39 protein-coding genes and 1 pseudogene are annotated in these 43,855 nt (G+C 46.6%); 15 read left to right on the top strand and 25 right to left on the bottom strand.

Annotated features, from left to right (window positions below; translation table 11 throughout):
• Positions 1 to 237: 237 nt before the first annotated feature.
• Positions 238 to 726, bottom strand: a complete 489-nt coding sequence (locus Q0Z70_RS06060) for an S-ribosylhomocysteine lyase (RefSeq protein ID WP_298073218.1) — start codon at positions 724 to 726, stop codon at positions 238 to 240.
• A 30-nt stretch (positions 727 to 756) separates the two neighbouring features.
• Positions 757 to 1,467, bottom strand: a complete 711-nt coding sequence (locus tag Q0Z70_RS06055; RefSeq protein WP_298073217.1) for a 5'-methylthioadenosine/adenosylhomocysteine nucleosidase — start codon at positions 1,465 to 1,467, stop codon at positions 757 to 759.
• 123 nt (positions 1,468 to 1,590) lie between these two features.
• Here Q0Z70_RS06055 and Q0Z70_RS06050 point away from each other — a divergent pair, with 123 nt between their 5' ends.
• Positions 1,591 to 4,122, top strand: a complete 2,532-nt coding sequence (locus Q0Z70_RS06050) for a YfhO family protein (protein ID WP_298073220.1) — start codon at positions 1,591 to 1,593, stop codon at positions 4,120 to 4,122.
• Between the two features lie 639 nt (positions 4,123 to 4,761).
• Positions 4,762 to 4,866, top strand: a pseudogene (locus Q0Z70_RS06045) (IS982 family transposase); the annotation flags it as partial.
• A 57-nt stretch (positions 4,867 to 4,923) separates the two neighbouring features.
• Here Q0Z70_RS06045 and Q0Z70_RS06040 read toward each other — a convergent pair.
• From Q0Z70_RS06040 to aroQ, 5 genes are read right to left on the bottom strand one after another with little or no spacing between them, the layout of a single operon-like run.
• Positions 4,924 to 6,153 (bottom strand): FtsX-like permease family protein, encoded by a 1,230-nt coding sequence (locus tag Q0Z70_RS06040; protein WP_298073216.1) that lies wholly within the window; start codon positions 6,151 to 6,153, stop codon positions 4,924 to 4,926.
• A 9-nt stretch (positions 6,154 to 6,162) separates the two neighbouring features.
• Positions 6,163 to 6,495, bottom strand: coding sequence for a 30S ribosome-binding factor RbfA (gene rbfA / locus Q0Z70_RS06035; protein ID WP_298073215.1), 333 nt, complete (start codon positions 6,493 to 6,495; stop codon positions 6,163 to 6,165).
• Positions 6,496 to 6,508: 13 nt separating this feature from the next.
• A complete protein-coding gene (locus Q0Z70_RS06030) occupies positions 6,509 to 7,165 on the bottom strand; it encodes a class I SAM-dependent methyltransferase (RefSeq protein WP_298073214.1) in 657 nt (218 codons plus the stop codon).
• A 12-nt stretch (positions 7,166 to 7,177) separates the two neighbouring features.
• The gene (gene pyk, locus Q0Z70_RS06025; protein ID WP_298073213.1) at positions 7,178 to 8,638 is read right to left on the bottom strand and encodes a pyruvate kinase; all 1,461 of its coding nucleotides are present in this window, start codon (positions 8,636 to 8,638) and stop codon (positions 7,178 to 7,180) included.
• Positions 8,639 to 8,653: 15 nt separating this feature from the next.
• The gene (gene aroQ / locus Q0Z70_RS06020; protein ID WP_298073212.1) at positions 8,654 to 9,091 is read right to left on the bottom strand and encodes a type II 3-dehydroquinate dehydratase; all 438 of its coding nucleotides are present in this window, start codon (positions 9,089 to 9,091) and stop codon (positions 8,654 to 8,656) included.
• A gap of 151 nt (positions 9,092 to 9,242) precedes the next feature.
• Here aroQ and xerD point away from each other — a divergent pair, with 151 nt between their 5' ends.
• The 4 genes from xerD to Q0Z70_RS06000 all read left to right on the top strand — a co-directional run bounded on the left by xerD (position 9,243) and on the right by Q0Z70_RS06000 (position 14,731).
• A complete protein-coding gene (gene xerD / locus Q0Z70_RS06015; protein ID WP_298073211.1) occupies positions 9,243 to 10,193 on the top strand; it encodes a site-specific tyrosine recombinase XerD in 951 nt (316 codons plus the stop codon).
• A gap of 148 nt (positions 10,194 to 10,341) precedes the next feature.
• Positions 10,342 to 12,033, top strand: coding sequence for a tetratricopeptide repeat protein (locus Q0Z70_RS06010; protein WP_298073210.1), 1,692 nt, complete (start codon positions 10,342 to 10,344; stop codon positions 12,031 to 12,033).
• A gap of 110 nt (positions 12,034 to 12,143) precedes the next feature.
• Positions 12,144 to 13,232 carry a thioredoxin-like domain-containing protein gene (locus Q0Z70_RS06005; protein WP_298073209.1) on the top strand — a complete coding sequence of 363 codons (1,089 nt, stop codon included), beginning with the start codon at positions 12,144 to 12,146 and terminating at the stop codon, positions 13,230 to 13,232.
• A complete protein-coding gene (locus Q0Z70_RS06000) occupies positions 13,193 to 14,731 on the top strand; it encodes a YifB family Mg chelatase-like AAA ATPase (RefSeq protein WP_298073208.1) in 1,539 nt (512 codons plus the stop codon). The genes Q0Z70_RS06005 and Q0Z70_RS06000 overlap by 40 nt, the downstream gene beginning before the upstream one ends.
• Before the next feature lie 724 nt (positions 14,732 to 15,455).
• On the opposite strand, the gene Q0Z70_RS05995 is transcribed toward Q0Z70_RS06000, so the two are convergent.
• From Q0Z70_RS05995 to Q0Z70_RS05945, 11 genes are all read right to left on the bottom strand, one after another.
• The gene (locus Q0Z70_RS05995; RefSeq protein ID WP_298073207.1) at positions 15,456 to 16,370 is read right to left on the bottom strand and encodes a WYL domain-containing protein; all 915 of its coding nucleotides are present in this window, start codon (positions 16,368 to 16,370) and stop codon (positions 15,456 to 15,458) included.
• Between the two features lie 18 nt (positions 16,371 to 16,388).
• Complete coding sequence (locus tag Q0Z70_RS05990) at positions 16,389 to 17,195, bottom strand: hypothetical protein (protein ID WP_298073206.1); 807 nt, start codon at positions 17,193 to 17,195, stop codon at positions 16,389 to 16,391.
• A gap of 69 nt (positions 17,196 to 17,264) precedes the next feature.
• Complete coding sequence (locus Q0Z70_RS05985) at positions 17,265 to 17,441, bottom strand: hypothetical protein (protein ID WP_298073205.1); 177 nt, start codon at positions 17,439 to 17,441, stop codon at positions 17,265 to 17,267.
• 153 nt (positions 17,442 to 17,594) lie between these two features.
• Positions 17,595 to 19,622 carry a dynamin family protein gene (locus Q0Z70_RS05980; RefSeq protein WP_298073204.1) on the bottom strand — a complete coding sequence of 676 codons (2,028 nt, stop codon included), beginning with the start codon at positions 19,620 to 19,622 and terminating at the stop codon, positions 17,595 to 17,597.
• A gap of 44 nt (positions 19,623 to 19,666) precedes the next feature.
• On the bottom strand, positions 19,667 to 21,805 hold the full coding sequence (locus Q0Z70_RS05975) for a dynamin family protein (protein ID WP_298073203.1): 2,139 nt from the start codon (positions 21,803 to 21,805) through the stop codon (positions 19,667 to 19,669).
• A gap of 2 nt (positions 21,806 to 21,807) precedes the next feature.
• Positions 21,808 to 22,197 carry a hypothetical protein gene (locus Q0Z70_RS05970; protein WP_298073202.1) on the bottom strand — a complete coding sequence of 130 codons (390 nt, stop codon included), beginning with the start codon at positions 22,195 to 22,197 and terminating at the stop codon, positions 21,808 to 21,810.
• A complete protein-coding gene (locus Q0Z70_RS05965) occupies positions 22,194 to 24,011 on the bottom strand; it encodes a dynamin family protein (RefSeq protein WP_298073201.1) in 1,818 nt (605 codons plus the stop codon). The genes Q0Z70_RS05970 and Q0Z70_RS05965 overlap by 4 nt, the downstream gene beginning before the upstream one ends.
• A 177-nt stretch (positions 24,012 to 24,188) precedes the next feature.
• A complete protein-coding gene (locus Q0Z70_RS05960; protein ID WP_298073200.1) occupies positions 24,189 to 24,566 on the bottom strand; it encodes a DUF1232 domain-containing protein in 378 nt (125 codons plus the stop codon).
• A gap of 26 nt (positions 24,567 to 24,592) precedes the next feature.
• Positions 24,593 to 24,850: a hypothetical protein gene (locus tag Q0Z70_RS05955; RefSeq protein ID WP_298073199.1), complete on the bottom strand. Its 258-nt coding sequence runs from the start codon at positions 24,848 to 24,850 to the stop codon at positions 24,593 to 24,595.
• Between the two features lie 88 nt (positions 24,851 to 24,938).
• Complete coding sequence (locus Q0Z70_RS05950; RefSeq protein ID WP_298073198.1) at positions 24,939 to 25,541, bottom strand: hypothetical protein; 603 nt, start codon at positions 25,539 to 25,541, stop codon at positions 24,939 to 24,941.
• Positions 25,542 to 26,135: 594 nt separating this feature from the next.
• Positions 26,136 to 27,143, bottom strand: coding sequence for an aspartate-semialdehyde dehydrogenase (locus tag Q0Z70_RS05945; RefSeq protein WP_298073197.1), 1,008 nt, complete (start codon positions 27,141 to 27,143; stop codon positions 26,136 to 26,138).
• A gap of 308 nt (positions 27,144 to 27,451) precedes the next feature.
• Between Q0Z70_RS05945 and Q0Z70_RS05940 the strand changes: the two genes are divergently transcribed.
• The 3 genes from Q0Z70_RS05940 to Q0Z70_RS05930 are packed head-to-tail and all read left to right on the top strand — an operon-like array spanning position 27,452 to position 31,017.
• A complete protein-coding gene (locus tag Q0Z70_RS05940) occupies positions 27,452 to 29,584 on the top strand; it encodes a cation:proton antiporter (protein ID WP_298073196.1) in 2,133 nt (710 codons plus the stop codon).
• Positions 29,584 to 30,294: a tRNA threonylcarbamoyladenosine dehydratase gene (locus tag Q0Z70_RS05935; RefSeq protein WP_298073195.1), complete on the top strand. Its 711-nt coding sequence runs from the start codon at positions 29,584 to 29,586 to the stop codon at positions 30,292 to 30,294. Before Q0Z70_RS05940 ends, Q0Z70_RS05935 begins: the two co-directional genes overlap by 1 nt.
• A 15-nt stretch (positions 30,295 to 30,309) precedes the next feature.
• Positions 30,310 to 31,017 (top strand): ABC transporter ATP-binding protein, encoded by a 708-nt coding sequence (locus tag Q0Z70_RS05930; protein ID WP_298073194.1) that lies wholly within the window; start codon positions 30,310 to 30,312, stop codon positions 31,015 to 31,017.
• Here Q0Z70_RS05930 and Q0Z70_RS05925 read toward each other — a convergent pair.
• Both Q0Z70_RS05925 and Q0Z70_RS05920 read right to left on the bottom strand, forming a co-directional pair.
• Positions 30,968 to 31,912, bottom strand: coding sequence for a helix-hairpin-helix domain-containing protein (locus Q0Z70_RS05925; RefSeq protein WP_298073193.1), 945 nt, complete (start codon positions 31,910 to 31,912; stop codon positions 30,968 to 30,970). The genes Q0Z70_RS05930 and Q0Z70_RS05925 overlap by 50 nt on opposite strands.
• A 12-nt stretch (positions 31,913 to 31,924) precedes the next feature.
• Positions 31,925 to 33,292 carry a sodium-dependent transporter gene (locus Q0Z70_RS05920; protein ID WP_298073192.1) on the bottom strand — a complete coding sequence of 456 codons (1,368 nt, stop codon included), beginning with the start codon at positions 33,290 to 33,292 and terminating at the stop codon, positions 31,925 to 31,927.
• Between the two features lie 182 nt (positions 33,293 to 33,474).
• Between Q0Z70_RS05920 and Q0Z70_RS05915 the strand changes: the two genes are divergently transcribed.
• On the top strand, positions 33,475 to 33,867 hold the full coding sequence (locus Q0Z70_RS05915; RefSeq protein ID WP_298073191.1) for a hypothetical protein: 393 nt from the start codon (positions 33,475 to 33,477) through the stop codon (positions 33,865 to 33,867).
• Between the two features lie 9 nt (positions 33,868 to 33,876).
• Here the strand turns inward: Q0Z70_RS05915 and murF are convergent, their stop codons facing one another.
• On the bottom strand, positions 33,877 to 35,175 hold the full coding sequence (gene murF, locus Q0Z70_RS05910) for a UDP-N-acetylmuramoyl-tripeptide--D-alanyl-D-alanine ligase (RefSeq protein ID WP_298073190.1): 1,299 nt from the start codon (positions 35,173 to 35,175) through the stop codon (positions 33,877 to 33,879).
• 182 nt (positions 35,176 to 35,357) lie between these two features.
• Here murF and Q0Z70_RS05905 point away from each other — a divergent pair, with 182 nt between their 5' ends.
• From Q0Z70_RS05905 to cdaA, 3 genes are all read left to right on the top strand, one after another.
• A complete protein-coding gene (locus Q0Z70_RS05905; protein WP_298073189.1) occupies positions 35,358 to 36,203 on the top strand; it encodes a mechanosensitive ion channel domain-containing protein in 846 nt (281 codons plus the stop codon).
• Positions 36,204 to 36,490: 287 nt separating this feature from the next.
• Positions 36,491 to 37,351, top strand: a complete 861-nt coding sequence (gene folP, locus Q0Z70_RS05900) for a dihydropteroate synthase (RefSeq protein ID WP_298073188.1) — start codon at positions 36,491 to 36,493, stop codon at positions 37,349 to 37,351.
• Positions 37,352 to 37,386: 35 nt separating this feature from the next.
• A complete protein-coding gene (gene cdaA, locus Q0Z70_RS05895) occupies positions 37,387 to 38,151 on the top strand; it encodes a diadenylate cyclase CdaA (protein WP_298073187.1) in 765 nt (254 codons plus the stop codon).
• A gap of 25 nt (positions 38,152 to 38,176) precedes the next feature.
• On the opposite strand, the gene Q0Z70_RS05890 is transcribed toward cdaA, so the two are convergent.
• The 4 genes from Q0Z70_RS05890 to Q0Z70_RS05875 are packed head-to-tail and all read right to left on the bottom strand — an operon-like array spanning position 38,177 to position 41,220.
• A complete protein-coding gene (locus Q0Z70_RS05890; protein WP_298073219.1) occupies positions 38,177 to 39,205 on the bottom strand; it encodes a GNAT family N-acetyltransferase in 1,029 nt (342 codons plus the stop codon).
• Between the two features lie 7 nt (positions 39,206 to 39,212).
• Positions 39,213 to 40,130: a phosphatidylglycerol lysyltransferase domain-containing protein gene (locus tag Q0Z70_RS05885; protein ID WP_298073186.1), complete on the bottom strand. Its 918-nt coding sequence runs from the start codon at positions 40,128 to 40,130 to the stop codon at positions 39,213 to 39,215.
• Between the two features lie 59 nt (positions 40,131 to 40,189).
• Positions 40,190 to 40,885, bottom strand: a complete 696-nt coding sequence (locus Q0Z70_RS05880; RefSeq protein ID WP_298073185.1) for an LrgB family protein — start codon at positions 40,883 to 40,885, stop codon at positions 40,190 to 40,192.
• Entirely contained in the window at positions 40,882 to 41,220 is a 339-nt protein-coding gene (locus Q0Z70_RS05875) for a CidA/LrgA family protein (protein ID WP_298073184.1), read from the bottom strand. The genes Q0Z70_RS05880 and Q0Z70_RS05875 overlap by 4 nt, the downstream gene beginning before the upstream one ends.
• Before the next feature lie 270 nt (positions 41,221 to 41,490).
• Between Q0Z70_RS05875 and pta the strand changes: the two genes are divergently transcribed.
• Positions 41,491 to 42,507 (top strand): phosphate acetyltransferase, encoded by a 1,017-nt coding sequence (gene pta, locus Q0Z70_RS05870; RefSeq protein ID WP_298073183.1) that lies wholly within the window; start codon positions 41,491 to 41,493, stop codon positions 42,505 to 42,507.
• A gap of 25 nt (positions 42,508 to 42,532) precedes the next feature.
• Positions 42,533 to 43,735 carry an acetate kinase gene (locus tag Q0Z70_RS05865; protein ID WP_298073182.1) on the top strand — a complete coding sequence of 401 codons (1,203 nt, stop codon included), beginning with the start codon at positions 42,533 to 42,535 and terminating at the stop codon, positions 43,733 to 43,735.
• Positions 43,736 to 43,855 lie beyond the last annotated feature (120 nt).

Genomic DNA, 43,855 nt, shown 5'->3' with positions numbered 1-43,855 from the left:
TGTGCGCTTAACGTACTTTGTTTCTGTCTTTTCCATAATGTTACTTTTTGTTGTAACGCTATTTCAGGACTAGACATTTTCACAATAAAAGAGGCCGGGTCCAAAAGAACATTTCGGGTTCGGCCTCTTTCCGTTTCTGCAAACAGGTCTGACGTGTATGCTGCCGGCCATAAAGTTATGGAAAAGGCCGGACCATCCGTCTTCGGATTTTTCAGTTGGCCTCCTATTGAAGAGCAATTACTTCGTCTTCTCGGGATAGCGCATGTTGGCGGCGGTCATGTGTTCCAACACCTCGCGCAAATACTTGTCCGCCTCCCAACGGGCCATAGGCAGGTCGTGGAGCAGCCAGTTACCGCAATCCTTCGGATCGGCGCCGGGCACTTCGCCGTCATATTGGGCGATGAAGTGGAACGTGTCCTGCATGAGTAGCAGGATGTCCTGCGGCTCCAGATTGCCGCGCATCAACAGGTAATTGCCCGTCAGGCAGCCCATGGGGCCCCAGTAGATGACGCGGTCTTTCCACTGCGGCTCGTTGCGCAGGTAGGTGGCGGCCAAGTGCTCTATGGTGTGCAGCGCACCTTGTCCGAGAGCCGGCTCGCGGTTGGGTTCCTTCATACGGATGTCAAAGGTAGTGATAATTTCACCGTTTACTTCGTCCTTGCGCGAGACGTAAATACCGCGCAGCAGGCGTAGGTGGTCGATGGTAAAACTGGGAATTTTGTCCATATTATAATGATTTTTGCAAGATTTCTGTTTTCATATTCCTCCGAGGCTTTCCAAGAACGCCCATGTCGTCCGAAACGACCGCTCGGCCATCGTGCTCCAGAAGTCGCAGTACTGGGCGAAGTTGTCGTCGTGCGCCCCCGGCGTATCGCTGACAATGCGGAAGCTGAGGAAGGGTACGCCGTAGATGAAGCATGTCTGAGCGATGGCGGCGGACTCCATGTCGACGGCCATTCCTTCGGGGAAATGGCGTCTGATGGAGGCCAGCTCGTCGGCGTCCTCTACGAAGCGGTCGCCCGTGCAGATAAGTCCGGCGTGGATGCGGCTCTCCAGTCCGGCGCCTTCGTTCAGGCCCAACGCATGGTGCAGCAGTTCGGGCGAGGCTTCGTAATAGAGAGGCATGCCTTGTACCTGGCCGTAGCGGGTGCCGTCGTTGCCGCAATATACGTCGTGATAGACCAAACGGTCGCTGGCCACCACGTCGCCCACGCGCAGGCAGGCGGCGATACCTCCTGCCACACCGGTGCTGACAATACACTGCGGCCGGTTGCGGCGGATGAATTCGGCGGCTCCTACAGCCGCGTTCACCTTGCCGATGCCACACTGGGTAAGCACGATGTCGTTGCGGCCCAAGCGGCCTTCCACGTAGCGAAAACGGTCTTCGCCGCTCTCCTTCTTCTGCGACAGACGGTTCGCCAACTGGCGATGCTCGCTGTCCATTGCGCTGATGATGCCTATCTTCATTGCGGACTGATGCTTAAAAACGTGTGCAAATGTACGACATTTTCCCGAAATACGTCGCCGGTAGCGCGGAAAATGGGAGGAATGTACTATCTTTGTCCCCATAACCAAGACATATTCCAAATGATGACACTGAAAAGAATACTTCCCGACTTAGTGGCGATTATCCTGTTCGCCCTGCTTTCCCTCGCCTACTTCTTCCCGGCTGACATCGAAGGTCGTGTGCTCTTCCAGCACGATACGGCGGCAGGTGTAGGCATCGGGCAGGAAGCCAGGGAATACTATGAGCAGACGGGCGAACGTACCCGCTGGACCAACTCCGCATTCGGCGGTATGCCTACCTATCAGATTTCGCCGTCATATGACTCCAACCGGCCGTTGCAATGGGTACAGAAAGCCTACCAACTGTTCCTGCCGCCATACGTGCAACTGACGTTCATCCTTATGCTGGGATTTTATATTTTATTACGGGCTTTCGGCCTGTCGGTGTGGCTGTCCGCCTTGGGGGGCATCCTATGGGCATTCTCGTCCTACTTCTTCATCCTTATCTCGGCGGGACACATCTGGAAGTTCATCACCCTGGCCTACATTCCTCCCACACTGGCAGGCATCGTGCTGGCCTATCGCGGACACCTGCTGGCGGGCGGAGTGACAGCCGCGCTGTTCGTAGCCTTGCAGATTGCGTCGAACCATGTACAGATGTCCTACTACTTCCTGTTTGTCATCCTTTTCATCGCGGGTGCCTATTTCGAACAGGCATGGCGTGAGAAGACGCTTCCGCAATTCTTCCGGGCCAGTGCCGTATTGATGATAGCGGCCCTTATTGGTGTAGCGGCCAACCTGTCGAACCTCTATCACACCTATACTTACAGCAAGGAAACCATGCGCGGCAAAAGCGAGCTGGTGCAGACAGGCGAAGCGGCCAAGCAGACCAGTAGCGGATTGGACCGCGACTACATCACGCAGTGGAGCTACGGCATCGGCGAGACATGGACGCTGCTTGTGCCTAACTTCAAAGGCGGTGCTTCCGTTCCCTTGAGCCAGAGCGAGACAGCCATGGAGAAAGCCAACCCTATGTACGGTAGCCTCTACAGCCAACTGACGCAATACTTCGGCGACCAACCCATGACGGCAGGCCCCGTCTACGTGGGCGCTTTCGTGCTGTTCCTCTTCCTGCTGGGTTGCTTCATCGTCAAAGGGCCGTTGAAGTGGGGTCTTATCGGCGCCACACTGTTCTCTATCGTACTGTCGTGGGGCAAAAACTTCATGCCACTGACCGATTTCTTCATCGACTACGTGCCAATGTACAACAAGTTCCGCGCCGTATCGTCCATTCTCGTCATCGCCGAGTTCACCATTCCCCTGCTGGCCATCTTCGCGCTGAAGAAGATATTGGAGGAACCCCAGGTGCTGCGTAACAAGGTGGCGTTAGGCGTCAGCTCCGTCCTGTCCTTAGGCGTGTCGCTGCTACTGTGGATGTCGCCGGACAGCCTGAGTTCGGGCTTCATCCCGGCACAAGAAGCGCAGATGTTGCAACAGGCTGTGGGCGGAGGCATGATTCCTGCCGGCGAACTGAACAGTATCCTTGCCAATCTGGGCGAGATGCGTGCCGCATTGGTCAGTAGCGATGCCATGCGCAGTTTCTTCATCGTTGTCATCGGCCTCATGCTGCTGTGGCTCTATGCGTCCGGCAAGCTGCGCCGTTCGTTCACTGTAGGCGGCATCGCCGTGCTGTGTCTGATAGACCTGTGGGGCGTGAACAAGCGCTACCTGAACGACAGCCAGTTCGTGTCGAAGAGCATCCAGACCACCACTTTCAATAAGACGCCTGCCGACGAGTTGATTTTGCAGGACACAGCCTTAGACTACCGCGTGCTGAATTTGGCAACGAATACCTTCAACGAAAACAACACGTCCTATTGGCATAAGAGCGTGGGCGGCTACCACCCCGCCAAGTTACGTCGTTACCAGGAGATGATTGAGCACCATATTGCTCCACAGATGCAGGCAGCCTATTCCGAGATTGCCCGTGCAGGCGGCGAGATGGACAGTGTGGACGCCTCGAAGTTCCGGGTGCTGAACATGCTGAACACCCGCTACTTCATCCTGCCCGCCGGAAAGCAGGGGCAGACCGTGCCTATTCTGAACCCCTACGCCTACGGCAACGCCTGGTTTGTCGGCCAAGTGGAGTACGTAAACAATGCCAACGAGGAAATCGACGCACTGAACACTATCGACCCCGCCATGACAGCCGTAGTGGACGCCCGCTTCAAAGAGGTTCTGAAAGGCCTGACCGAAAGCCATCGAGACAGCCTCTCCACCATCCGCCTGACCAGCTATGCACCCAACCGCCTGGTGTATGAGACTGACAACAGCGGCGATGCCGTAGCCGTGTTCTCCGAGATCTATTATCCCGACGGCTGGCAGGTGACCATCGACGGACAGCCCGCAATGCTGGGTCGTGCCGACTATATCCTACGTGCCTTTCACATCCCCTCAGGGAAACACATAGTAGAGATGCGTTTCGACCCACAGAGCCTGCACGTTACTGAAGGCATCGCCTATGCGGTCTTGGCTTTGATGGTCATCGGAGTGATGGCAATCGTATGGAAACACAACGCTAAAAAGAGACAGAAGGAATACGTGAGTTCAATATAAAAATAAATATATTCATCTGATTAATAGAAATATAACTATAAAAGCATTAAATTTATAGTGGCAAGTTATCACAATTAAACGATTGTCACTATGTTTTCAGAGTCTGAAGTTATAGGGATTTATTGGGAATAAATATCGAACGACCATAAAAAAGGGAGGACAACAAACATCCTCCCTTTTTATCAGCTATCTTGTCTTTATAGCTCCCAAATCGCTTTGAAAATAATCCGGGGAGGGGCTCAAAATAGTCCTGTCACACTAAATATCAGATTATCAATAAAATAGTGCGACACCTTAGTACCTTTGGTAAACATTTCCGTGAAAAAATAAAAAATACCTTTCCTTTAAAGGCAGCCTATTTTTTATTTTATTTCAAAAAAGTTTGCACAGTCCTGTCACTGTCGCAGCAACCGACTGTATATCAATAAATTGGTGTGACAGGACTGTTTTATTCGTGCCAAAACCCCGTTTTTCTTCCTCTTTTTTTCACGGGCAGATTTTTTCCGTCCTGACGCCATGCTTGCTGACCCCCTGACGAAGTGCTTCGTCACCTCCCCAGAAAGCACTGCATGACACCCTCACGCAGCACTGCGTCGGGACTTCAGGAAGTGCTGCATGGCAGCGGAAGGAAATAGACGTTTCATTGCCGATTCATTGTCAGCTATCGCGGCCTGTTGTTACTTTGAAAAGAAACCCGCCATTGAAGTGAACTTTATCAATGACGGGCAACCGGCTATCTTTTGATTTTATGTCGAACTCACGTAAAGAATAAAGAAAACCAATTTTACCGATAACATCAAGTTATCCCAGTAACCGTTTGCTTAAATAACGCACCGGATACCATACAGAAAGGGAACTCACGACAAGCACCGTCGCAAACACAAGCACGACGTCCGACACATGAACACTGACAGGATAAGCGGCAACGACAAAGTCGCCGTTGCCTCCGCCTAAGGAGATAAATCCGAAGGTACGTTGGCCCCAGCACAACAGCAACCCGGCAATAATACCGGTAACCGCTCCGAAAAGGGAAATCAACCGGCCTTCAAACAAAAAGATACGGACGATGAGCGGATCGTCGGCTCCAAGATTGCGCAACGTCAGTACATCCTCCCGTTTATCCAAAATAAGCATGGAGAGGGAACCAATCACATTGAAACACGAAACAGCCAAAATGAACGTAAGGAAAAGATAGGAAATGAATTTCTCTATTTCCATGATACGGAAGACATCGGCCTGCTGTTCGTAGCGGTTCTGCACGACAAACTGTTCACCCAGCAGAGAAACAATCTGCCTCCGAACAGCTTCCGTATCAGCATCAGGCTTCAGCTTCAACTCGATAGCAGAAACCTCGCGCCCGTAACCGAAGAGGCGGCGGGCAAAGTCCAACGAGGTAACAATATAGTTGGAGTCGTATTTCTCCTGATTGACCACAAATACAGCCCCTGGAGAGAACAGGTATTCACGGTTGAAGGCAGCCGAAGGATTGGCTAAATTGACCCGCACGTTGCGACGCGGGGCATAGACTTGCAAAGGATCGACAAACTGGATGCCCGTGCCCAGCCGTGACATCAACTCGATGCCCAAGAAACCGTAGTCCACGATATTATCTTTCAGAATGAACTGCCCCGTGCCGTAGAGCAGGCTGTCAATGGAGGTCAGTTGTTTGAAATTGTCTTCTACCCCCTTAATGACAGCCATCACCTGACGGTCCTTGTACTGCACCATGGCATTCTCCTCGAGCGTCTCAGTCCAAACTTCTATTTCAGGCAGATCACGAACTTGCCGAAAGACAGGCTCGTCGGGCATGAACACCTTCCCCTCGCAAACAGTAATCTTCAACTGAGGATCGAAGGCTGTAAAGAAACCGGCCACCATGTCCTGGAAACCGTTGAACACCGACAGGGTACATACCATAGCCAGTGTGGCCAGCGCCACCCCGCACACCGAAATGCCGGAAATGATGTTGACCGCATTGTGCTTCTTCTTAGAGAACAGGTAACGGCGGGCTATGTAGAAGGATAGATTCAAGGCACAGCCTTATTTAAGCAATTCATCAATGCGTTCCAGATAGTCCAGCGAATCGTCCAGAAAGAACTTCAGCTCGGGAATGATACGAAGCTGGAAGCGTACACGGGTACCCAGTTCATAACGGATGGACTTCATGTTGGCGTTGACATTCTTGATGAGTTCCTCGCCTTTCTCTGAAGGAAAGATACTGAGGTAGACACGGGCAATGCTCATATCGGGACTGATGCGCACGGCACTGACCGAAACCAGCACGCCGTGCATGCTCTTGGTCTGCAATAGGAAAATGTCGCCCAATTCCTTTTGGAGCAGACGGGCTATCTTGTTCTGACGGGTTGTTTCCATATATAAAGCGTAGTTAATGATTAATGGTTAATTCAACTCTCGGGATCTTCCGAATAAGGGTCAATCCGTCTCGCAGGGGAAGGATGACCTTTTCCACCCGACGGTCACGAGCCACGAAATCGTTGAACTCCTTGATGCGGATGGTCTGCAAGTCCGAACCATGGGGATGTTCCTCCAGCACGTGACCATCCCACAGCGTATTGTCGGCAATGATGTATCCACCGTCGGCCAGGCAAGCAAGCGCCATCTCGTAGTAGTCCAAATACTTGCGCTTGTCTGCATCTATAAAGACAAGGTCGAACGTCAGCCCCAGCTGCGGTACCCGTTCCAACGCATCGCCGATATAAAAGCGGATTTTGTCGGCATACGGAGAACCTTCGAGCCAGGGACGGGTGAAGTCTTCCTGCTCGTCGTTGATCTCGAAGGTATGCAGCATGGCTCCTTCGGGTAATCCTTCAGCCATACAGAGGGCTGAATAGCCGCTGTAAGTCCCTATCTCAAGCATCTGATGCGGTTGTATCATCCGCACGAACATCTTCAACATTCGTCCTTGCAGGTGGCCTGAGACCATGCGTGGATACAGAAGTTTGAGGTTCGTGTCACGATAAAGGGCCTGAAGATAGTCACTTTCCGGGTCGATGTGCTGCAATATGTATTCGTCCAAATCCAATTTTCAATTAATTTATAAGTATCGGTTGCTGTTAGGCAACACGCTATCTTCGGCATGCTTCAAGGCATCTTCCACCACGTTGATTTCAAGAAACGAGGTCTGTGTACCTTCCTTGCCGCTACTCAAATAGCCCACCATATCGGTAGGTTGCAGCTTACCGTCTTTCAGCAGACGGCGCAGAGCGGCAAAGTAATACTCCTGTCCGTTGGCCAGCTCGGGCATGTAGATGGCTTCCACACCGTAGGAGAGAGCCAGGTGGCGCATGGTTTTCTCCTTGTAGCAAATGGCCAGTACGGGATACTTGCCGCGAAAGGCAGCCAGATTGCGTGCCGTGCGACCGCTGTAGCTGTCGGTAATGATAGCACGTATTTTCAGTTTTGTAGTGGCCTTTACAGCCTGTTTGGCTAAGAAAGCCGTCACGTCGTTGCTGTTCTCGTCCAACGGAATGCGGATGTCGTTCTCGGCCAACTTGTCCTTCTCGGCCTGTGCGGCTATCTTGGTCATGGTCTTTACGGCCTCTACCGGATATTTGCCGTAGGCCGTTTCGCCACTGAGCATCAGGGCATCGGTACGGTAGTAGATAGCGTTGGCGATGTCGGTTACCTCGGCACGAGTAGGACGGGGATTGTTGATCATGGTGTGCAACATCTGCGTAGCCACAATTACCGGTTTCTTGGCCAAGATGCACTTGCGGATGAGCAGACGCTGAATACCGGGAATGCGTTCCTGCGCCACCTCAATACCCAGATCACCACGGGCCACCATGATACCGTCGGCCACTTCCAGAATTTCGTCGATGTTGTCCACACCCTCCTCATTCTCTATCTTGGCAATGATGCGGATGTCGCTATGATGTTCGTCCAATATGGCTTTAATGGCAAGGATATCCTGCTTGTTGCGCACAAAAGAATGGGCAATGAAATCAATGTTCTTCTCAATAGCATACAAAATGTTATTACGGTCTTTCTCGGTCAACGACGGCAGATTGATGCGTACACCCGGCACGTTCACACTCTTACGGTTGCCCACTGTAGCCTCATTCTGCACTTCGCAGTAGAGATAGTTGTCATCCTTCTCGGCCACAATCAATTCCAAATCGCCGTCATCAATCAGAATATGTCCACCGACATTCACGTCGTTCACAAAACGGGAATAAGAGACGGAGATGCATTCGCGTGTAGTCGGCTGTTCGGGATTGCCTGCCACCTTCACTTTGTCGCCTACCTTGAACGGGATGGGGTCGCTCGCTAAAGGTGTAGTACGCACCTCGGGGCCTTTTGTATCCATCAATATAGCGATCCGGTTGGAGACCGTACGTACGTTGGCTATCAATTTCTCCAAACTTTCGCGTCCGGCATGGGCGGTATTCATACGAACCACGTTCATGCCCGCCTCAAACAGTTCTCTGATAAAGTCAACCTCACAATGCTGGTCAGAAATCGTTGCAACAATCTTCGTTTGTTTTAATAACATAATACCTTATTATATTTATATACCTTTTTGTCTAACGACATCCGACAAAGCTTCCAACGCCAACCGATAGGAGTTCAAACCGAACCCACAGATAACTCCCAGACAAGCACATGTAATCATTGAAACATGGCGGAATGGCTCACGAGCATGCACATTGGATATATGAACCTCCACAACCGGTGACTTCACAGCACGAATAGCATCCTGCAACGCAATAGAAGTATGTGTATAAGCTCCTGCATTCAGAATGATACCGTCGGCTTCGAACCCCACCTGCTGTATCTTGTCAATCAACTCCCCCTCAATATTAGACTGATAGTAATCAATCCGCACTTCGGGATACTTCGCACGCAATTCAGCCAAATAGTCTTCAAAAGAAACGCTCCCATAAATGGAAGGTTCACGTTTACCCAACAGATTTATATTGGGACCATTTATTATTTGTATCCACATAATGTAGTTTATTTATCTTTAATTTCGAACAATAGATGCAACTCGACAATGTCCTTCCTAAAGCAAACTTTTGTTTTGCCATTGTGCTCGCCTTTCACTATCTTTGCCGGCCAAAGGACATTTATTTAAGATGCAAAGGTAGAAAAAAGAAATGAAAACAGAAGAAAAATTGAGGAATAAGGGGAAACAAGCACTGATTGTCAGGAAATACCAGCAATACCTGAAATTGGGAAAAGCCCTTTCCCCCAATACACTCGATGCCTATCTGGCCGACTTGGACAAGCTGTTACATTTCCTTGAGGGCGAAGGGATAGCTATCTTAGACGTCACCCTCAACGACCTGCAACGTTTCAGTGCCGGCCTGCACGACATCGGCATACATCCGCGCTCACAGGCTCGAATACTGTCCGGGATCAAGTCGTTCTTTCATTTTCTCGTAATGGCAGATTATCTCGAAGGTGATCCAAGCGAACTGCTTGAAGGCCCCAAAATCGGGTTTAAGTTGCCTGAAGTACTCACCGTAGCAGAAATCGACACGATCATCTCCACCGTGGATCTGAGCAAACCCGAAGGACAACGCAATCGAGCCATCCTTGAGACACTGTACAGCTGTGGGCTGCGTGTATCTGAACTTTGCGCTCTGAAGTTGTCCGATCTTTATTTCGAAGAAGGCTTCATCAAAGTGACCGGCAAAGGAAACAAACAAAGGCTTGTCCCCATCTCTCCCCGAGCTATCAAAGAAATCCGGTACTGGCTGAACGACCGCAACCATTGGAGGATCAAACCCGGATTTGAAGACTATGTGTTCCTGGCCCGATGGGGCAACGGAATATCACGTATCATGATTTTCCATCTCATCAAGGAACTTGCAGAAACAGCCGGCATTACCAAAAACATCAGTCCACATACGTTTCGGCATTCATTTGCGACCCATCTGCTGGAAGGCGGCGCCAACCTGCGAGCCATCCAATGTATGTTGGGACATGAAAGCATTGCTACCACAGAAATCTATACTCACATCGACCGCCACATGCTTCGCAGTGAGATTATAGAACACCATCCACGCAATATCAAGTACCGTAAAGAACAAGAAATTCATTAAATTATAATAAATATCCCTTTCCGATTAACAAAATGTAGAAAGATTTAATAACTTTGCGACGTTGTATCCTGTGTTGAGCAGAGTACGTAAATATATGAACATATAAAGAATAGGCAAATCAATTACAAACTATTAATTTATACCTAAAATGACTAAGAAACTGTATTTGCCATTATTAATGGCGTTAGTTGTTGCATTGTCATCATGCAGCAAGAAGATGGGCGAGCTGTCATCTGACTATTTCACGGTGACTCCGCAGGTATTGGAAGCCGTAGGTGGTAAGGTTCCCGCTACAATCAACGGTAAATTCCCTGAAAAGTACTTCAACAAGAAGGCTGTAGTAGAAGTAACTCCTGTTCTGAAGTGGGACGGTGGCGAAGCCAAAGGCCAGCCTACCGTATTCCAAGGTGAAAAGGTAGAAGGCAACGACCAGACAATCTCTTACAAGATGGGTGGCAGCTATACCATGAAGACTTCTTTCGACTATGTACCCGAAATGGCGAAGTCTGAACTGTATCTGGAATTTAAAGCCACTATTGGCAAAAAGACGGTTGAAATCCCTGCCGTAAAGATTGCTGACGGTGTAATTTCAACCTCCGAACTGGTTAAGCAAACCGCAGGAAGCGCTAACACTGCTACAGGTGAAGACGCATTCCAGCGCATCATCAAAGAAAAGTATGACGCTAACATCATGTTCTTGATTCAACAGGCTAATGTTCGTTCCAGCGAATTGAAGACAGCCAAAGCCTTCAACGAAGAGGTGAAGAACATCAACGATACCGAGAACAAGAAGATTTCGAACATCGAAGTTTCTGCATACGCTTCTCCCGATGGTGGTCTTGACCTGAACACGACATTGGCTGAAAACCGTCAGGACAACACAGCTAAGGTTATCAACAAAAACCTGAAGAAAGACAAACTGGAAGTTAACGTTGATACCAAATATACTGCTGAAGACTGGGAAGGCTTCCAGGAATTGGTTAGCAAGTCAAACATTCAGGACAAGGAACTTATTCTCCGCGTACTGTCTATGTACTCTGATCCTGAGCAAAGAGAGCAAGAAATCAAGAACATCTCTTCTGTTTATAAAACACTGGCTGACGAAATTCTGCCGCAACTGCGTCGTTCTCGCCTGACTCTGAACTACGAAATCATCGGTAAGTCTGACGAAGAAATCGCTAATCTGGCTGCTACAGACGCTAAGCAACTCAACATCGAAGAATTGCTGTACGCTGCTACACTGACTGACGATGCCGCTAAGCAAGAAGACATCTATACCAAGGCTACTCAGATCTATCCTGAAGACTACCGTGCATATAATAACCTTGGCGAATTGGCTTATGAAGCTGGCAATTTGGACAAGGCTGAAAGTTACCTGAAGAAGTCTCTGTCTATCAAAAACTCTGCCGAATCCAACATGAACATGGGTCTTATCGCATTGGTTAAGGGCGATAAAGCTACTGCCGAAACTTACTTAGCTAAAGCATCTGGAGCTCCTGAACTGAACGAAGCACTGGGTAACCTGTACGTAGCACAAGGCCAATATGAAAAGGCTGTCAACGCATTCGGTGATACCAAGACAAACAGTGCTGCTTTGGCTCAGATTCTGGCTAAGGACTACAATAAGGCTAAGACTACGTTGGCTGATATTGCAAAACCCGACGCTTACACAAGCTATCTGAGCGCTGTATTGGGTGCAAGAACCAACAACGATTCAATGGTTATCAGCAGCCTGAAGGCAGCTGTAGCTAAGGACGCCACACTGGGCAAGAAAGCTGCTACCGACTTGGAATTTGCCAAGTATTATACAAATGCAGACTTTATGAGCATCGCAAAATAATAAAGCATCCATACATAAAAAATGTCCGGCATAGAAATATGTCGGACATTTTTTTTAATTCACGCCAAAAAGAATTACATTCGCAGCCGAAGTTATAGACAAGACAAGCAATGAAGAAACGATATCCACTACTATTTCTGGCAGCATGGTTGCTAACCGCTTGCAGCAACCACGAAAAGAACTTTGTCAGCATCAGTGGAGTCATCAAGGGTCTGGGGAATGACACTCTATATGTATATGGTACAGACAGATTGTATAACCGCTTAGACACACTGACCGTCAAAGATGACAAATTCTCGACCACGCTGGAAATAGATACATTGATTTCAGCTTGGCTCCAGTTCTCTGATGGGACAGAAATACCCATTTACATGGACAAAGGAGACAACATTGAAATCAACGGATCGGCCACTTGTCTGGACTCGCTCGACATCAAAGGAAACACTGCAAACGAAAAGTTGTCACTCTTCCGCCAAAAGATAGAACGAGACACTACCCTCACAGCTCAAGCACTCGAAGATTCAGCCAAAATCTTCATCCAAAACAATCTGACCTCACCGGCATCGCTATATGCATTAGACAAATACCTGGTACAAAATCCATTACCCGACTTACCGGAAATCAAGAAGCTGATAGAAGGAATGACCGGCGAACTTAAGGAATACCTCTATGTGGAAAACCTTCTGAAACAAATAGAAACATCGGAAAAGGCAAAGTTAGGAAAGATAGCTCCCTATTTCCAACTTCCCGATAGTGAAGGCAAAGAACTTAAACGAACGGATTTCAACGACAAATACTTGTTGCTACATTTCTGGGCATCATGGGACGAAAAGTCCCAAGAAAGCAATCGGATGCTACGCAAAATCTATAAGGGCAAGAAAAACCGTAAGGATTTTGAGATACTTGGTATTTCGCTCGATACAGATAAAGCTTTGTGGAAAGAAGCCATTGAGAACGACACACTGATATGGAAACAGGCCTGTGATTGCAAGGGCTGGAACAGCGATATTATCGAACAGTTCGACATTCGGGCGTTACCCACTAATATTCTGCTCACTCCGACAGGCAAAATCGAAGGACGAGATCTGAGTCCAAAGCAGCTGGAAGAGAAATTGAAAGAAATCACCAAAGAGAAAAAACAAACTAAAAAAATAATCCCGTGCTTGTTAAAGTTTTCGCAGCGACTGTCCAAGGAATAGACGCCACACTCATCACCATCGAAGTCAATAGTACACGCGGTTGCATGTTCTACCTCGTAGGATTGCCCGACTCGGCTGTCAAAGAAAGCCATCAGCGCATTATCTCCGCCCTGCAGGTGAACGGCTACAAGATGCCTACGAGCAACATCGTCATCAATATGGCCCCCGCCGACATTCGCAAAGAAGGTTCGGCCTACGACCTGCCGCTGGCCATAGGCATACTGGCCGCTAACAAAACCATCCACTCCGATAAATTGGACCGCTACTTACTGATGGGCGAACTGAGCCTTGACGGCAGCCTGCAACCTATCAAGGGCGCCCTGCCCATCGCCATCAAAGCTCGCGAGCTGGGCTTCGAAGGCATGATACTGCCCCAGCAAAATGCCCGTGAAGCAGCCGTCGTGAACAATCTGACTGTCTACGGCGTGGAAAACATCCAGAATGTAGTCGAATTCTTCAACGGCAATCAGGAGCTGACACCTACCGTAGTCAACACCCGAGAGGAGTTTTATGCCAAACAGAATACGTTCGACCTCGACTTCGCCGACGTCAAGGGACAGGAAAACGTGAAACGCGCTCTCGAAGTAGCGGCAGCCGGAGGCCATAACGTGCTGCTCATCGGCTCGCCCGGCAGTGGCAAGTCTATGCTGGCCAAACGTCTGCCCTCTATCCTGCCGCCCCTATCTTTAGGCGAAAGCCTCGAGACGACCAAGATACACTCTGTAGCCGGCAAACTCGGCAAGGACGGCGGACTCATCTCCACCCGTCCCTTTCGCGACCCACACCACACCATCTCCAACGTCGCCATGACCGGCGGCGGCAGCTTTCCCCAACCGGGCGAAATCAGTCTGGCCCACAACGGCGTCCTCTTCCTGGACGAGTTGCCCGAATTCAGCCGCAATGTACTCGAAGTGCTCCGTCAGCCGTTAGAAGACCGTAAGATCAGCATCTCACGTGTGGCGGGCAACGTAGAATATCCCGCCAGCTTCATGCTTGTGGCCAGCATGAACCCCTGCCCGTGCGGCTATTACAACCACCCTACGAAGCCCTGCGTATGCAGCCCCGGCCAAGTACAAAAGTACCTGAACCGCATCTCCGGCCCTCTGCTCGACCGCATTGACCTGCAAATTGAGGTGACACCCGTCCCCTTCGAAAAAATGTCCGACGTCCGTCCCAGCGAACCGAGTGCCGTTATCCGCGAACGCGTGGTACGAGCCCGCCAATTACAACAGCATCGCTATGAACAAGTGTCCGGTGTCTACTGTAACGCACAGATGAACAGCAAGCTATTATCCCTCTACGCACGCCCCGACGAGCGTGGCCTTGCCTTGCTGAAGGGCGCCATGACACGCCTCAATCTTTCGGCCCGTGCCTATGACCGCATCCTGAAAGTAGCCCGCACCATTGCCGACTTGGAAGGTAGCGAGTCCATCCAGTCCGCCCACTTAGCCGAAGCCATCGGTTACCGTAACTTGGATCGCGAGGACTGGGCAGGATAAGTAACTAATGTGAGTTCGATATAAGAATGAATATATTCATCTGATTAATAGGGATATAGCTATAAAAACATTAAATTTATAGTGTCAAGGTATCACATTAAAACGATTGTCACTATGTTTTCGGAGTCTGAAGTTATAGAGATTTATTGAGAATAAATATCGGATGACCATAAAAAAGGGAGGACAACAAACATCCTCCCTTTTTATCAGCTATCTTATCTATGAAAGCTCCCAAATCACTTTGAAAATAATCCGGGAGGGGCTCAAAATAGTCCTGTCACACCAAGTAGCAGATTATCAATAAATTAGTGCGACACCTTAGTACCTTTGGTAAACATTTCCGTGAAAAAATAAAAAATACCTTTCCTTTAAAGGCAGCCTATTTTTTATTTTATTCCAAAAAAGTTTGCACAGCCCTGTTACGTGTCGCAACAACCGACTGTATATCAATAAATTGGTGTGACAGGACTGTTTTATTCGTGCCAAAACCCCGTTTTTCTTCCGTCTCTTTTCACGGGCAATTCATTCCGTCCTGACGTCGTGCTTGCTGACCCTCTGACGAAGTGCTTCGTCACCTCCCCAGAAAGCACTGCATGACACCCTCACGAAGCACTGCGTCGGGACTTCAGGAAGTGCTGCGTGACAGCGGAAGGAAATAGACATTCATTGCCGATTCATTGTCAGCTATCGCAGCCTGTTGTTGCTTTGAACCCAAATCGGGAGATTACGAATAGTTTTTCAGCATTTCCTCAATGATCTCTCTACATTCTTGGCGCACCCACTCTGGAGAAAGCACTTCTATCTCTGCACCGTGAGAAAGCACTTCTTGAAAGAAATCATACGTAGGATACAACCGGTAAGTAAAGACGGAATAGTCCGGCAGCCTCTCCGTTTCTTCCTGCGAAGCATGCAATGGCAACAGGCGTAGGTATTTGCGCTTGTTGTTCCGGTCTGTCACCTTGATGCGTATGGTTTCCACATCCAGCTCGTCGGGTGTCACCATGATGCCATAGCTATTACCAAAATAAGCTTCCGCATCAAAGCTGTCGGGAAAGGCAAATACCACATCCGTCTTTTCCATTTGCAGAATGCGATCGAGGGCGTAGATATAGATGTTGTCCTTTTCCGGACTGTGAGCCACCATGTACCATCGCTGTTTAAAAACCTTGACACAATAAGGCTCCGCCAAGAATGTAATCGGGAGGCTGTGGTTAAAGCCTTGATAAGTCAGTCGAAGGGTTCTGCTCTCCTGCATGGCATTGATGATACGCATCAACGATTCATTGCCTGATGGGATCCGTTCAAACAAAATCCTTCTCTTCAACTTACGACTTTCCAAAATACTGTTGTTCACGGAAAACGAACTGAGCAGCCAGCTCTTCACCTTGTCTTTCCGCAAACTTTCTGCATCGCACAACTTGTATTTATATCCGTCCGAGGCATCGCACAGGATGTTGATATCGAATGTCTCTTCTATCGCATTCCGATAATCATCGAATGTCCGCTTGGGAATAGTGGTGCCTTCATCATTCAGTACGCTATGCTCCCATTCCTTTACCAAATCCTTGTAAGAAATACCTCCGGTTATGTAGAGTTTGTTCAATATCCAGAGGTGCTTTTTCAACATGTCTTTAGCCATAACTCTGTTCCAATTTTTTCAGGACTTATCTCTTTGTTCACAATCTTCATGACCGTACTCCAGTTTCACACTCACATAGAAATCATCCATACGCAACAAATCGGGGATGGAGTAAGGCAGATGTGTGCAAACGGCATGCACGGCATAACATACACAAATATCCTTAAATGCTTCATGGTGCAGATATATTCCATCCGCCCAAGTCGTACCGTCATCCATCGTATCGGCATTCCCACTCAAAGCCTCTTTCTCTCCGAAACACAAAGGACTGACTCCATTTGTCAGATTGGTGGCATTGGGAGTCCTTGTTAGCAGTTCAGAAATGAGATGCAGCATATAGCTGAAGTCGGAACCGTAGTAGTCATCGTTCTGCATCTTTATCACTGCGTCTTCATCCCCCCAAGTGAAAGTCAGGCTTTTTTCTATGTCATACAGCATCAAATCCTTCTCCCGATATGGTGAATGGAAAAACATTTGGATCATATTTCTCTCCTGCTTCGTAGCCTCTTGGGTAAGACGCAGCAGGCGATCGTTTTGATGCTTGAACCGTTCCATCTCTTCCGGAGTATGCGGCATCATTTCATCTAAAATGAAACTGCGCATAAGTACAAGGTTTTCTATATCATCAGTTTCTTTCTGGCTGAAAAGGTCGAATAAATAGAGATTTTTCTCATTTCCGGCAATGCCTTTAATCATACGCTCCACTTCCAGCAGGGCACGACGTTTCTCCTCTACGCCGATTCCGCTACGGATGTAGTCACATATTTCCCCTGGGTCACAATCTTCTTCCAACGAATCCCTTAACATTTCATCAAAAGTTTTCATAAGCATATTCTTTTTATTAAATGGATGTATTCTCTTCTTGCGGAGTGAGCCGCACTTCTTCTTCCACAACTAAATCAACTCCTCCGATTGCACAAGAATATCATTCAGCTCTTTAAACAATTCTTCCATGTTCCTGGCAGGGTTCATCACCTTCCTGTACTTTCGAGTTATACTCTGTCTAAGTCTCAGTTGAATCACCCGTTTCTGTAAATCAGCACACAGGCTGATCGCTTCTACATGTTTCATATCCATGTTTTAAGTTTACGAAAGCAAAGAGAGGGAAGGTACGCGAAAAAGCTGCAAAGACATGATTTTTTTGATTACTGTCCTTTCGCAATAAGGCTTATCCCGTTCGCACGCTTTGTGCGAACGGGACTGATTCGAACTACTTTTCACATGCTAAACTAGCTCTTTTAGTTTTTTATATTCAATATTGATTTTTTCTAATTTTGTTTCATTCAAGCTTATCTTAGACAGGACATCCTCAAGGGCTTTTTGTTTTTCTTCTTTAGAACCTTGCGCCTCTTCTGCCTGCCTGGTCAGGTCTTTCATCAAATTTTTTATGTTTTCTCCATGAAGCAATGACAAAAACTTACGTTTTTCCTGAGGGAATTTGTCTTTTATTTCATTCAAATCAATAGAAGAAAAATAGCGTTTTACTTCTTCGTGAGCCTCATCTCTACCTGTACTAAATAATGTAATGATCCCAGCTATCGGCAACACCGGCAACGCCAGCAGCATCCCAAAAGAGAAACCATCATCATCATCTTCTTCTTTTTCCTCAGACCAACAGGAAGTAGAAACACCAATATCAAACTGTTTTTTCTTCAACTCACGAATAAAACATTCAACGATTTCATCAGAATCATCCACGTATTCACCAAGTATATCAGTGATATCATCAGATAACTGATTAAGATTCTCATTCAACGATTTCCTGAGTTCCTTTGGTACATTCTCCTGCGCTCTAGGCAACTCTATATCCTCAAACCGTTCAATTCTATCGCTCAATTTCCGCTGAAGCTCCCCCCGCTTATAATTACCTATAATTCGGTTACATTCATCTTTTACGCCTTCTACCATATCTTGTAGGCGACGAAACAACTTTACCGATATTTCATCGAAAGCGTCGCTTAAATCTGACTCTGCAAATTCTATTTTACGTATAATCTTTTTTTCAGCTTTTTTCAGATTTTTGATACGCACTTCCAATTCATCATCAGGGATGCTCAATACCTCTTTTGATTGATTAAGCTTAAGCAACTCTTTTTTAATTGCATCAATGATATTCTTCGCACTCTGAAAAATAAGATTAATAGGTTTTTTGATAAGAATAGTTTCTTTTTGAGAGGCTATAATTTCACGGACTTTATTCTCTAATTCAGCAACATTGCTCTTCTCATATAATTGGGCTTGTGTTTGCAAGTAAAACTCATCACATGCTTTGTCGTAGTGGAATTTCAAATCTGCATCCGTTCTGATGTCGCTCAATGGCATTTTAGACAATAAGGCCAATTGAGCAGAAATAAGTATCGGTTCCAAATCGCTAAGCAATTCAGAAAGCGTATCCTCTTTATATTGATGTAAGGCTTTCTGAATTTCATCCGTCACAAATCCTTTTATTTGTTCCGGCGATTCGTTTCGTAATAATTGGATGTCGTATTTATTTACGGCAAGAATAATTTTACCAACCCCCACTCGTTTCACCTTGTCAAATAAAATATCCCGATCTGTCGCATCAAAAGCCCTACCGGCATAGAGCATCATCAAAACCACATCTGCTCGTTTCAAAAATTCTTTTGTACGTTCTTCACGCGAAATCACCGGATCATTGAACCCCGGAGTATCTACAATCTCAATCCCTTTAAGCCACTCTTCCGACAAATAGATTTTTACTGATTTTACAATGGGAACGTATCTTCCATCAGCCCCCACATATTCAATAAGATTATTAAAATCGTCATTCTGAGTTTTACCGAGAAGTGATGGAATCTGCGACTGAATGGGTGCTGATTTTTCATAAAGTTCTTTAGCGGCTTTTATGGAAGATTTTGTTTGTAAGTCCGTTTCTTTTTCTTCATCACGTTGCGCCAAATCTTTTAATTCATTCCATTCATCTTGAGAGTAAAATTCGGCTATGATTTCTTCTTTATCACCGTAAGTAATGACAGACAAGGCAGCAGTCATAGGTGTGGTGGCAGCCGGCAAAAAAGGCTTGCCAAAAAGAAATGAATTTAAGAATGTGGATTTTCCACATTTCATTTGTCCGATGACTCCAATTGTGAGTACATCATTTTTGATTTTGGAAAGAATTTCATTGTGAGTCTTTTCATCTAACCAACCAGCTTTCAAAGCAGCCTCGGCTAAGTCACACACCTTTCGTTTTTTCTCTTGATATTCCAAAAAGAGATTACTATCAGATTTCATATAATTATAACATTAGTATTTATATCCATTAATCCATTAATCCATTAATCCATTAATCCATTAATTTTACAATATATTTCCCCATCTTTATAACCTAATTTAGCCGAACGAATAAACCAAAATTTTGCTTCTTCACGCTCATCTTGGTTTTGAAATTGCATCGCTTTCTGGAAAGCATTAAATCCCTCATTCTCATCGAAAGAAGAAGCAGATTTAATCTGCATTCCCTTCGTTTTTCCCCCAATTTTATATTCCAGGTTCTGCTGTAACGTTTCATATTGCTTGAGATCCAAACTTTTCAAGGTATTCTCCAACTGCTTCAATATATCTTGCAAGCCTTTAGTTTGTTCTTTATAAGTTTGCTGACTTTCTGACAATTTCATATGCTCTTCTACTTTTTTTCTCAAGTCTGGAAAAATTATAGCTATATCTTCTGAGCACTGTTCCATAAAGTTACAGTGTTCTGATAATTCCTGATATTCCTCTTGATCCATCCTATAATCGTCTGCACTAAACCAATGGGATTTTAATTGTGGTATAGAGGCAACCCTTTGGCTCGATTCTTGCATTTCACCCAACCCTGACGATATTGTATCCTCATATTCTGAAATTTCTGTTTCGTATTTTCGTATCTTCTGGCGTAAAGATTTCAAATTTTTATTCAATTGATCTATATCCGAACGAATACGTAAACAAATAGATGTAATATCAAAATTTGTTTTCTTACTTTCCAATGATTGAATTATATTCATCAATTCATCAAGTCGGGATTTTTGAGAAAAACGAACGTAACCCTTAACACTTATTCCGGCTCGTTCCATTGTTTGGCGGATATGAGCCTCAAGTTGGTTCAACTCACCGATAGATTTTGTATCTGATTTATTTATTATTATATACAAAGGAAGATCTTGAATATTATCAGCAATAATTTTAAGTGATGTTCTGTTGATTTCACCAGTATTGGCATCCATAACCCAAAAAAGAGCATGTGCCTCTTTTATCACATCAAGTGTTCTATCTTGATCTTCCTCGTCATTACTGGAAAATCCCGGAGTATCAAGAATGCTTAGTCCTTTGAGGTTATCATTCTTGATACTCAGTACAAAATGACGAATTAGAGAGCTGGCATTTATCTTCCCCAAAAGCTCCTTATCTACTTTCTGAAACATCTCTTCAGAAAGTTTTTTCAAATCACCCTTTGTGTTTGTAAATAGTGACAAGAATTTTTTTTCTTTTTCATAAGAATAAGAAATATACGTGGCAATAGCTGTTGTAGCCTTGCTGCTTACCGGAAGAGTAGGGCTATCGGGATTATCTTGTGAAAGAATACGATTCACTATAGAAGTTTTTCCTGCTGAAAATTCCCCAATAAAAGCTACAACCTTTTTTTCTTTCAACCATGACTTTCTTTGCACAACCCCCCAACTGGTGATTGTATCCCTAACTATATTTTTCCAATCGTCTTTGTCCTCGTAATATGATGAATATTGATCTAAGGAAGGCAGGTATTGGTCCAAAATAACAGACTCTATTTGTGAAACTTTATTATCTACCAATGTAGCATTCTTATCGTCTGCCGGCTGAGCTGTTAAAACCGCGTTTATAAACTCAATAGCTTCGTTTTTTATGGCATTTTCTTTTTGAAGTTCGTCCCTCTCTTGTGTCACATACTTTAGCTCACTTTCAGTCTTTTTAAGTTCTTGATTCGTTCTTTCAATAGCTTCAGTTGCCTCTTCCACCTCTGATTTTGCTTTGGAAAGTTTTTTCTTGGTAGCGGATAATTCATCTTTCAATTCTTCTATTTCCTCTTCCTGATTTTCAATCTCTTTAGATTTCTTTTCAATATCCGCTTTGTATTTATTAAGAATAGCATCATTACGGCCTTCAGGTGTAAGATTTACCAAGTTTTCAAATTCTTTTTGAAGGTTTATCAGTTCCGTTTCGCGTAATTTAAGCTTTTCACTTAGAGTCGCAGCTTTATTTTCAAGTTCTTCAACTTTTAATCGAGATTCCGCTAATTGGTTTTGTAATGTTTTTACTTCATTACTCGAATCGAGCAATTCTACAGAACGTGGCTGCAAAAGAGAATTTTCTCTCTTGCGGCCACGCATTATGATCCAAGTTGCCAAGCTACCAACAAGTAAAGCAACCAAACATGTCATTACCAGTGAATTTATGTCCATATCTATTTGTTTTTCAGATTCTCAATCTCTTCTTGCGATGATTTATAAAGCATTTTATACTCATCTATTTGTTCTTGCATAGCGCTATTTTCTACTCTTAATTTTTGAATTATACGTTTTAAGCCTTCTATATCATCCGCCCGATCATCCGCTTGATCTTCTTTATCTCTCAGAGTTTTAGTCAATAATTTGATTTTGGAATTGAGTTCATCTATTTGCTCCATTTTTTGCTTGATATCTGTACGCAGCTTTACGTTTTCTGATTGAGCTTGTTGGTATAATATAGAATATGACTCTCCCGAAGGCGACTTTAATTCTTTCTTTGCTCCTTGGTTGTTAATCATATATCCACCAATAAAACCGATAACGGTTCCAATGAAAAATTTTATCATGATATATATTGTTTTAATTGTTCTGAATATTCTTTATACAACTCCATCTTGCGAGTATATTCCTCTTTTTTTTCTGCAAGTTCAACTTTCATCGCTTCCAAATTCTTACGTATGACATCGGATGCTGCTTGAGATTCCTGCTTAATCAGTGTAGAGACTTCTCGAAGAATCGTGTTGCCTAAGTCTGTCACCTTTAACCTGAATTCAGGCAACAGTGTACCATCAATATATTCGCTTACAGCTCTTTGTCTTGCTGATTTTGCAAAAAAATCAGTGACCCAACCTACAGATGTTTCTATAAGTCCACGTTTCATGCCCACTTTTTCTCCCAATTGTTGATTCATGTTTTTAATTTCGTCCATTTTATTAGATACATTTTCAACAACTATACCAGTCCTACTTGCTATTTCTCCCATTTTTCGTAATTTATTGATTTTACTAGCAGTGTATGCAGTAGACGCAACATCCGTAGCAACATCCGTAGCCACTACTGTAGCTGTTCCTTCTCCAATGGTTATTGCTCCTGCTGCAGCAGGAGCTATGGCAGCAATAGCAGCTCCTGCTAATATGGTATATCCTATTACCTTGTCCCATTTATGACCTACGGAAGAAAGACTTATATTATAGGAAAACCCATTAAAAGCCTGATCGGAAATGTGAATTGTTTCAAGTGAATTAATAGGTATCGAATTGGAAGAATTTTGGCGTTGACGGGCTAATTCTAGAGTTTCCGCAATTATATTACGTTGGAATTTTTGCATAATCATATTACCACAACTATTCACAGCCCCATAAACAGCTTGATCACAATCACGCCCTTGATTCTTCACGATATCATCAACCTGAGTAAATATCAACTTTCTGAATTGATTATAAGACGTTTCGGCATTTTCATTAACCTTGTAACCGACTTCTTTAATTAGATCATCAATATTACGGGCAATCTTCTTTAACTTGCCTTTCTCACTATCAATACTTTCATTGATATTTTCAACGTTGTCACTTTGTTTCAGCAAATCATTAATGATATTCAAGACCTCACCAGCAATATTTTTTATCTGGGCTTCAATTGAATACTCGACAATGGCACTTTTATTCTGTTGTATTTTGGCAATCAAAGCATCAAATTCGTTCATCATTCCTTGGGAAGCAGATATTGCTATGATATCTGCAAACTCAAAGTTTATGCTATCACGGATATACTTTTTTGCCTGTTCTATTTCATTGGGAGTCTTAGTATCACATTTTGTAATTACCAGATAGATGGGACGTTGGCAAATTTGAGTTGAAGAAATAAAGTCTAATAAAGAACGGGTGATTTGTTGATTAATGTCAGTTAGAAGCAAAATCGCATCAGCATTAGGCAAATAAGAGGAAAGTGCTATCCGATGCATCGGATCATTCGATGATAATCCCGGAGTATCAACCAAGATGGTAGAAGATCCTATTCGAGTAGAAGTATCGTACACTCTAACTAACTCAACATCCGAAAGTGTAGAGTTTTTAATTTCGGTCACATCTTGAATATTTTCTATACTTCCTTCTTTATTCACTATTTCCGCATAACACGAATCAGCTCCAAATCTAACCTCAAAAATGGAAGCTGTTGTCGCTCTAGAAGCAGTTTCAAGATTTGGTTTATCCAATAAAGAGTTGATTAAACTTGTCTTTCCCGATGAAAATTCTCCCACCAATGGAAGAATTAAATCTTTATCAGTAGAATTGATTCTGTTTTTATAGAATTCCAATTCTGCCACAATGTTTTCAATACCAAGATTTTTTGTTATAGAAATCAGATTATCAATATCTATCATATATACATAAATTTAAATGATTACCCTTATTACTATTGAGGGTTCACATTAAAAAACTTTTTGACTGAATTTAACGCCACCTAAATATTTCTGAAAGGATGGAATTAAAAACACAAACTTTTTAAAGCGGACTCACTATTTAAAACCACATGATTTTTAAATTAGTAATTTCTCGAATTAGAACAATTCCAAATCATTCTTTTGAATAGTTCCGAACCATTCGCGCAATTTAGTTTTTGCCTTACGTTCTATTTCCGGGGTTATGTTATCCCAAACGGCACGTAAAGCCCACAGCAATGCTGACATATCATCTACGTATCCTCCCGGAACTATATCAGGAATCAAATCTATCGGAAGAATAAAATAGCCCAAAGCACCATAAATCTTTGCCTTATCACTTAGCGACACGTTTTCATCTGTTGCTACATAATACAGCAACAAGACAGCATACACAACTTTGATTCCGGCTTTTTGAGCAACGTTCTTGATTTTATTCCACAATTCAGAAGTGGAAAAATAACAGCCGTATGAACAATAATCGTCAATCTTCTTCATAACTTTATCTATTACAGATTTTACATTTACAATGCCGGTGCATGTGGCCCCTTATTACTTCCTTTTGGATGATAGGGACACGTGCCTCCTACCATCACTTGGATGGAAGGAAACTGCTTGCCGCAATACTTGCAGGTGTACTTGGCCTTTTCGCTACCCTCATAGAGTTTGTGACGGCCTTTGTTGCTGCCATCGGGATGGCGGGGGCAACTGCCTGACGTTAACAAACGGACGTTGGGGAACTTGTGTCCGCAATACTCACAATAAAATGTCTCTTTTTCCATATATTTTTCTGTTTTAGAATGAATACTCAGTCCATTTAATGGAATCAATATCAGCAAACTGATTAATTTCAAATTCATATCGTTGTCTTTATAAAATCCGGTTGAAGAACGATTGTATCACTTCGTGCCAATAGGTTGGAACAAATGCCGCTGAGGGGTGTGTGATAGGAAGCACTTGCACGATGTGTCCATCGGAAGTCTCATACGCCCATGTTTCCAGGCTATCCCCATTCGGAAGAATCAAGTCGGGAAGTTGGTATCCCTTGCGGGGCAGGTTGTTATAAAGGCGCGTGCCCCATGCAATGATGCAATCGGGACGATAGGCCTCAAGTACTTCAAAGAAAGCTGCCTCTGACTGGGCAAACTCTTGTGCGGTGGGAGAGACTCGTGCACCGGACAAAGGTCGCTGTACATAGTTGTAGAACAAAATGGAATGCCACAACTGTTTCCGTTCATCGAAAGAGAGGAATTTTCCTGCCAAGGCATTGGCAAACTTCGTATAGGTATTCTTATAACCTTCGTGTTCGCTGTCAGCATCCATCAAATCGGCTATTATCCGGTTGGTAATCTGTGGAACCGCTTCTTGTGGAGAAGCACAATAATGGCTTTCGCCCAGCACCATCACCCGTTTACCATTCCATCCTGCATGATAGCGCTCACCCACCCAAGGTAAAAAATTCACGTATTTCATAATCTTGTCCTTTGTTTGTAAATTCTTCGTTTAAGATTCATATTCGTTCACAACAACAAACATTCACTTTTAAATCCACAACACATTTGAAAAACAAGAAGGACGGAAAGGTGGAAAATACGAATAAAAGAAAGGAGCACGTCCCTGCTCTTTCCTTATTTCATCTGGTAAGGTTCTGGAAAAACCGTGGAGTCTAAATAAGCTAAAGTCAGTCCATGCCCCTTGTCGGGGTACAAGAACATGCTTTGACTAAAATCATTATAGACTCCTAAGTTCAATTTTCCAGATTTAACCAGGTCTAATAATCCGTCAGTACAAGTTTTGCAATATGTTTAGAACTATTACTGTTTCGTTTATCGTACTTTTTTGTTTTACTATCCACAAAAATAAACGAATTATCGGGAAACAGCAAATAAATTCCGCTATTTTGTATCATGGACTGTTTTTTAATACAAAAATAGGAGAAGGGTACGCGGAAAACCTGCGCAGGTGAAAAGAAAAATGCCACTTCAAAAGGGATTTTCGCAACTATGGCATCCACACATTACCGCCTGGATGTTTCTTTCAAACTGAAAGCCAATCGCGATTTCTCCCTTAAAGAGCTTTCTCCCCAATCAGATATTCGGCAATCTGAACGGCATTCAGGGCGGCACCTTTCTTGATTTGGTCGCCTACAATCCAGAAAGTCAGTCCGCAATCGTTGGTCAGGTCCTTGCGAATGCGACCTACGTAGACGGGGTCTTTGCCGGCCAGGAAGAGCGGCATGGGGTATTCCTTTTCAGCGGGATTGTCCATCAGCACCAGTCCTTCGCCCTTGCCGAAGGCTTCGCGGGCTTCTTCGACGGAGATAGGGCGTTCGGTTTCCACCCAGATGCTTTCGGAATGGGAGCGCAGGGCAGGCACACGGACGCAGGTAGCGCTCACCTTGACGTCGGAGTGCATAATTTTGCGCGTCTCGTTGTACATCTTCATCTCTTCTTTCGTATAGCCGTTGTCGGTGAAGACATCAATCTGAGGGATGAGGTTGAAGGCCAGTTGGTAGGCAAATTTTTCTACAGTGACAGGTTCGCCGGCCAGTACCTGGCGGTATTGGGTGTACAGTTCGTCCATGGCGGCGGCTCCGGCACCGCTGGCGGCCTGATAGGTGGCTACGTGTACGGTCTTGATATGCGAAAGCTGTTCGATGGCTTTCAGGGCAACAACCATCTGAATGGTGGTGCAGTTGGGGTTGGCGATGATGCCGCGCGGGCGGCTCTTGGCGTCGGCTGCATTGACTTCGGGCACTACCAGGGGGACGTCGGCCTCCATGCGGAAGGCACTGGAGTTGTCAATCATCACGGCGCCGTATCGGGTGATGGTATCGGCGAACTCTTTCGATGTGCCCGCGCCTGCGGAAGTGAAAGCGATGTCCACACCTTTAAAGTCATCGTTGTGCTGCAAGAGTTTGACCTCGATCTGTTTGCCGCGGAAGGTATATTTGGTACCGGCACTGCGTTTCGAACCGAACAAAACTAACTCGTCCAACGGGAAATTTCTCTCATCGAGCACACGCAGGAATTCTTGTCCTACGGCTCCGCTTGCTCCAACAATCGCTACTTTCATTTCTTTTTCTTTGTTTTAAGTGGTTTATAAGAAGTCAATTCGAGGCGCAAATTTACAACATTCTGCGATTATAAACACAGAAGTCGTTTTTATTTTTTTGATAAAAACATGCACGGGTTGCAGCGAATGATGGCGGCGGGTGATGGAAAGCATCGCTTTTACCCTTGGGAAACAGTGTTTTCGTCTTCGAATAACGGTGCTTTCTGTCAAAGGAAAGCGGATGTTTTCCTGAAAGTAGCAGGGACAGGTGGTGGTAAGTGAAAAGTTTTTTGCTATTTTTGCACAAGAATTTAAAATGACGCAAGCCTATGGACTGGTTAGACTTCAGTTTGGAACTCCCCATAACCAACCCTACATGGATTTTCCTCCTTGTACTGCTCATCATTTTGTTTGCTCCTATCCTGCTGACCAAGCTGCGCATTCCTCACATCATCGGCATGATTTTGGCCGGACTGGCCATCGGCGAGCACGGGTTTAACATCCTGATGCGCGACAGCAGTTTTGAGCTTTTCGGCAAAGTAGGCGTCTATTACATCATGTTTCTGGCGGGATTAGAGATGAATATGGCCGACTTCAAGAAGAACCGAGGCAAGGCGGTGGCGTTGGGCCTGCTGGCTTTCATCATTCCCATCAGCATCGGTATGGTGACCAATGTGCATTTGTTGAAGTACAGTCTCATCACTTCCGTTCTGCTGGCCAGTATGTACGCCTCGCATACGCTGGTGGCTTATCCCATCGTTATCCGCTATGGCATTTCGCGTCAGCGCAGTGTGAGTATAGCAGTGGGCGGTACGGCCGTCACCGACACACTGACTTTGCTCGTGCTGGCCGTCGTCAGCGGGGTGTTCAAGGGGGAGTCGGGCGGTTTCTTTTGGCTTTGGCTGGTGTTGCGTTTCGTGGTGCTGGCCACGCTCATCATGTACTTCCTGCCACGCATCGGGCGCTGGTTCTTCTGCCGTTACGACGACAATGTGATGCAATATATTTTCGTTTTGGGCATGGTATTCCTGGGTGCGGGACTGATGGAGCTCATCGGCATGGAAGGAATCCTGGGTGCTTTCCTTGTAGGTCTGGTGTTGAACCGTCTCATTCCCCACGTGTCGCCGCTGATGAGTCATCTGGAGTTTGTGGGCAACGCGTTGTTCATCCCTTACTTTTTGATAGGTGTGGGCATGATGATAGACCTGCATGTCATCTTTGGCGACGGCGATGCCCTGAAGGTAGCGGGCGTGATGATTGTGGTGGCGCTGGGCGGCAAATGGATTGCCTCGTGGCTAACGCAGAAGATATACCGCATGTCGGCCCTCGAACGCGAACTGATGTTCGGCCTGAGCAATGCACAAGCGGCAGCTACACTGGCGGCGGTACTGGTGGGCTATAACATCATCCTGCCCGACGGCAGCCGTCTGCTCAACGAAGATGTGCTCAACGGCACGGTGCTTCTCATCCTCGTCACCTGCATTGTCAGCTCCTTCACCACCGAACGGGCGGCACGCAAGATGGCCATGGGCGAGGCACATCCAGAGGAAGACCGTTCGCGTGAGCCCGAAAAAATTCTGATACCTGTGGCCAATCCCAATACCATCGAATATCTGATGAACTTGTCGCTTGTCATCCGCGACCCCAAGCAGAAGGACAATCTGCTGGCTTTGAATGTCATAAACGACCATTCGGGCACCGAAGCCCTCGAACAGCAGGGCAAGCGCTACCTGGAACGTGCGGCCAAAATTACCGCCTCGGCAGGTGTGGAACTGAAGTGCATCAGCCGCTATGACCTGAACATTGCCGCGGGTATCATCCATACGGCCAAGGAACATGGGGCTACGGATGTCATCATCGGCCTCCACTGGAAGGTGAACATTGTAGATTCTTTCTTCGGTATGCTGACCGAAAACCTGCTCAAGGGACTTCATCGTGAAGTGATGGTGGCCCGTTTCCTGATACCCATCAATACCTTGCGGCGCATCATCGTGGCCGTGCCGCCCAAGGCCGAGTACGAAGCCGGCTTTCAGAAGTGGGTAGAACACTTCTGCCGCATGGGCACCACGCTGGGATGCCGTGTCCACTTTTTTGCCAACGAACAGACGGGCAACCTGCTCCAGGCCTTGGTCAAGAAGAAACATAGCAATACACTGGCCGAGTTCTCCCGCCTCGACGAGTGGGAAGACCTGCTGATTTTGACCGGCCAGGTAAACTACGACCATCTGCTGGTAGTCATCAGTGCCCGCCGCGGATCCATTTCTTACGACAGCTCGTTCGAGAAATTGCCCGGCCAGTTGGGCCGCTATTTCACGAACAACAGCCTCATCGTCTTGTATCCCGACCAGCTGGGCGATCCGCAGGATGCCCTTTCCTTCTCCAATCCGCAGGGCAGTAACGAGAGCCAGCACTACGAGAAGGTAGGCCGATGGTTCTATAAATGGTTTAAAAAGGAAAACTGATGGAAGATTGGAAACAACGCACACGCCTGCTGCTGGGCGAAGAAAAAAACGAGCGTCTGCGTCAGGCCCATGTATTAGTCGTAGGTATGGGAGGTGTGGGAGCCTATGCGGCCGAGATGCTGTGCCGCGCAGGGGTAGGCCGCCTGACGTTAGTCGATGCAGACATCGTCCAGCCTACCAATATCAACCGCCAGCTTCCGGCCCTGCACTCCACGTTGGGGCAGCCCAAGGTCGAAGTTCTGGCTGCCCGTTTCCGTGACATCAACCCCGATGTGGAGCTTACCATCCTCCCCGTTTTCCTAAAGGACGAGAACATTCCCCAGCTACTTGATGCCACCCGCTATGACTTTGTGGTCGATGCCATTGACACTTTGGCTCCTAAATGCCATCTGATAGTCGAGGCTTTGAGACGGCGCATCAAGATTATCTCCAGCATGGGCGCGGGCGCCAAGAGTGACATTACGCAGATACGTTTTGCCGATATTTGGGATACTTACCATTGCGGACTGAGCAAGGCCGTGCGCAAGCGGTTGCAGAAGATGGGCATCCGCCACAAACTACCCGTCGTGTTCAGCAGCGAACAAGCCGACCCTAAGGCCGTACTCCTGACTGACGACGAACAAAACAAGAAATCGACTTGCGGCACAGTGAGCTATATGCCTGCCGTCTTCGGTTGTTACCTTGCGGAATACGTTATCCGCCGACTATAATAAATAAAAGAAGTTATGATACAACTCGAACAGATAACCAAGAGCTTCGGCAACCTGCAAGTGCTGCGTGGCATCGACCTCGGAATAAAGAAAGGTGAAGTGGTGAGCATCGTCGGCCCCAGCGGTGCCGGCAAGACTACCCTGCTTCAGATAATGGGTACCCTCGACCGTCCTGATACGGGCACGATCTGCATTGACGGCGTGCGTGTTGACGGACTGAAGGGGCGCGAGCTTTCTGCCTTCCGCAATCGCCGCATCGGTTTTGTCTTCCAGTTTCACCAGCTCCTACCCGAATTTACGGCTTTGGAGAATGTCATGATCCCTGCCTTCATTGCAGGCCAAGGACGACAAGAAGCCCAAGCCTCCGCTCTCGAAATACTGACGATGATGGGCCTTGCCGACCGTGCCTCGCACAAGCCCAGCGAACTTTCGGGGGGCGAGAAACAGCGCGTAGCCGTGGCCAGGGCTCTTATCAATCATCCTGCTGTGGTGTTGGCCGATGAACCGTCGGGTAGTCTTGATACCCACAACAAGGCCGAGTTGCACCAACTTTTCTTTGACTTACGCGACCGCTTGGGGCAGACATTCGTCATCGTGACCCACGATGAAAGCCTGGCTTCCATCACCGACCGCACCATTCATCTGAAGGATGGGGAGATTATGATAGACAATACTACTCAAAACTCAGATAGTGTCCAATCCTTTCTAAGTCCTCCCGTGTAAATTCTTCATAGAGAACAAATGGCTTAAGGCTTTTCAACGGACCGTGTTTGAGACGGTATTCTACCAATGCTTTAGCCTGGTAGAAGTTGAGATAAGGATGGTGGCGCAGGCGATCTACGCTGGCTCGGTTGACGGGGATGCGGCGGATGGCGGTAGTGTCAATGCGAAACCAGTCTGTCAGTTGGAGGTAGTCGATGTTTATTTCTTTCAGTTGGCTGAGGTGATAAAAGCCGCCCAACTGCTGGCGATATCCGCTGATGAGGCGTGCGATGCCGCTTCCGATGCCGGGAATCTTTTTCAATTCGGTGGTATCGGCGCGGTTTAGGTCGACTAAAGTGCCGGGTGTGTATTTCAGAGGAAGACTGTCTTTGCGTTGTTCGGCCAGGAAAAGGGAAGGGCGGTAGTCGGTGCTGTCTGTTGCGGGGATGCGGATATAAGGCTGTAAAATGGTGTATTGCTCTTCTGGCAGGCCGTATATCTTGCGGAAATCCTCCGTCCTGCGAAAGATACCTCCCTTTTCACGATAGCGCAGGATGTTGCGGGCCATCCAGGCAGGAAGGCCCAGCTGGCGGAAGGTAGCCGAGTCTGCGGTATTGGGATTGAAGGGAACAAGTACGGGCGACACGTCATCTTCCTCTTTCCATGACGCATAACGGGACTTGTGGTTCTCCTTTTCTTCTTTTTCTTTTTTGCGGATGGAAGCGCTAAAGGCCCGATATTCCTCTATCGCCTGCTGTTGTTTCAACCGATCGTCAGGATTATCTGCCTGCTTTGATTTCAAATGAACATACATCTCTCCTCCCAGGAAGAGGAGAAGGGAGGCACCCAGTAACACCAAGATGCCCCGTCTCTCCCCTCGGGAGTAATAGAAAAATTCACTGAACCACTTTTGCATGAGCTGTATTTCTTATTTTAATAGCCCCAATTCATTGATAAAGATGAAGCCGATGCCTATCGGAGCAATGTACTTCAATAGGAACAGCCATATGCGATAGACCACTTTCGGCAGGGTACCGTTGTTGCTTACCTCTTCCCACACGATGCGTTTGTCCAGGTACCAGCCGGTGAAAATGGCGATGAAAAAGCCACCCAGTGGGAGCATAATCTTGGCCGTCAGGAAGTCAAAGAGGTCGAACAGGGTCAGACCGAATATTGTCAGTTCTTTGCCTACGCCCAACGAGAGCGAGCAGAATACACCAAGGATGGTACAGCCCACCGTCACTAATTTGGCAGCCCGTCCGCGGGTCAGGTTGAACTCTTCGTGAAGATAGGCTGTTACCACCTCATGCAGGGAGATGGTCGATGTCAGTGCAGCCAAAGCCAGGAGCACATAGAACATGATGGACAGTATAACCGCTAACCAAGGCAGGTTGCCGAAAGCCTGTTGGAAGACATTGGGCAGCGTGATAAACAGCAGGCTGGGGCCAGCGTCGGGCTGTATACCTACCGAGAAGGCAGCGGGGAAGATGATGAAACCTGCCAAAATAGCAACCATCGTATCAATCCAACCCACATTGAGCGCCGTCTTGGGCAAGTTGGTATCATTACGGAAATAGGAGGCATACGTGCAGAGACAGCCCATACCCAGCGAGAGTGAGAAGAACGCCTGCCCCATAGCACCCAATAGTACGTTGCCGTCCACCTTACTGAAATCAGGCTTCAGCAGGAATTCGATGCCTGCTCTTGCGTGCGGCAATGATACGGAGCAGACGGCCAGCACGATAAGCAGCAGGAAGAGCATCGGCATCATGATTTTTGCCGATTTTTCGATACCCCGCTCCACTCCTTTCACAATAATGAAGTAAGTCATCAGCATGAAGGCCACCATCCATAGGGCAGGTCGCCACGGATGGGCAATAAAACCGTTGAACGAGGCGATGAAGCCGTTGGCAGTCTGTCCGGCAAAGTCATTCGTGCCTGCCTGCACAATATACTCTAACGTCCAGCCCGCCACAACCGAATAATAGCCCAATATCAGAAAACCGGCCAAAACGCCCATGCGTCCTACCCAGTTCCAATGTGTACCGGGTGCCAATTTCCGATAAGCGCCTGCCGCATTGGCTCGCGAATGCCGTCCGATGGAAAATTCGGCTACCATGATGGGGATGCCAAAGAAAAGGACGCATCCCAGATAAATAAGGATGAAGGCGGCACCACCGTGGTTGCCCGTCTCGAAGGGAAAACGCCAGATGTTGCCTAAGCCTACGGCCGAACCTGCCGAAGCCAGGATGACACCCAGTTTGCTTCCGAAGTTTGCTCTGTTGTTCTTTGCCATAATTTGTGGTTTTTTCTTTCAATTTATTACTAATACCTGCAAGAAATCGCAAATATAGTAAAAGTCGAAAGCAGAAAAAATAAGCTTGCTTGATTTTTTTTGCTGAGACGTATTCTATCTTTATAATTAAAATATAGAAAATGTTCTGTACATTTGCACCTCGTATTGAAACATATTTGAAAATGCTATCTTATATTCGTAAATATCCTGTTTCGCTGCTCATTATCTTGGCAGTAGTCTATCTGTCCTTCTTCAAACCGCCTCAAACGGTGGTGATAGGATTCATTCCCGGCATTGATAAAGTGGTGCATGTGTGTATGTACTTCGGGATGTCGGGTATGTTATGGCTGGAATTCATGCGGGCACATAAAGAAGCATGCGTACCGATATGGCACGCGTGGTTGGGAGCCTGGCTCTGCCCTGTGCTATTTAGCGGCGTGGTAGAGTTGCTTCAGGCATGTTGCACGACCTATAGGGGTGGTGATTGGTGGGACTTTGCTGCCAATGTCACAGGGGCTACGCTGGCCTCGTTGATAGGTCGTTTCCTGCTGAAGCGTCGTCCACGCATCCTTTAGCCTCTATTCTTACAAATATTCGACGATTGTACTTAGTCGAATACTGTTCGAGCCCTTGATGAGAATGGTCTTGTCAGTGAGCTTTTCCTTCTTCAAGGCTTCGATGATTGCAGGAGCGTCGGCATAGGTTTCGTAGGTGTGGTTCGTGGCGGCGAACTGGCTGCCCACAAGAATTACACGCTCAAGGCCGCATTCCTCCAAGTAATTCACAATCTTCTGGTGTTCCTCGGCACTGTCTTGCCCCAGTTCGCGCATGTCGCCCAGGATCGCAACTTTATGCGTCGCCTCCATTTGGCGGAAGTTGGCCAGCGAGGCCATCATGCTCGTGGGGTTGGCGTTGTAAGCATCTATAATCAGGGTGTTGTCGGTTGTCCGCTTCAATTGCGAACGGTTGTTTTGGGGTGCATATTGTGTCAGAGCCTGATTAATTAAGGCGGCGTCCACGTCGAAGTAGGTTCCGAGGGTGACGGCGGCCAAGGCATTGGGAAGGTTGTAGCTGCCTATCAGCTGGGTTTGTACTTGATGCGTTTCCGTTTCTCCCCGTTTTTTCCACGAGAAAGCCAGGAAAGGTGAACAGCCGGTCAGCCGGCCACAGACATCGTTGGCGGCTTCTTCGCCATAGGTCACATGCGGAAGGCTTTCGGACATCATTGTCAGGTAGGGATTGTCAGCGTGCAGGAAGACGACAGGAGCGGGCTGTGTGCGGAGCCAGTCGTAAAGTTCGCCCTTGGTACGCATTACGCCTTCGAACGAGCCGAAGCCTTCAAGATGCGCCTTGCCTACGTTCGTGATAAGGCCCATATCCGGTTCGGCTATCTCCACCAGTTCGCGGATGTCGCCCGGATGGCTGGCACCCATCTCGACAACGGCCAGTTCATGTTCGGGCTTCATGCGGAGCAGGGTAAGGGGCACACCGATAGGGTTGTTCAGGTTGCCTTCTGTGTAAAGCAGGTTGTAGCGGCGGCTTAGTACGGCAGCTATCAGTTCCTTGGTAGTAGTCTTACCGTTGGTGCCGGTAATGCCGATGATGCGTGTGCCCAGCCGGCGGCGATGGTAGCGGGCCAGGTGCTGGAGCGTCAGCAGGCAATTATCTGTCAGCAGGTAGCGACCGTCGCCCGGCACGAGGTATTCGGCCTCATCCACGACAGCATAGGCACATCCGCTTTCCAATGCTTTGGCCGCAAAGGCATTTCCGTTGAACGTTTCTCCCTTCAGGGCGATGAAGAGAGAGCCTTCGGGACAACGGCGGCTGTCGGTCGTCACGCCATTGCACTGGTTGAATATCTGGTAAAGAGTCGAAATTTCCATATCTTTTCTGTTTTGTGGTTGACGGATGCAAAGGTAGTCTTTAATTGAGAATTGGGAAAGAAAAGAAAATGTTAGTCGCAAACATTTTTCCCTTTTTTTGTGTACATATTTGTTTTTTCCGTATATTCGCCCTGTATTTTGGAAATATTATTTTAAAGTTAAACTAAATAAAATTGTAAAGTATGATGTTTTCATTATTGAGTGCCGCGTCTGTCATCAACGTGGAGAGTTTGCTGGATCGCCTGCTGACCTATGGCATCGAATTGGGCAAGAGTCTGCTGGCCGCTTTGGTTATCTATATTGTCGGCCGTTTCATTATCAAATACATCATGCGTTTCATTACTTCCATAATGGTGAAGCGCAAGATGGAAATCAGTGTGCAGACCTTCTTGGGCAGCCTTTTGAAGATTGTATTGAACCTTATACTGGCCTTTGCCATCATCAGCAAACTGGGAGTCGAGACTACCAGCTTTGCCGCTCTGCTGGCTTCCGCCGGTGTCGCCATCGGTATGGCTCTGTCGGGCAACCTGTCCAACTTTGCAGGCGGATTGATTATCCTTGTATTCAAGCCCTTCAAGGTGGGCGATTACATCGACGCTCCCGGCGGAAGCGGTACAGTCAAGGAAATCCAGATTTTCCATACGTTGATTGTCACCGCGGATAATCTGATGATTTATATCCCTAACGGTTCGCTCAGCAGCAATGCTGTGACCAACTACAACAAGCAAGAGACACGCCGTCTGGAGTGGGTTTTCAGCGTGAAGTATGGTGAAGATGTAGAGAAAGTGCGTGCCGTCCTCCAGCGTATCATTGATGCCGATTCGCGTATCCTGACTACACCTGCGCCGATGATTGCCCTTAAGACTCTGAATACCGGCAGTGTGGACATTATAGTCCGTGTCTGGACGAAGGCGGAAAACTATTGGGATGTCATGTTCGCGATGAACGAGCTTGTCTACGACACCTTCAACAAGGAAGGTATCGACTTCCCCATCCCACAACTCACGGTACATCAGGCAAAGAATTAAACTGAGATTGTTACATCTGTGTGGGGCGCGGAGTGTTCGGATGGTGATTATCTATCCGCATGCTCCGCGCCTGTGTATAGGGGTAGCCATGCTTTTCACTTTTTAAAGCGGTGCTTTCCCGGTCGTAAAGCATTGCTTTACTACCTTTAAAACGGTGCTTCATCTTGGAGGAAGAGATTTTAATGGAACGGGAAGAGGGAAACCGAAAATAAATGAGCCGATTGTTCGTTTGTGCCTTTCTTTTTGTTTACATTTGCAGGAATTAATTGTAGAAAGACGAGATTTCCATGAACGAGGAACAATCGAAATACTTGAATGTCAACGGCCGGCTGCTCGACCTTTCGACGCCCTGCGTGATGGGGATCCTGAATGTGACGCCCGACTCCTTTTACAGCGGGAGCCGCATGCAGACGGAGAAAGAGATAGAAACCCGCGTACAACAGATTTTGGATGAAGGAGCGGCTATCATTGATGTAGGCGCCTATTCTTCGCGTCCCAATGCTGACCATGTGCCGGCCGAGGAGGAAATAAATCGTCTGCGCCGGGGGCTGGAAGTGCTGCGCCGTACCGCTCCCGATGCCGTCGTGTCGGTCGATACTTTTCGGGCAGACGTGGCGCGGATGTGTGTCGAAGAGTATGGCGTGGCCATCATCAACGATATTGCGGCGGGCGAAATGGATACCGATATGTTTCGCACAGTGGCCGAGTTGAATGTGCCTTATGTTATGATGCACATGCAGGGTACACCCCAAAACATGCAGCAGCATCCCCACTACGACAACCTGTTGCGCGAGATTTTCCTGTACTTTGCCCGCAAAGTGCAGCAATTACGCGACTTAGGTGTGAAGGATATTGTGCTCGATCCCGGTTTCGGTTTCGGCAAGACACTGGAGCATAACTATCGGTTGATGGCCCATTTGGAGGAATTCCGCCTCTTCAAACTACCCCTGTTGGTGGGTGTATCGCGCAAGTCGATGATCTACCGCCTGCTGGATACGACGCCTCAAGAGTCCTTGAATGGCACCACTGTACTCCACGCGCTGGCTTTGATGAAGGGCGCCGACATCCTGCGTGTCCACGATGTACGCCAGGCCGTAGAGGCGGTGAAGATTGTGGAAGCGATGAAAAAGGCGGCGATTGACGATTAGAATATAGTTTTTATCATCATTATATCGTATAGATTGTGTTTTTCGAATTTGGCATAAAAGACTTTATAGACATCTTGTCGGTGGCTTTCCTGCTGTACTACAGCTATAAGCTGATGAAGGTATCGGGCTCTATCAATATCTTTACGGGTATCTTGGTGTTCATCCTGCTATGGTTGGTGGTGTCGCAGGTGCTCGAAATGAAGCTGCTCGGATCCATATTTGACAAGTTGGTCAGCGTGGGAGTACTGGCCTTGATTGTTCTCTTTCAGGAGGAGATCCGCCGCTTTCTCGTGACGCTCGGCTCGCACCATCATGCCAGTGCACTGGTGCGCTTCTTCACAGGTAACAAGAAAGATGGCATGGAGCACGAGGACATTATGCCTATCGTGATGGCTTGTATCAGTATGGGGAAGCAAAAAGTAGGTGCATTGATTGTCATTGAGCACGACATGCCTTTGGATGACGTGGTGCGCACGGGTGATGTGATAGATGCCAATATCAACCAACGGCTCATCGAGAACATCTTTTTTAAGAACAGCCCCCTACATGATGGAGCGATGGTTATTAGCAAACAGCGTATCAAGGCGGCAGGCTGCATTCTGCCCGTGTCTCATAATTTAGACATTCCCAAGGAGCTTGGACTACGCCATCGGGCAGCGATGGGCATCTCTCAGGTATCCGATGCCCATGCTATCATTGTGTCTGAAGAAACGGGATCTATTTCGGTGGCTCATAAAGGTCAGTTTCATCTGCGGCTCAATGCCGAGGAATTGGAGCGTTTGTTGACCGTTAATAATTGAGAAAGGGCCGATATTTTCCTTTTTTTCATTCGTTAAGCATCAGGCTCATATAGGGGTGCTGGGGAGCCAATATCTTTGTGGTGAGTTCGGAAATAGTAAGTGACAGATGGCTTCCCGACAATCGTTTGGCACTTTTCATACAGTGTCCGTTGTTCAGGTAGTAGTAACCATTGTTTATATCGAGCTGTTCATCTGTAATTGTAAGATTCCATTCGACGTTCGGATGAGCGGTAGCGAAAAGTTGAAGGACAGCATGGACGTCAATGATACGGGCCATACCCAGCTTTTCTTCTTTCTCTTTTTCGGAAACAGGACAGAGTAGACGTAGGCAGGTCTGTCCGTTCATTTGGCAAATATGCTGAAGCAGAAGGTGAGTCCCTTCTTCCGAATCAGACAGCAGTTCGCCTATCTGTAGACCACCTTGCCCGTCGGGATAAACAAAAGCCATAGCCGTGGCATCGTACTGTCGCATTGAATGCAGAAGATAGATGTGACCGCCGCTCAATCGCAGGTCAGCTAAGATCACTTTGAAGTCTTCTGCCGTGTGCTGGATGCAGCAAGGGCGTCGCAGCATCTTTTGTTCGAAGCAGGTATAGAGTTGCGGGGTGAAATTTTCCGTAATCGAAATTTGGCAGTCGGGCGTCGGGACGAAATCGGTGTCTTTCGTGAAGAGATTTGTCTGTAGATTGAAGACCGGGGCATATCCGCTGCACGTATAGTAATCGAAGAGCCCCGACTCGGCTGGGATGAGTGTGGACAGCAGTACACCTTGGGTGTACATTCGTCCAAAAGACTCGGCCAGCAGTTCGCGCATGACGCCTTTGCCCCGGAAATCAGGATGGGTGCATGCCCCCGATATGTAGGAGGTTTTTATTGTTTTTCCACAGAAAGTCATGGGATAAGGGAGCATTTGTAAAGCTGCAATGACAGATTCTCCGCTTTGAATGGCGATATTAGCCTCGTTGCTGTATCTCATCCGAAAATACAAGTCGGTGAAGGCGGGACTGTCATGGAAGCATTGTTCCCATAATTGTCTGACTTTCTCTTTCATGATGTTATGTTTACCATTTTATAGGTTCTACAGGTTCGTCGCGCAGACAGGCGGTGTATTTTTCCAAAATAATGGCAGGCTGATAAGATAATTTGGCCTTGCGCAATCCCTCGATGCCTAAATCTTCTTCGCGATTGATGTAGACGTATTGTTCGGGGATGCGATTTGCAAACTCATAATTGATCATGGCGTATGAGCCTTCAATACGGGTATCTGCCTTTTCTACATGTACGCCGAAGGTATCTTGGTTGATGGGCATGCCAAATGTGAAAGCTACAATGCGTCCGTCTACGTGCAGAATACCTCCCATCAGGCCCAGTTCCTCAAAGTGATGAAGAGCGTAGACCAGTGCCCGTCGTTCGTTACCCGTTCCTTCGTGTTGGTCGCAGTCGTTGGCCTTGCACCATTCGGCTTCCAGTTCAAGGCATTCTTGGATGCGATCGGGAGTGATAGGAGTATATTCGTAGTTGGAATACGTCCGCTTGAACTTATTCACATGGTTGCGCTTGGGTTGGAATTTCTTTCCTGCTAATGTCGCCAAGTCTGTACGCAGATACAAATAGTCGGCATAATCGCGATCGGCTGTAAACTGGAAGCGGCCGGGCATTAAAGCTTCCAGGTCTTCACACATATCTGTGCAGATACCTAACAAGCAGAAAGGAGCCTTTTCTTCGTGAGCGTCTTGTATCATAGCTCCCAATACTTCTCCTAAGTTGCCTTGTCCGATAGGCATCATGTAAACCAATTCGCCTTCAGCCCAGAACTTCAGTATCAGATAACCATTCAGAACAGCAAACTGAGTATTGTAGAGAAAACGCCAGCTGCATAGATTCGAAAATGACAGATCACAGTTCCTTCTTAAACTGTGTTGTGTAAAGGAGGTTATTACTTCTTTATCTTTGGGAGTGAGATTTTTAAAGTCAATCATAACCGTCTGTTTGTTGTAAGGGAGCTTGTTTTTAGAATGACAAAGATAGAAAGATTTTGCTAAAGCAATCCCAAAAGCCTTAAAATTGTAGGAGTAAATAGTGCGGTAAAGATGCCGTTTAAGGTCAGTCCTAAACTGGCGAAAGCACCATATTTTCGGCTGACTTCCATCGCTGTTGAGGTACCGACGGCATGAGCGGCTGTTCCCATAGACAATCCTTGTGCCATTGGACTCTCGATATGAGTCAGTCGCATGGTTTTAAAACCTAATATTCCTCCCAGCAAACCGACACAGACTACTACGGCAGCCGTAAGCGAAGGGATGCCGCCCAGCGATTTGGTTACCTCCATAGCAATGGGAGTAGTGACAGATTTGGGGGCCAATGAATAAATGATTTCATCGGAAGCTCCCATCCATTTGGCAATTAATACGACAGATACTACACCCACGATGCAGCCGGCCAGCTGGGATAATAGGATAGGTAGTAGTTGTTTTTTGATAGTCTCTAATTGTAGATAGAGAGGAACTCCTAAAGCAACAACGGCAGGTTTCAACCAAAACTCAATGAGATGTCCGCCTTGGTTATAGGTCTCATAGCTGATGCCTGCCTTTTTCAGGAACAGGATAAGCAGGGCAATGGTTAGCAATATAGGGTTGAGCAACATGATGCCTGTCTTTTTCTGCAACATCTTGGCGAAGAAAAAGATACCGAATGTGACAGCCAGCAAGAAAAATTCGTTTTCTAAGAAATTCATTTGATTTTACGTGTTAATTGATGTACCCATCCCGTGACTACTATTACCAATAGGGTACTGACGAGTGAGGCGGTGACAATGGGCCAGAGTTCAGTCGCGATGACGTTGAAGTACAGCATCAGTGCCACACCGGGCGGCACGAAGAAGAAACCAAGATTGGCAACCAGAAAGTCGGACATACCTTGTATCCAATGTAATTTAATCCAACCTAACTTGAGGAATAGGGTAAGTAACAGCATGCCGATGATACTTGATGGAAGTTTGATACCTGTTAACCAGACAATCAGTTCACCTAAAGCCAAACATCCGAAAAGAATGGCACATTGACGAATCATAATTAAAAAACTAATACCTTAGTTACTCCATTAAAAACGGATGCAAAGGTAGTCATTCTGTTTATAGAGTGTACTTCATCTGTCGAATTTTCTTCTGTCCGGTTTAAGGGTACAAGGCATCGGAAAGGATTGTAGTGTTAAATATTATAATAAATATATTTCCATTGACAAATATTCTCAGGATTGCAATATGTATATTGCAAATTTGTGTATTTTTGCAGTGTGATAAACTTGTTTTACCGACTATTAATCCATAATCTTAAATATATCATGCAAAGATTAATTAATGAAATTCTTGAACGCGCGAAGGCTGATCGACAACGCATTGTCCTTCCCGAAGGTACTGAAGAACGTACTTTAAAAGCCGCTAATCAAATTTTGACAGACGGAATTGCTGACCTGATTCTGTTGGGTAATCCTGATGAAATTCATGCTTGTGCCAAAGAATGGGGATTAGGCAATATTTGTAAAGCTACTATCATTGATCCTGCCAATCATCCGAAACAGGAAGAGTATGCCCAACTGTTGTTCGAGTTGCGTAAGAAGAAAGGCATGACCATTGAAGAAGCACGTAAACTGGTACTCGATCCGCTCTATTTAGGGTGCCTTATCATTAAGAATGGCGATGCTGACGGCCAGTTGGCGGGTGCTCGTAATACGACAGGCGACGTGTTGCGTCCTGCTTTGCAGATCATTAAGACAGTTCCGGGCATTACATGCGTATCCGGTGCTATGTTGCTGCTGACTCATGCACCTGAGTATGGTAAGAATGGTATTCTGGTAATGGGTGATGTAGCTGTAACGCCGGTACCCGATGCTTCACAATTAGCTCAGATTGCTATATGTACGGCACGTACTGCACGTGCTGTTGCCGGTCTTGACCCGAAAGTTGCTTTGTTGAGTTTCTCAACGAAGGGTTCGGCTAAACATGAAGTGGTAGATAAAGTCGTTGAGGCTTTGAAGATTGCTAAGGAAATAGCTCCTGACATTGCTATTGACGGTGAATTGCAGGCTGATGCCGCTTTGGTTCCCAAAGTAGGTGCCAGCAAGGCTCCCGGTTCATCCATTGCCGGACATGCCAACGTATTGGTTGTGCCGAGCCTTGAAGTTGGTAACATTTCCTATAAACTGGTACAGCGCTTGGGACATGCCGATGCTGTAGGCCCTATTCTTCAGGGTATTGCCCGTCCGGTGAACGACTTGTCACGTGGATGTTCCATCGAAGACGTTTACCGTATGATTGCCATTACAGCCAATCAGGCTATTGCAGCGAAAGCCAATAAATGATTAACCTTAAACAGACAGTAAGATTATGAAAGTTTTAGTTCTCAACTGCGGTAGTTCGTCGATCAAATATAAATTGTTTGATATGGACCACAACGCTGTCATTGCACAGGGTGGCATCGAGAAGATAGGTTTGCCTGGTTCATTTCTGAAATTGACTTTACCGAATGGTGAAAAGAAAATGCTGGAAAAAGACATTCCAGAACACACGGTAGGCGTGGAGTTTATTCTGAACACACTTACCTCTTCCGAATACGGTGCCATCAAGTCGTTGGATGAAATCAATGCTGTTGGCCATCGTATGGTACACGGAGGCGAGAAGTTCAGTAAATCTGTTCTGCTGACCCAAGAAGTGCTCGATGCCTTTAGTGCTTGCAACGACTTGGCTCCATTACACAATCCGGCTAATCTGAAAGGTGTTTATGCGATTGATGCTATCCTGCCGAACGTGCCTCAAATCGGAGTGTTCGATACAGCCTTTCACCAAACAATGCCCGACTATGCTTACATGTATGCCATTCCTTATGAACTCTATGAGAAGTATGGTGTACGTCGCTACGGTTTCCACGGAACTTCTCATCGCTATGTGTCAAAGCGTGTATGCGAATATTTGGGCATACAACCGGAAGGTACAAAAATCATCACCTGCCACATCGGCAATGGGGGATCTATTTCGGCAATCAAGGATGGCAAGTGTGTAGATACCAGTATGGGACTTACTCCGCTGGAAGGCCTGATGATGGGTACCCGTAGCGGCGACATTGATGGCGGGGCCGTAACATTCATTATGGAAAAGGAACATCTGGATGCAGCCGGTGTGTCCAATCTGCTCAACAAGAAGAGTGGCGTGATGGGTGTTTTCGGTAAGTCGAGCGATATGCGTGACTTGGAAAAGGCGGTAATAGCAGGCGATCCGAGAGCCGTTCTGGCAGAGAACATGTATTTCTACCGCATCAAGAAATATATCGGTGCTTATGCCGCTGCTTTGGGTGGCGTGGACATTATCGTCTTTACAGGAGGCGTAGGCGAAAATCAGTCTTCAGCCCGTTGGGGCGCTTGCTCCGGCTTGGAATATATGGGTGTGAAGCTGGATGCCGAGAAGAACAAGGTACGTGGCGAAGAAGCGGTTATTTCGACTGATGACTCAAAAGTTAAAGTGGTTGTAATTCCTACCGACGAAGAATTGATGATTGCTTCTGATACCATGGCTATTTTGAACAAAGAAGCATAAATCGAACATACGAATCGTATTAAGAGAGGGTGTATCCTGACGGATGTCTAGTCCTGAAATAGCGTTACAACAAAAAGTAACATTATGGAAAAGACAGAAACAAAGTACGTTAAGCGCACA

Source organism: uncultured Bacteroides sp. (assembly GCF_947632445.1).
GTDB lineage: Bacteria > Bacteroidota > Bacteroidia > Bacteroidales > Bacteroidaceae > Bacteroides.
The sequence above is the reverse complement of the archived record's forward strand: the minus strand, read 5'-3'. Positions and strand labels throughout refer to the sequence as shown.

Excerpts from the sequence above, each read along its gene's own strand:
- xerD (WP_298073211.1), top strand. The coding sequence starts at position 9,243 with ATGAAAACAGAAGAAAAATTGAGGAATAAGGGGAAACAAGCACTGATT.
- Q0Z70_RS05920 (WP_298073192.1), bottom strand. The coding sequence starts at position 33,292 with ATGGCAAAGAACAACAGAGCAAACTTCGGAAGCAAACTGGGTGTCATC.
- Q0Z70_RS06060 (WP_298073218.1), bottom strand. The coding sequence starts at position 726 with ATGGACAAAATTCCCAGTTTTACCATCGACCACCTACGCCTGCTGCGC.
- Q0Z70_RS05905 (WP_298073189.1), top strand. The coding sequence starts at position 35,358 with ATGATGTTTTCATTATTGAGTGCCGCGTCTGTCATCAACGTGGAGAGT.
- Q0Z70_RS05885 (WP_298073186.1), bottom strand. The coding sequence starts at position 40,130 with ATGATTGACTTTAAAAATCTCACTCCCAAAGATAAAGAAGTAATAACC.
- Q0Z70_RS05980 (WP_298073204.1), bottom strand. The coding sequence starts at position 19,622 with ATGAAATCTGATAGTAATCTCTTTTTGGAATATCAAGAGAAAAAACGA.
- Q0Z70_RS05965 (WP_298073201.1), bottom strand. The coding sequence starts at position 24,011 with ATGATAGATATTGATAATCTGATTTCTATAACAAAAAATCTTGGTATT.
- Q0Z70_RS06055 (WP_298073217.1), bottom strand. The coding sequence starts at position 1,467 with ATGAAGATAGGCATCATCAGCGCAATGGACAGCGAGCATCGCCAGTTG.
- Q0Z70_RS05865 (WP_298073182.1), top strand. The coding sequence starts at position 42,533 with ATGAAAGTTTTAGTTCTCAACTGCGGTAGTTCGTCGATCAAATATAAA.
- Q0Z70_RS05875 (WP_298073184.1), bottom strand. The coding sequence starts at position 41,220 with ATGATTCGTCAATGTGCCATTCTTTTCGGATGTTTGGCTTTAGGTGAA.
- pta (WP_298073183.1), top strand. The coding sequence starts at position 41,491 with ATGCAAAGATTAATTAATGAAATTCTTGAACGCGCGAAGGCTGATCGA.
- Q0Z70_RS05955 (WP_298073199.1), bottom strand. The coding sequence starts at position 24,850 with ATGGAAAAAGAGACATTTTATTGTGAGTATTGCGGACACAAGTTCCCC.
- aroQ (WP_298073212.1), bottom strand. The coding sequence starts at position 9,091 with ATGTGGATACAAATAATAAATGGTCCCAATATAAATCTGTTGGGTAAA.
- Q0Z70_RS05935 (WP_298073195.1), top strand. The coding sequence starts at position 29,584 with ATGGAAGATTGGAAACAACGCACACGCCTGCTGCTGGGCGAAGAAAAA.
- pyk (WP_298073213.1), bottom strand. The coding sequence starts at position 8,638 with ATGTTATTAAAACAAACGAAGATTGTTGCAACGATTTCTGACCAGCAT.
- Q0Z70_RS05945 (WP_298073197.1), bottom strand. The coding sequence starts at position 27,143 with ATGAAAGTAGCGATTGTTGGAGCAAGCGGAGCCGTAGGACAAGAATTC.
- rbfA (WP_298073215.1), bottom strand. The coding sequence starts at position 6,495 with ATGGAAACAACCCGTCAGAACAAGATAGCCCGTCTGCTCCAAAAGGAA.
- Q0Z70_RS06010 (WP_298073210.1), top strand. The coding sequence starts at position 10,342 with ATGACTAAGAAACTGTATTTGCCATTATTAATGGCGTTAGTTGTTGCA.
- folP (WP_298073188.1), top strand. The coding sequence starts at position 36,491 with ATGAACGAGGAACAATCGAAATACTTGAATGTCAACGGCCGGCTGCTC.
- Q0Z70_RS05950 (WP_298073198.1), bottom strand. The coding sequence starts at position 25,541 with ATGAAATACGTGAATTTTTTACCTTGGGTGGGTGAGCGCTATCATGCA.
- murF (WP_298073190.1), bottom strand. The coding sequence starts at position 35,175 with ATGGAAATTTCGACTCTTTACCAGATATTCAACCAGTGCAATGGCGTG.
- Q0Z70_RS05960 (WP_298073200.1), bottom strand. The coding sequence starts at position 24,566 with ATGAAGAAGATTGACGATTATTGTTCATACGGCTGTTATTTTTCCACT.
- Q0Z70_RS05930 (WP_298073194.1), top strand. The coding sequence starts at position 30,310 with ATGATACAACTCGAACAGATAACCAAGAGCTTCGGCAACCTGCAAGTG.
- Q0Z70_RS05880 (WP_298073185.1), bottom strand. The coding sequence starts at position 40,885 with ATGAATTTCTTAGAAAACGAATTTTTCTTGCTGGCTGTCACATTCGGT.
- Q0Z70_RS05970 (WP_298073202.1), bottom strand. The coding sequence starts at position 22,197 with ATGATAAAATTTTTCATTGGAACCGTTATCGGTTTTATTGGTGGATAT.
- Q0Z70_RS05990 (WP_298073206.1), bottom strand. The coding sequence starts at position 17,195 with ATGAAAACTTTTGATGAAATGTTAAGGGATTCGTTGGAAGAAGATTGT.
- Q0Z70_RS05975 (WP_298073203.1), bottom strand. The coding sequence starts at position 21,805 with ATGGACATAAATTCACTGGTAATGACATGTTTGGTTGCTTTACTTGTT.
- Q0Z70_RS05995 (WP_298073207.1), bottom strand. The coding sequence starts at position 16,370 with ATGGCTAAAGACATGTTGAAAAAGCACCTCTGGATATTGAACAAACTC.
- Q0Z70_RS06050 (WP_298073220.1), top strand. The coding sequence starts at position 1,591 with ATGACACTGAAAAGAATACTTCCCGACTTAGTGGCGATTATCCTGTTC.
- Q0Z70_RS05925 (WP_298073193.1), bottom strand. The coding sequence starts at position 31,912 with ATGCAAAAGTGGTTCAGTGAATTTTTCTATTACTCCCGAGGGGAGAGA.
- Q0Z70_RS05985 (WP_298073205.1), bottom strand. The coding sequence starts at position 17,441 with ATGAAACATGTAGAAGCGATCAGCCTGTGTGCTGATTTACAGAAACGG.
- Q0Z70_RS05940 (WP_298073196.1), top strand. The coding sequence starts at position 27,452 with ATGGACTGGTTAGACTTCAGTTTGGAACTCCCCATAACCAACCCTACA.
- Q0Z70_RS05915 (WP_298073191.1), top strand. The coding sequence starts at position 33,475 with ATGCTATCTTATATTCGTAAATATCCTGTTTCGCTGCTCATTATCTTG.
- Q0Z70_RS06005 (WP_298073209.1), top strand. The coding sequence starts at position 12,144 with ATGAAGAAACGATATCCACTACTATTTCTGGCAGCATGGTTGCTAACC.